Annotated in this window: 53 protein-coding genes (1 of these 53 running past the window's edge); 26 read left to right on the top strand and 27 right to left on the bottom strand. The window is 68.9% G+C overall.

Annotated features, from left to right (window positions below; all coding sequences use genetic code 11):
- Together CFB47_RS14945 and CFB47_RS14940 are read right to left on the bottom strand one after the other, a co-directional pair.
- Positions 1-631 carry the 5' portion of a metal ABC transporter solute-binding protein gene (locus CFB47_RS14945; RefSeq protein WP_089461569.1) on the bottom strand. It extends 284 nt beyond the left edge of the window, so the window shows 631 of its 915 coding nt (coding positions 1-631); it begins with the start codon at positions 629-631; the stop codon falls past the left edge of the window.
- 46 nt (positions 632-677) lie between these two features.
- Positions 678-1,139 (bottom strand): Fur family transcriptional regulator, encoded by a 462-nt coding sequence (locus tag CFB47_RS14940; RefSeq protein ID WP_011353040.1) that lies wholly within the window; start codon positions 1,137-1,139, stop codon positions 678-680.
- A 329-nt stretch (positions 1,140-1,468) separates the two neighbouring features.
- On the opposite strand from CFB47_RS14940, the gene CFB47_RS14935 reads away from it, so the two are divergent.
- The 8 genes from CFB47_RS14935 (at position 1,469) to CFB47_RS14900 (ending at position 9,784) form a co-directional block, all read left to right on the top strand.
- Positions 1,469-2,245: an L-iditol 2-dehydrogenase gene (locus CFB47_RS14935; RefSeq protein ID WP_089440904.1), complete on the top strand. Its 777-nt coding sequence runs from the start codon at positions 1,469-1,471 to the stop codon at positions 2,243-2,245.
- 96 nt (positions 2,246-2,341) lie between these two features.
- Entirely contained in the window at positions 2,342-3,298 is a 957-nt protein-coding gene (locus tag CFB47_RS14930; RefSeq protein WP_089456834.1) for a sugar kinase, read from the top strand.
- Positions 3,286-4,644, top strand: a complete 1,359-nt coding sequence (locus CFB47_RS14925) for a D-tagatose-bisphosphate aldolase, class II, non-catalytic subunit (protein ID WP_089461568.1) — start codon at positions 3,286-3,288, stop codon at positions 4,642-4,644. The genes CFB47_RS14930 and CFB47_RS14925 overlap by 13 nt, the downstream gene beginning before the upstream one ends.
- Positions 4,645-4,702: 58 nt before the next feature.
- Positions 4,703-6,028, top strand: a complete 1,326-nt coding sequence (locus CFB47_RS14920; RefSeq protein WP_089461567.1) for a sugar ABC transporter substrate-binding protein — start codon at positions 4,703-4,705, stop codon at positions 6,026-6,028.
- 99 nt (positions 6,029-6,127) lie between these two features.
- Positions 6,128-7,081, top strand: coding sequence for a carbohydrate ABC transporter permease (locus tag CFB47_RS14915; protein ID WP_046544533.1), 954 nt, complete (start codon positions 6,128-6,130; stop codon positions 7,079-7,081).
- Positions 7,078-7,929, top strand: coding sequence for a carbohydrate ABC transporter permease (locus CFB47_RS14910; RefSeq protein ID WP_089440899.1), 852 nt, complete (start codon positions 7,078-7,080; stop codon positions 7,927-7,929). Before CFB47_RS14915 ends, CFB47_RS14910 begins: the two co-directional genes overlap by 4 nt.
- On the top strand, positions 7,926-8,612 hold the full coding sequence (locus tag CFB47_RS14905; protein ID WP_089461566.1) for an HAD family phosphatase: 687 nt from the start codon (positions 7,926-7,928) through the stop codon (positions 8,610-8,612). Before CFB47_RS14910 ends, CFB47_RS14905 begins: the two co-directional genes overlap by 4 nt.
- A 62-nt stretch (positions 8,613-8,674) precedes the next feature.
- Positions 8,675-9,784, top strand: coding sequence for an ABC transporter ATP-binding protein (locus CFB47_RS14900; RefSeq protein WP_089461565.1), 1,110 nt, complete (start codon positions 8,675-8,677; stop codon positions 9,782-9,784).
- A 26-nt stretch (positions 9,785-9,810) separates the two neighbouring features.
- Here CFB47_RS14900 and CFB47_RS14895 read toward each other — a convergent pair whose 3' ends face one another.
- Positions 9,811-10,695: a LysR family transcriptional regulator gene (locus tag CFB47_RS14895; RefSeq protein WP_089461564.1), complete on the bottom strand. Its 885-nt coding sequence runs from the start codon at positions 10,693-10,695 to the stop codon at positions 9,811-9,813.
- A 163-nt stretch (positions 10,696-10,858) separates the two neighbouring features.
- On the opposite strand from CFB47_RS14895, the gene CFB47_RS14890 reads away from it, so the two are divergent.
- Positions 10,859-12,070, top strand: coding sequence for an MFS transporter (locus CFB47_RS14890; RefSeq protein WP_089461563.1), 1,212 nt, complete (start codon positions 10,859-10,861; stop codon positions 12,068-12,070).
- A gap of 52 nt (positions 12,071-12,122) precedes the next feature.
- Here CFB47_RS14890 and CFB47_RS14885 read toward each other — a convergent pair whose 3' ends face one another.
- The 4 genes from CFB47_RS14885 to CFB47_RS14870 all read right to left on the bottom strand — a co-directional run bounded on the left by CFB47_RS14885 (position 12,123) and on the right by CFB47_RS14870 (position 17,258).
- Positions 12,123-13,070: a sugar-binding transcriptional regulator gene (locus CFB47_RS14885; protein WP_089440894.1), complete on the bottom strand. Its 948-nt coding sequence runs from the start codon at positions 13,068-13,070 to the stop codon at positions 12,123-12,125.
- Between the two features lie 132 nt (positions 13,071-13,202).
- Positions 13,203-14,684: a xylulokinase gene (gene xylB / locus CFB47_RS14880; RefSeq protein WP_089461562.1), complete on the bottom strand. Its 1,482-nt coding sequence runs from the start codon at positions 14,682-14,684 to the stop codon at positions 13,203-13,205.
- Positions 14,685-14,767: 83 nt separating this feature from the next.
- Positions 14,768-16,162, bottom strand: a complete 1,395-nt coding sequence (gene dalD, locus CFB47_RS14875) for a D-arabinitol 4-dehydrogenase (RefSeq protein WP_089461561.1) — start codon at positions 16,160-16,162, stop codon at positions 14,768-14,770.
- Positions 16,163-16,346: 184 nt separating this feature from the next.
- Positions 16,347-17,258: a LysR family transcriptional regulator gene (locus tag CFB47_RS14870; RefSeq protein ID WP_179250040.1), complete on the bottom strand. Its 912-nt coding sequence runs from the start codon at positions 17,256-17,258 to the stop codon at positions 16,347-16,349.
- Between the two features lie 99 nt (positions 17,259-17,357).
- Here CFB47_RS14870 and mdlC point away from each other — a divergent pair, with 99 nt between their 5' ends.
- The 4 genes from mdlC to CFB47_RS14850 all read left to right on the top strand — a co-directional run bounded on the left by mdlC (position 17,358) and on the right by CFB47_RS14850 (position 23,079).
- The gene (gene mdlC / locus CFB47_RS14865; protein WP_089461819.1) at positions 17,358-18,965 is read left to right on the top strand and encodes a benzoylformate decarboxylase; all 1,608 of its coding nucleotides are present in this window, start codon (positions 17,358-17,360) and stop codon (positions 18,963-18,965) included.
- A 38-nt stretch (positions 18,966-19,003) separates the two neighbouring features.
- Positions 19,004-20,455 carry an aldehyde dehydrogenase gene (locus CFB47_RS14860; protein ID WP_089461560.1) on the top strand — a complete coding sequence of 484 codons (1,452 nt, stop codon included), beginning with the start codon at positions 19,004-19,006 and terminating at the stop codon, positions 20,453-20,455.
- Between the two features lie 14 nt (positions 20,456-20,469).
- Positions 20,470-21,414 carry a ketopantoate reductase family protein gene (locus CFB47_RS14855; protein ID WP_089461559.1) on the top strand — a complete coding sequence of 315 codons (945 nt, stop codon included), beginning with the start codon at positions 20,470-20,472 and terminating at the stop codon, positions 21,412-21,414.
- Positions 21,415-21,681: 267 nt separating this feature from the next.
- Positions 21,682-23,079: an MFS transporter gene (locus CFB47_RS14850; protein WP_089461558.1), complete on the top strand. Its 1,398-nt coding sequence runs from the start codon at positions 21,682-21,684 to the stop codon at positions 23,077-23,079.
- Positions 23,080-23,108: 29 nt separating this feature from the next.
- On the opposite strand, the gene kynA is transcribed toward CFB47_RS14850, so the two are convergent.
- The 3 genes from kynA to kynB all read right to left on the bottom strand — a co-directional run bounded on the left by kynA (position 23,109) and on the right by kynB (position 26,041).
- A complete protein-coding gene (gene kynA, locus CFB47_RS14845) occupies positions 23,109-24,041 on the bottom strand; it encodes a tryptophan 2,3-dioxygenase (RefSeq protein ID WP_089461557.1) in 933 nt (310 codons plus the stop codon).
- 79 nt (positions 24,042-24,120) lie between these two features.
- Positions 24,121-25,374: a kynureninase gene (gene kynU / locus CFB47_RS14840; protein ID WP_205191042.1), complete on the bottom strand. Its 1,254-nt coding sequence runs from the start codon at positions 25,372-25,374 to the stop codon at positions 24,121-24,123.
- Between the two features lie 25 nt (positions 25,375-25,399).
- A complete protein-coding gene (kynB, locus tag CFB47_RS14835) occupies positions 25,400-26,041 on the bottom strand; it encodes an arylformamidase (RefSeq protein WP_089426192.1) in 642 nt (213 codons plus the stop codon).
- Between the two features lie 130 nt (positions 26,042-26,171).
- Here kynB and CFB47_RS14830 point away from each other — a divergent pair, with 130 nt between their 5' ends.
- Positions 26,172-26,672, top strand: a complete 501-nt coding sequence (locus tag CFB47_RS14830; protein ID WP_006477992.1) for an Lrp/AsnC family transcriptional regulator — start codon at positions 26,172-26,174, stop codon at positions 26,670-26,672.
- Here CFB47_RS14830 and CFB47_RS14825 read toward each other — a convergent pair.
- The 3 genes from CFB47_RS14825 to CFB47_RS14815 all read right to left on the bottom strand — a co-directional run bounded on the left by CFB47_RS14825 (position 26,659) and on the right by CFB47_RS14815 (position 29,541).
- The gene (locus CFB47_RS14825; protein WP_089461556.1) at positions 26,659-27,168 is read right to left on the bottom strand and encodes a flavin reductase family protein; all 510 of its coding nucleotides are present in this window, start codon (positions 27,166-27,168) and stop codon (positions 26,659-26,661) included. The genes CFB47_RS14830 and CFB47_RS14825 overlap by 14 nt on opposite strands.
- 304 nt (positions 27,169-27,472) lie before the next feature.
- Positions 27,473-28,138: a hypothetical protein gene (locus CFB47_RS14820; protein ID WP_089461555.1), complete on the bottom strand. Its 666-nt coding sequence runs from the start codon at positions 28,136-28,138 to the stop codon at positions 27,473-27,475.
- Complete coding sequence (locus CFB47_RS14815; protein ID WP_089456818.1) at positions 28,135-29,541, bottom strand: selenium-binding protein SBP56-related protein; 1,407 nt, start codon at positions 29,539-29,541, stop codon at positions 28,135-28,137. The genes CFB47_RS14820 and CFB47_RS14815 overlap by 4 nt, the downstream gene beginning before the upstream one ends.
- Positions 29,542-30,121: 580 nt before the next feature.
- Here CFB47_RS14815 and msrA point away from each other — a divergent pair.
- A complete protein-coding gene (gene msrA / locus CFB47_RS14810; RefSeq protein WP_041492935.1) occupies positions 30,122-30,682 on the top strand; it encodes a peptide-methionine (S)-S-oxide reductase MsrA in 561 nt (186 codons plus the stop codon).
- A gap of 42 nt (positions 30,683-30,724) precedes the next feature.
- Here msrA and CFB47_RS14805 read toward each other — a convergent pair whose 3' ends face one another.
- From CFB47_RS14805 to pdxH, 3 genes are all read right to left on the bottom strand, one after another.
- Complete coding sequence (locus CFB47_RS14805) at positions 30,725-32,020, bottom strand: DUF72 domain-containing protein (protein ID WP_089461554.1); 1,296 nt, start codon at positions 32,018-32,020, stop codon at positions 30,725-30,727.
- A gap of 23 nt (positions 32,021-32,043) precedes the next feature.
- Entirely contained in the window at positions 32,044-33,264 is a 1,221-nt protein-coding gene (locus tag CFB47_RS14800; protein ID WP_089440881.1) for a cyclopropane-fatty-acyl-phospholipid synthase family protein, read from the bottom strand.
- Between the two features lie 121 nt (positions 33,265-33,385).
- Positions 33,386-34,030: a pyridoxamine 5'-phosphate oxidase gene (gene pdxH, locus CFB47_RS14795; RefSeq protein WP_089456816.1), complete on the bottom strand. Its 645-nt coding sequence runs from the start codon at positions 34,028-34,030 to the stop codon at positions 33,386-33,388.
- A gap of 128 nt (positions 34,031-34,158) precedes the next feature.
- Here pdxH and CFB47_RS14790 point away from each other — a divergent pair, with 128 nt between their 5' ends.
- Complete coding sequence (locus CFB47_RS14790; RefSeq protein WP_069248702.1) at positions 34,159-35,016, top strand: ThiF family adenylyltransferase; 858 nt, start codon at positions 34,159-34,161, stop codon at positions 35,014-35,016.
- 110 nt (positions 35,017-35,126) lie between these two features.
- Here CFB47_RS14790 and trxA read toward each other — a convergent pair whose 3' ends face one another.
- Both trxA and CFB47_RS14780 read right to left on the bottom strand, forming a co-directional pair.
- Positions 35,127-35,975: a thioredoxin gene (trxA, locus tag CFB47_RS14785; protein WP_089461553.1), complete on the bottom strand. Its 849-nt coding sequence runs from the start codon at positions 35,973-35,975 to the stop codon at positions 35,127-35,129.
- Between the two features lie 52 nt (positions 35,976-36,027).
- Positions 36,028-36,909 (bottom strand): pirin family protein, encoded by an 882-nt coding sequence (locus tag CFB47_RS14780; RefSeq protein WP_089461552.1) that lies wholly within the window; start codon positions 36,907-36,909, stop codon positions 36,028-36,030.
- A 259-nt stretch (positions 36,910-37,168) separates the two neighbouring features.
- Here CFB47_RS14780 and CFB47_RS14775 point away from each other — a divergent pair, with 259 nt between their 5' ends.
- The gene (locus tag CFB47_RS14775; RefSeq protein WP_179258959.1) at positions 37,169-38,047 is read left to right on the top strand and encodes an EamA family transporter; all 879 of its coding nucleotides are present in this window, start codon (positions 37,169-37,171) and stop codon (positions 38,045-38,047) included.
- Positions 38,048-38,101: 54 nt separating this feature from the next.
- Here the strand turns inward: CFB47_RS14775 and CFB47_RS14770 are convergent, their stop codons facing one another.
- The gene (locus tag CFB47_RS14770) at positions 38,102-39,622 is read right to left on the bottom strand and encodes an N-acetylmuramoyl-L-alanine amidase (protein ID WP_089440877.1); all 1,521 of its coding nucleotides are present in this window, start codon (positions 39,620-39,622) and stop codon (positions 38,102-38,104) included.
- Positions 39,604-40,158, bottom strand: coding sequence for a tRNA (adenosine(37)-N6)-threonylcarbamoyltransferase complex ATPase subunit type 1 TsaE (gene tsaE, locus CFB47_RS14765; RefSeq protein ID WP_089426181.1), 555 nt, complete (start codon positions 40,156-40,158; stop codon positions 39,604-39,606). Before tsaE ends, CFB47_RS14770 begins: the two co-directional genes overlap by 19 nt.
- Positions 40,159-40,175: 17 nt before the next feature.
- Between tsaE and queG the strand changes: the two genes are divergently transcribed.
- From queG to xerD, 3 genes are all read left to right on the top strand, one after another.
- Complete coding sequence (queG, locus tag CFB47_RS14760; protein ID WP_089461550.1) at positions 40,176-41,411, top strand: tRNA epoxyqueuosine(34) reductase QueG; 1,236 nt, start codon at positions 40,176-40,178, stop codon at positions 41,409-41,411.
- Between the two features lie 64 nt (positions 41,412-41,475).
- Entirely contained in the window at positions 41,476-41,943 is a 468-nt protein-coding gene (locus CFB47_RS14755; RefSeq protein WP_089426179.1) for a methylated-DNA--[protein]-cysteine S-methyltransferase, read from the top strand.
- The gene (xerD, locus tag CFB47_RS14750) at positions 41,943-42,893 is read left to right on the top strand and encodes a site-specific tyrosine recombinase XerD (RefSeq protein ID WP_089461549.1); all 951 of its coding nucleotides are present in this window, start codon (positions 41,943-41,945) and stop codon (positions 42,891-42,893) included. The genes CFB47_RS14755 and xerD overlap by 1 nt, the downstream gene beginning before the upstream one ends.
- 48 nt (positions 42,894-42,941) lie before the next feature.
- Here the strand turns inward: xerD and CFB47_RS14745 are convergent, their stop codons facing one another.
- Positions 42,942-44,504, bottom strand: coding sequence for a class I adenylate-forming enzyme family protein (locus CFB47_RS14745; protein ID WP_089461548.1), 1,563 nt, complete (start codon positions 44,502-44,504; stop codon positions 42,942-42,944).
- Between the two features lie 239 nt (positions 44,505-44,743).
- Between CFB47_RS14745 and ybaK the strand changes: the two genes are divergently transcribed.
- Positions 44,744-45,235 (top strand): Cys-tRNA(Pro) deacylase, encoded by a 492-nt coding sequence (gene ybaK / locus CFB47_RS14740; protein ID WP_027789278.1) that lies wholly within the window; start codon positions 44,744-44,746, stop codon positions 45,233-45,235.
- 108 nt (positions 45,236-45,343) lie between these two features.
- On the top strand, positions 45,344-45,967 hold the full coding sequence (plsY, locus tag CFB47_RS14735; RefSeq protein WP_089461547.1) for a glycerol-3-phosphate 1-O-acyltransferase PlsY: 624 nt from the start codon (positions 45,344-45,346) through the stop codon (positions 45,965-45,967).
- 79 nt (positions 45,968-46,046) lie between these two features.
- Here plsY and CFB47_RS14730 read toward each other — a convergent pair whose 3' ends face one another.
- Positions 46,047-46,532, bottom strand: coding sequence for a YajQ family cyclic di-GMP-binding protein (locus tag CFB47_RS14730; RefSeq protein ID WP_039368282.1), 486 nt, complete (start codon positions 46,530-46,532; stop codon positions 46,047-46,049).
- Positions 46,533-46,669: 137 nt separating this feature from the next.
- Between CFB47_RS14730 and murB the strand changes: the two genes are divergently transcribed.
- Positions 46,670-47,719, top strand: coding sequence for a UDP-N-acetylmuramate dehydrogenase (gene murB, locus CFB47_RS14725; protein WP_089461546.1), 1,050 nt, complete (start codon positions 46,670-46,672; stop codon positions 47,717-47,719).
- 89 nt (positions 47,720-47,808) lie between these two features.
- On the opposite strand, the gene argF is transcribed toward murB, so the two are convergent.
- Positions 47,809-48,738, bottom strand: coding sequence for an ornithine carbamoyltransferase (gene argF, locus CFB47_RS14720; RefSeq protein WP_006482207.1), 930 nt, complete (start codon positions 48,736-48,738; stop codon positions 47,809-47,811).
- A 413-nt stretch (positions 48,739-49,151) separates the two neighbouring features.
- Here argF and CFB47_RS14715 point away from each other — a divergent pair, with 413 nt between their 5' ends.
- Positions 49,152-49,472 (top strand): DUF3579 domain-containing protein, encoded by a 321-nt coding sequence (locus tag CFB47_RS14715; RefSeq protein ID WP_021162567.1) that lies wholly within the window; start codon positions 49,152-49,154, stop codon positions 49,470-49,472.
- A 157-nt stretch (positions 49,473-49,629) separates the two neighbouring features.
- On the opposite strand, the gene rpsT is transcribed toward CFB47_RS14715, so the two are convergent.
- Positions 49,630-49,902, bottom strand: coding sequence for a 30S ribosomal protein S20 (gene rpsT / locus CFB47_RS14710; protein WP_006482211.1), 273 nt, complete (start codon positions 49,900-49,902; stop codon positions 49,630-49,632).
- A 304-nt stretch (positions 49,903-50,206) separates the two neighbouring features.
- Here rpsT and murJ point away from each other — a divergent pair, with 304 nt between their 5' ends.
- Positions 50,207-51,757: a murein biosynthesis integral membrane protein MurJ gene (murJ, locus tag CFB47_RS14705; RefSeq protein ID WP_089461545.1), complete on the top strand. Its 1,551-nt coding sequence runs from the start codon at positions 50,207-50,209 to the stop codon at positions 51,755-51,757.
- 8 nt (positions 51,758-51,765) lie between these two features.
- On the top strand, positions 51,766-52,608 hold the full coding sequence (locus CFB47_RS14700; protein ID WP_089461818.1) for a SirB1 family protein: 843 nt from the start codon (positions 51,766-51,768) through the stop codon (positions 52,606-52,608).
- Positions 52,609-52,672: 64 nt separating this feature from the next.
- Here CFB47_RS14700 and CFB47_RS14695 read toward each other — a convergent pair whose 3' ends face one another.
- The 3 genes from CFB47_RS14695 to kdsB all read right to left on the bottom strand — a co-directional run bounded on the left by CFB47_RS14695 (position 52,673) and on the right by kdsB (position 55,382).
- On the bottom strand, positions 52,673-53,431 hold the full coding sequence (locus CFB47_RS14695; RefSeq protein ID WP_089461544.1) for an SDR family NAD(P)-dependent oxidoreductase: 759 nt from the start codon (positions 53,429-53,431) through the stop codon (positions 52,673-52,675).
- A 294-nt stretch (positions 53,432-53,725) separates the two neighbouring features.
- Complete coding sequence (gene adk / locus CFB47_RS14690; protein ID WP_089461543.1) at positions 53,726-54,388, bottom strand: adenylate kinase; 663 nt, start codon at positions 54,386-54,388, stop codon at positions 53,726-53,728.
- Positions 54,389-54,596: 208 nt separating this feature from the next.
- Positions 54,597-55,382: a 3-deoxy-manno-octulosonate cytidylyltransferase gene (gene kdsB, locus CFB47_RS14685; protein WP_089461542.1), complete on the bottom strand. Its 786-nt coding sequence runs from the start codon at positions 55,380-55,382 to the stop codon at positions 54,597-54,599.
- Positions 55,383-55,431: the final 49 nt, after the last annotated feature.

Genomic DNA, 55,431 nt, shown 5'->3' with positions numbered 1-55,431 from the left:
TGTCGAGGCCGATCGCGTCGGACATGTAGCCGAACACGGGCTCGGTGGCCGTGACCGGTACGCCCTTGTACTGCGCGCGTAGCGCGGCGACCTTGTCGTCGACGGGCTTCAGCGACGCGACGAACTTCTGCAGGTTCGCGTCGTATTCGGCCTTGTTCGCGGGGTCGGCGCGGCCGAGCTCGGCCGCGATCGCGCGCGCGGCGGCCGGCATCGTCGCCGGGTCGTACCACAGGTGCGGGTTGTCACCGGCCTTCTTGCCGACCAGGTCGGCAACGACGATCGTCGCGCGCTTCGCCTGCTTCGACGCGCCGAGCAGCTTGCTCATCCACGGATCGTAGTTGGCGCCGTTGTAGATCACGACCTGCGCGTGCTGGAGCGCGCGGGCGGTCTTCGGGCTCGCTTCGAACAGGTGCGGATCCTGGTCCGGATTGCTGAGGATGCTGGTCACCGCGACATGGCTGCCGCCGATTTGCGACGCGACGTCGCCGTAGAAATTCTCGGCGGCCACGACGTTGACGGTCGCGGCCTGCGCGAACCCGGGCGCCGCGAGCGACAGGGCCGCGACAGCGGCGGCGAGCCAGCGGACAGGCGACAAGGCACGCCGCGGCGTGCGCTTCAGGGCATTGGACATGGGACTCCTCGTTGGAAGGGGCGGCGCGTGCGCCGCACGAAACGCGTCAGCGTTGCACGGGCTTGTGCTTGCAGTGCCCGCACAGGCCGCTCAGCTCGACGACCTGGTGGTGGACTTCGAAACCGTGCGCGGGCTCGCTCGCGGACAACTGCTTCGCGAGGTCGCCGCCGGGGATCTCGACGGTATCGCCGCACGAGTCGCAGATCAGGAACTGGCCTTCGTGCGGCACGCCGATCTCGCAGCACGCGAAGAACGCGTTCTTCGATTCGATCCGGTGGATGAAGCCGTGCTCGACGAGGAAATCCAGTGCGCGGTAGACGGTCGTGGGCGGCACGCGGCCGCGCTGCGGCTCGAGCTCGGCGAGCAGGTCGTACGCGCCGATCGGGCGCTGCGCGGCCAGCACGCGTTCGTAGACCTGGCGGCGCAGCGGCGTCCACGCGAGCCCGTGCTCGGCGGCGAATGCGTCGGCCCGGGACAGCCGGGCGTCAATGGACGATGAGGTAGCCATGGCGTGAAGCAGCGCGATGAAACAAAGTACGGCGATGATATAACGTATCGCCGCGCCGTGCAGCGCGAAATCCCGCTTCCGTCCTCGCTCCGTCCCCTTCATCACCGATCCGGCTGCGCCGCACCGTGGGCGCTACGCCTTGCCGGGCGTGCGCGGAGGGCCGCCACGCTGCGCCGTTGTGCCGCAGCGCGTCATAGAAAGCCGTCACGTTGCCTTGACAGCGCGAATCGCGTATCCGATCATTCGATCACCAGCAGAGCAATTGATCGGTTGGCGAGCGTTCGCTCACCTCGCAACCGTCGACAAGCAGAACGAACCGGAGACAGCCAGTGAGACTGGAAGACAAGGTCGCGATCCTGACGGGCGCCGCAAGCGGCATCGGCGAGGCGGTCGCGCAACGCTATCTGGACGAGGGCGCACGCTGCGTGCTCGTCGACCTGAAGCCGGCAGGCGGCTCGCTCGCGCGGCTCATCGAGGCGAACCCCGGCCGTGCGGTGGCCGTCACCGCGGACGTCACGCGCCGCGACGACATCGAGCGGATCGTCACCACGACGGTCGAGCGCTTCGGCGGCGTCGACATCCTGTTCAACAACGCCGCGCTGTTCGACATGCGGCCGATCCTCGACGAATCGTGGGACGTGTTCGACCGGCTGTTCTCGGTCAACGTGAAAGGGCTCTTCTTCCTGATGCAGGCCGTCGCGCAGCGGATGGTGGAGCAGGGCCGTGGCGGCAAGATCATCAACATGTCGTCGCAGGCCGGGCGTCGTGGCGAGGCGCTCGTTTCGCACTACTGCGCGACCAAGGCCGCGGTGATCAGCTACACGCAGTCGGCCGCGCTCGCGCTCGCGCCGCACCGGATCAACGTGAACGGCATCGCGCCGGGCGTGGTCGACACGCCGATGTGGGAGCAGGTCGATGCGCTGTTCGCGCGCTACGAGAACCGGCCGCTCGGCGAGAAGAAGCGGCTGGTCGGCGAAGCCGTGCCGCTCGGCCGCATGGGCGTGCCGGGCGACCTGACGGGCGCCGCGCTGTTCCTCGCGTCGTCCGACGCCGATTACATCACCGCCCAGACGCTGAACGTCGACGGCGGCAACTGGATGAGCTGACGTGATGCCGCTCGCACGCGCCACCCGCCGGCCGGCCTGCGATGAGGCGGCCGCCCCGAACGTCGCGGCCGCCGTCGAACGAGGAGGGTTAGGCTGATGGCCGAGATCGTCGTGGCCGGCGAACTGCTCGCCGAATTCGTCGCCGCCGAGCGCGGCCAGGGTTTCGATACGCCGGGCCTGTTCGAGGGGCCATTCCCGAGCGGCGCGCCGGCGATCTTCGCCGACCAGGCCGCGCGGCTCGGCGCGAGCGTCGCGTATGCGGGCTGCGTCGGTCGCGACGCATTCGGCGACGCGATCGTCGCGCGGCTCGAACGCGACGGTGTCGACGTCGCGCGCATCCGCCGCGTCGCGCGCCCGACCGGCACCGCGTTCGTCGCGTATCGCGACGATGGTTCGCGCAGCTTCGTGTTCACGCTGTCCACCAGTGCGGCCGCGTGCGTCGATGCGTCCGATGTCGATACCGCGATGTTCGACGGCTGCCGCTACTTCCACGTGATGGGTTCGTCGCTGACGAGCGAATCGGCGATCGCGGCCGTGCAGCGCGGCGTGATCGAGGCCGCGCGCGCCGGCGCCAAGGTGTCGTTCGATCCGAACGTGCGGCCCGAAATGCTGAGCTTTCGCCCGATGCGCGCGGCGCTCGACGAGATGCTCGCCGCGTGCCACCTGTTCCTGCCGAGCGAAGCCGACCTGCCGTTCTTCTGCGGGCCGCAGCCGGCCGAGCGCGCGATCGCGGGCCTGCTCGCGACCCATCCGCTGCTCGAGCGCGTCGTGCTGAAACGCGGCGCGCAAGGCAGCGTCGCGTTCGATCGCGCGCACCGTGCGCAAGCGCCGGCGTTCCAGGTCGACGAAGTCGATCCGACCGGCGCCGGCGACTGCTTCGGCGGCACGCTGGTCGCGAGCCTCGTCGCCGGCGTGCCGATCGACGTTGCGCTGCGTCGCGCGAACGCGGCCGGGGCGATCGCGGTCACGCGGCGCGGCCCGATGGACGGCAACAGCAGCGCGGCCGAAATCGACCGTTTCCTGACCGAACGAGGTATCGCATGTCCGGCCTGACGACCTTCGCCGAACGTTCGCGCACCGCGCACGCGGACGCTGTGCTGCGGATGATCTTCGACGCGAACCGCGCGGACGCGCAGCGCGGCATCTACGCGATCTGCAGCGCGCACCGGCTCGTGCTGGAGGCCGCGTGCGAAGCGGCGCGCGCGGACGGTTCGCCGCTGCTGATCGAGGCGACCTGCAACCAGGTCAACCATCTCGGCGGCTATACGGGCATGACGCCCGCCGATTTCCGCCGCGACGTCGACGCGATCGCGCAGCGTTGCGGGCTGCCGCCGTCGGCGCTCGTGCTCGGCGGCGACCATCTCGGCCCGAACCCGTGGCGGCATCGCCGCGCGGCCGACGCGATGCGCGAAGCCTGTGCGATGGTCGCCGCGTACGTCGAAGCCGGCTTCGAAAAGATCCACCTCGATGCGAGCATGGCGTGCGCGGACGATCCGGCGCGGCTTGACGATCACACGATCGCCGCGCGCGCGGCCGAGCTATGCCGCGCGGCGGAAGACGCGGCGGCGCGCGCCGGCATCGCGCCCGTCTACGTGATCGGCACCGAGGTGCCGACGCCGGGCGGCGAAGTCAGCGGCAGCGGCGACGATGGCGACGCCGCGATCGCGCAGATCGCGGTCACGCGCAGCGACAGCATCGCGGCGACGCTCGACGCGCACCGCCACGCGTTCGCGGCGGCCGGGCTCGACGATGCGTGGACGCGCGTCGTCGCGATCGTCGCGCAGCCGGGTGTCGACTTCGACGATCGCCACGTGCTCGACTACGACAGCGCCAAGGCGGCGTCGCTTGGCGCGAGTATCCTGCAGACACCGGGCCTCGTGTTCGAAGCGCATTCGACCGACTACCAGACCGAGGGGGCACTCGCCGCGCTCGTGCGCGACCACTTCGCGGTGCTGAAGGTCGGCCCCGCGCTGACGTTCGCGCTGCGCGAGGCGCTGTTCGCGCTGACCTTCATCGAGGACGCATTGATCGACGACGTCGCGCAGCGCTCGCGGTTGCGCGACGTGGTCGACGCCGCGATGCGCGCGCAGCCCGAGCACTGGGCACCGTACTACCGCGGCGACGAAACCGAGCAGCGGCTCGCGCGCCAGTTCAGCTACAGCGACCGGATCCGCTACTACTGGCTGCAGCCGGCCGTCGCGGCGGCGGTCGAGCAACTGTTCGACAACCTCGCGCGGCAGCCGGTGCCGGAAACGCTCGTCGCGCAGTGGTTGCCGGCCGTGTACGCGGCCTGCCGCGCGGGCGGCCTCGCGAAAGAGCCGCGTGCGTGGGTGCGCCACCGGATACGCGACGTGATCGCGCACTATGCGCGCGCGTGCGGAATGCAGCGGCCCGCGTGACGGGCCGCGAAGGAAACGCAGTACCGACGACACTTCGAACAAACACAGGAGACATGCCATGCAACGAAAGATGCTCGACGCCGCCGCACGCTGCTTCGCCGGAGCCGCGCTCGCGACGGCGGCCTGCGCCGCGTCCGCCGGCACGCTGACGATCGCGACGCTGAACAATCCCGACATGATCGAGCTGAAGAAGCTGTCGCCGGCCTTCGAGAAGGCGAACCCGGACATCAAGCTGAACTGGGTGATCCTCGAGGAGAACGTGCTGCGCCAGCGCGCGACGACCGACATCACGACCGGCAGCGGCCAGTTCGACGTGATGGCGATCGGTACCTACGAGACGCCGCAGTGGGGCAAGCGCGGCTGGCTCGCGCCGATGACGGGCCTGCCCGCCGACTACGACCTGAACGACATCGTGAAGACCGCGCGCGACAGCCTGTCGTACAACGGTCAGCTGTACGCGCTGCCGTTCTACGTCGAGAGCTCGATGACGTTCTACCGCAAGGACCTGTTCGCGGCGAAGGGGCTGAAGATGCCCGACCAGCCGACCTACGACCAGATCGCCGAATTCGCGGACAAGCTCACCGACAAGGCGAAGGGCACCTACGGGATCTGCCTGCGCGGCAAGGCGGGGTGGGGCGAGAACATGGCGTACGTGTCGACGGTCGTGAACACGTACGGCGGGCGCTGGTTCGACGAGAACTGGAACGCGCAGCTGACGTCGCCGGAATGGAAGAAGGCGATCAATTTCTACGTGAACCTGCTGAAGAAGAACGGCCCGCCGGGAGCCAGCTCGAACGGCTTCAACGAGAACCTGACGCTGACCGCATCGGGCAAGTGCGCGATGTGGATCGATGCGACGGTCGCGGCCGGCATGCTCTATAACAAGCAGCAGTCGCAGGTGGCCGACAAGATCGGCTTCGCGGCCGCGCCGGTCGCCGCCACGCCGAAGGGTTCGCACTGGCTGTGGGCGTGGGCGCTGGCCGTGCCGAAGACGTCGAAGCAGCAGGACGCCGCGCGCAAGTTCATCGCGTGGGCGACGTCGAAGCAGTACATCGAGATGGTCGGCAAGGACGAAGGCTGGGCGTCGGTGCCGCCGGGCACGCGCACGTCGACCTATCAGCGCGCCGAGTACAAGGCCGCGGCGCCGTTCTCGGACTTCGTGCTGAAGGCGATCGAGACGGCCGACCCGAACGATCCGTCGCTGAAGAAGGTGCCGTACACGGGCGTGCAGTACGTCGGGATTCCTGAATTCCAGTCGTTCGGCACGGTGGTCGGTCAGTCGATCGCGGGTGCGGTGGCCGGCCAGATGACGGTCGACCAGGCGCTCGCTGCCGGGCAGGCCGCCGCCGACCGCGCGGTGCTGCAGGCCGGCTACAAGAAGTAACGCGGCCCGCACCGTGCGCGGTGGCGCACGGTGCGCGTCGTCGAAGCTGACAGGCGGGCAGGCCTTCGCGCCCGCGCATCAACCGGAGGGACTCCGATCATGCGTCACCTGCGTCTTCCCCTGAGCCACGCCCACGCGCCGTCGGTCGGCGACGCGTCGTCGCCGCCCGGCGCGCCGCGCCGCGCGCGCGGCGGTGCGAGCTGGCTCGTCTCGCCGTCCGTCGCGGTGCTGCTGCTGTGGATGTCGATTCCGCTCGCGATGACGATCTGGTATTCGTTCTCGCGCTACAACCTGCTGAACCCGGACGTGAAGGGCTTTGCCGGGCTCGACAACTACCGCTTCCTCGCGACCGATCCGTCGTTCCTGCCCGCGATCTGGCACACGCTCGTGCTGATCGGCGCGGTGCTCGCGATCACGGTGATCGGCGGCGTGCTGATGTCGGTGCTGTTCGACCGCAAGTTCTACGGGCAGGGCGTCGCACGCCTGCTCGCGATCGCGCCGTTCTTCGTGATGCCGACGGTGTCCGCGCTGATCTGGAAGAACATGATCCTGCACCCGGTGTACGGGCTCGTCGCGAACGCGATGCGCGCGCTCGGGATGACGCCGATCGACTGGTTCGCCGATTACCCGCTTACCGCCGTGATCATCATCGTCGCGTGGCAGTGGCTGCCGTTCGCGTTCCTGATCCTGTTCACCGCGATCCAGTCGCTCGACCAGGAGCAGAAGGAAGCGGCACGGATCGACGGCGCCGGCCCGATCGCGATGTTCTTCTACATCACGCTGCCGCACCTGAAGCGCGCGATCGCCGTGGTCGTGATGATGGAGACGATCTTCCTGCTGTCGATCTTCGCGGAGATCTACACGACGACGGGCGGCGGCCCCGGCAACGCGACGACCAACCTGTCGTACCTGATCTACGCGCTCGGCCTGCAGCAGTTCGACGTCGGCCTCGCGTCCGCGGGCGGCATCATCGCCGTGGTGGTCGCGAACGTCGTGTCGTTCTTCCTCGTGCGGATGCTCGCGCGCAACCTGAAGGGAGAGTACGAGAAATGAGCGACCTGACCTTCGAAGGCCGGCGCGTGCCGGCCGTGTTCGACCTCGTGCGGCGCGCGCTGCCCGGCACGCTCGCGTGGCTGATCGCGCTGCTGCTGTTCTTCCCGATCTTCTGGATGGCGATCACGGCGTTCAAGACCGAGCAGCAGGCGTATGCGTCGTCGCTGTTCTTCATCCCGACGCTCGACAGCTTCCGCGAGGTGTTCGCGCGCAGCAACTACTTCGCGTTCGCGTGGAACTCGGTGCTGATCTCGGCGGGCGTCACGGTGATCTCGCTGCTGTTCGCGGTGCCGGCCGCGTACGCGATGGCGTTCTTCCCGAACCATCGCACGCAGAAGGTGCTGCTGTGGATGCTGTCGACGAAGATGATGCCGTCGGTCGGCGTGCTCGTGCCGATCTACCTGCTGTGGAAGAACGCGGGGCTGCTCGATACCGTGTCGGGCCTCGTGATCGTCTACACGCTGATCAACCTGCCGATCGCGGTGTGGATGACCTTCACGTACTTCAACGAGATCCCGAAGGACATCCTCGAGGCCGGGCGGATCGACGGCGCGTCGACGTGGCAGGAGATCGTCTACCTGCTGATGCCGATGGCGCTGCCGGGGCTCGCGTCCACTGCGCTGCTGCTCGTGATCCTGTCGTGGAACGAGGCGTTCTGGAGCATCAACCTGTCGAGCTCGAACGCGGCGCCGCTGACCGTGTTCATCGCGTCGTACTCGAGCCCCGAGGGGCTGTTCTGGGCGAAGCTGTCCGCGGCGTCGCTGCTCGCGGTCGCGCCGATCCTGATCGTCGGCTGGCTGTCGCAGAAGCAGCTCGTGCGCGGGCTCACGTTCGGAGCCGTCAAATGACCGCGACGAACGTCCTGATCTGCGATTGCGACGGCGTGCTGATCGACAGCGAGGCGGTGGCGGCCGACGTGCTCGTGCGCGAACTCGATGCCCGCTGGCCGGGCGCGGATTCCCGGCCGGCCGTGATGCCGCTGCTCGGGCTGCGCATCGAGCGCGTGCTGGCCGGCGCGAGCGACGCGCTCGGCCGCACGCTGTCGAACGACGACGTCGCCGAGATCCGCGCGGCGGTCGAGGCGGCGGCCGTCAAGGCGCCGATGGTCGACGGCATCGATGCGGCGCTGGCCGCGATCGAGCTGACGACGGCCTGCGCGAGCAACAGCTACCGCGCATACGTCGAGGCGGCGCTCGCCCGCACGGGCCTCGCGCGCTTCTTCGGCGACCGGCTGTTCTGCGCGGACGCCGTCGCGCGGCCGAAGCCGGCGCCCGACGTATATCTCGCGGCGGCGCGCACGCTCGGCGTCGCGCCGGCCCAGTGCCTCGTGGTCGAAGACAGCGTGACCGGCATCACCGCGGCCGCCGCGGCCGGCATGACCGTGCTCGGCTTCGTCGGCGGCGGGCATGCGTCGGCCGCGCAGATCGACGCGCTGCGCGGCATCGGCGCGCGGCATGTGTTCGACGACATGCACGAACTGCCCGGCTACGTCGCGCGCTGGCAGGCGACCGGCGCGGTGCTGCCGAACTAGCCACCCCGAATGATTGCGCGCCGCGTTCGACGCGGCGCATCACGAACGAACGGAGACAGATCATGGCAAGCGTGCTCCTGCGCAACATCGCGAAGCGCTACGACGACACCGAAGTGCTGCGCAACGTGAACCTCGACATCGCCGACGGCGAATTCGTCGTGTTCGTCGGCCCGAGCGGCTGCGGCAAATCCACGCTGATGCGGATGATCGCCGGCCTCGAGGATATTTCGAGCGGCGACCTGGTGATCGACGGCGCGAAGGTCAACGACGTGCCGAGCGCGAAGCGCGGCATCGCGATGGTGTTCCAGTCGTATGCGCTGTACCCGCACATGACGCTGTACGACAACATGGCGTTCGGCCTGAAGCTCGCGGGCGCGAAGAAGCCGGAGATCGACCAGGCCGTGAAGCAGGCCGCGAAGATCCTGCACATCGACCACCTGCTCGACCGCAAGCCGAAGCAGCTGTCGGGCGGCCAGCGGCAGCGCGTCGCGATCGGCCGCGCGATCACGCGCAAGCCGAAGGTGTTCCTGTTCGACGAGCCGCTGTCGAACCTCGACGCGGCGCTGCGCGTGAAGATGCGGCTGGAGTTCGCGCGGCTGCACGACGAGCTGAAGACGACGATGATCTACGTGACGCACGACCAGGTCGAGGCGATGACGCTCGCCGACAAGATCGTCGTGCTGTCGGGCGGCGCGGTGCAGCAGGTCGGGACGCCGAACGAGCTGTACCACGCGCCGGCGAACCAGTTCGTCGCGGGCTTCATCGGCTCGCCGAAGATGAACTTCCTGAAGGGCACCGTCGAAGCGGTCGACGCGGGCGGCGTGCTCGTGCGTTTCGACAGCGGCGAGACGCAGCGCGTCGCGGTCGACGCGGCGGGCTTGCAGCGTGGTGCGGCGGTGACGGTCGGCGTGCGGCCCGAGCATCTGCTGGTCGATGCGGCGGCGGCGGGCGTCGCCGCGCGGACGATGGCCGTCGAGTCGCTCGGTGACGCCGCGTATCTGTATGCGGAGTCAACGGTCGCGCCGGACGGGTTGATCGCGCGGATTCCACCGCTCGACACGTACCGCACCGGCGAGGCGCTGCGCGTGCATGCGCAGGCCGAGCACTGCCATCTGTTCGACGAAAACGGGCAGGCGTTCCGCCGGCTGAGCGTGCACGCGAAGGCGGCGTGACGCGTCGGCACGTGCGCCTGCGGTGCTCAGAGGCGCAGGTGCTCGGCCACGTAGTCGACGAACGCGCGCAGCTTCGGCGTCGGGTGGCGGCCTGACGGCCACAGCACGTAGAACGGCGTGCGGCTCTCGACGTGTTCGTCGAGCACCGTGCGCAGCGTGCCGTCGGCCAGCGCGTCGTGGACGAAAAACTCCGGCAGGCAGGCGATGCCGAGCCCGCGCAGCGCGAAGCACAGCCGTGTTTCCGCATTGTTGCTGACCATCGAGACGGGCACCTCCGGCGGCGTGCCGGCGCGCGATGCGCGCAACGGCCAGATCTCGAGCCGGCCGCTGCTGGGAAAGCGGTAGTGCAGGCAGCGGTGCCGCGCGAGATCGGCCGGTGTGGGTGGCGCGCCGTGCCGTTCGAGATAGTCGGGCGACGCGACGAGGTGCTGGCGGAAATGGCCGAGCAGCCGCGACGACAGCCGCGAATCCGACGGCTGGCCGGTGCGCAGCACCGCGTCGAACCCTTCGTCGACCACGTCGACGAGCCGGTCGCTGAAATCGATGTCGAGCTCGATCTCCGGATACGCGGCCATGAAATCGGCGAGCACCGGCAGCAGCAGTGTGCCGATCGCCGGCAGGCTCACGCGCAAGCGCCCGCGCGGCGCTTCGGCGCTGTGCGTCAGTTCCTGCTCGGCCGCGTCGATCTCCGCGATCACGCGCCGGCACCGTTCGAGAAAGCGCGCGCCTTCGGCCGTCAGCGTAATGCTGCGCGTGCTGCGGTGAAAGAGTCGCACGTTCAGGCGCGCCTCGAGCCGCGCGATGCGCTTGCCGATCGCCGACGCCGATAACCCGAGCGCGCGGCCGGCCGCGACGAAGCTGCGCGTTTCCGCGACCTGGACGAACACGACAAAGCCGCCGAGATTTTCCATGCGAGTTCCCGATTGCGGACACTGGCGTCCGGATTGTCCGGAACTCTACCCCGGTTTTTCTTCCGGCGCCGGCTCCCTACGATGGGCGTTCCTTCATCGTTCGAGGTCACGCCATGTCATTCCTGCCTGTCACCGCCCGTCGCATCGATGCCGGGAGCGCGTCATGAGCGACTGCCCGTCGATGGACGGCCGGGTTGCCGGCCAGCCGCTGCAGGCGGCGCAGCGCCTGCCGGTCGCGAACCTGCTGGCGCTCGCGACGGCCGGCTTCATCACGATCCTCACCGAAGCGCTGCCGGCCGGCCTGCTGCCGCTGATGAGCGCCGACCTGCGCGTGACCGAGGCGCTGATCGGCCAACTGGTGACCGTCTACGCGCTCGGCTCGATCGTCGCGGCGATTCCGCTCGTCGCCGCGACGCGGGCGGTGCGCCGGCGTCTGCTGCTGCTTGCTGCGCTGGCCGGCTTCGTCGTATCGAATGCGCTGACTGCCGCGTCGCCGTACTACGCGCTCACGCTGGCCGCGCGCTTCGTCGCCGGGATGTCGGCCGGGCTGCTGTGGGCGCTGCTGGCCGGCTACGCGAGCCGGCTGGTCGACCCGTCGCTGCGCGGCCGCGCGATCGCGGTTGCGATGCTCGGCATACCGACGGCGATGTCGATCGGCATTCCGGCCGGTACCGCGCTCGGTGCGATGTTCGGCTGGCGCATCGCGTTCGCGGGGATCACGGTCGCGGCGCTCGTGTTGATCGGCTGGATCCGCCTACGCGTGCCCGACTATCCGGGCCAGCAGGCCGGCGCACGCGAGCCGGTGCTCGGCGTGATGACGCTGCCCGGCGTGCGGCCGGTGCTGACCGTGATGTTCGCGTACGTGCTTGCGCACAACATGCTGTACACGTATGTCGCGCCGTTCCTCGCAGGCGTGCGGATGGGCGCGCAGGTCGACGTGGTGCTGTTCGTGTTCGGCATCGCGTCGCTGGTCGGCATCGCGCTGACGGGCGCGTGGATCGGCGCCGCGCAGCGCCGGCTGACGCTCGCCAGCATCGCGCTGTTCGCGATCGCCGCGGCGATGCTCGGCGCCGGCTCCGGCATGGCGATCGTCTATGCGGGCGTCGCGCTGTGGGGGCTCGCGTTCGGCGGTGCGCCCACGCTGTTCCAGACCGCCGCCGCGAACGCGGCGGGGGAGGCGGCCGACGTCGCGCAGTCGATGCTCGTGACGGTGTGGAACCTCGCGATCGCGGGCGGCGGCATCGCGGGCGGGATGCTGCTCGGTGCGACGGGCGCCGGTGCGATTCCGTGGGTGCTCGTCGTGCTGCTGGCGGCCGCGTGGGTCGGCGCGTGGCGTGCGCGCCGGCATGCGTTTCCGGCGCCGCACGCGGCCTGAGCATTCGACGGCCGCGCGCGGTGCGCCGTGCGCGGCTTCCGCGTCAGGCCGCTTACGCGTCGAGCGCGGCGCGTGCGCAGGTTTCGTCGGTGACGAGCCCCGACAGCCAGCCGCCGCGCAAGGCGGCGATCACCGCGTCGCGTTTCTTCGGGCCGCCGGCGAACGCGATCGTCGGGCGCTTCGGCGGCGTCGCGAGCGCGACGCTCGTCACGCGCGCGCTCGTCGATACGGCGATCTGCGTGCCTTGCGCGTCGATCGGCACGCCGAGCAGCTCGGCGACCGCGCCGAGCGCGGTCATCTCGTCGCGCTCCTGTTCGGTGATGAAGCCGTCTTCGTAGAGCGGGCAGTGCGGGCCGATGTTGCCGATCCCGACGAACGCGACATCGGCCTTGCCCGACAGTGCCTCGACGATCCGGTATAGCCGGTGGTTGCACCACTGCGCGCGCTCGGCGTCGCTGTCGGCGAACAGCGGCGCGGGCAGCAGGAAGTGCTTGCTGCCGGTTTTTTCGGAGATGTACTGCGCGACGTCGTAGCGGTTCGACGAGCCGTCGGCGGCGATCGCGCCGACCATCGACACGAGCCGGTGCTGCGGGCGGTCGATCTGCGCGATCTGCGCGACCGCGGCCTTCAGCGTCCGGCCGCTGCTGACCGCGATCACCATCGGCCGCGTTTCGTTCAGGTAGCGCTCCATCACCTGCGCGCCGGCGACCGCGAGCTTGCGGTCGATCGCGTCGGGTGCATCGGCATCGACGGGCACGACTTCGCACATCGCGAGGCCGTAGCGTTTCGACAGCTGCGCGCCGAGATCGAGACAGTCGGCGAGCTGGTGGTCGACGCGCACGCGGATCAGGTTCTTCTCGACCGCGAACGCCACGAGACGCTGCGCGACCGGGCGCGACACCTGCAGCTTTTCCGCGATTTCGTTCTGCGTGTCGCCCGCGACGTAGTAGAGCCACGCGGCACGCGTGGCGAGATCGAGTTTTTCTGAGGACTTGGACACGATAGCGATTCGGTTCGGATCTGGGGGGGCCGCCCGGCGGGCCGCCCCGCGGGCCTGTGGGCCGCATGGCGGCATCCACTGTACCGCATGTCGCGCACGCGGCCGACGGCCGCCACGCGCGGCGTGCGGCGCTTATGCGAGCCGTGCGCGCGACGGTTCGTACAGCGGTTGCACGTGACGGTACAGCGCGCGGAACGCCTCGAGGCGTTCGCGCAGCAGCGCATGGCGGGCGGCATCGGGCGTGTATTCGGCGCGCACCGGCGGCTTGGTCAGCACCGCATGCGGATCGCCGCCGACGGCCAGCCAGCCGAGCCGTGCCGCGCCGAGCGCCGCGCCGGTTTCGCCGCCGCCGTGCTGGCGCGTGCGCACGTTCAGCGCGTCGGCGATCAGCTGCGCCCAGAACGCGCTGCGCGCGCCGCCGCCGATCAGCGACAGCTGGTCGGTTTCGACGCCGGCCGCATGCAGCGCGTCGAGACCGTCGGCGAGGCCGAGCGTCACGCCTTCGAGCACCGCATAGCCGAGGTGCGCGCGTTCGGTCGCATGCGTCATTCCGAAGAACACGCCTTGCGCGTACGGGTCGTTGTGCGGCGTGCGCTCGCCGGACAGGTAGGGCAGGAACAGCGGGGCCGTCGCGAGTGCGTCGGCGTCGAGTGTTTCGATTTCCGCGAGCAGCGCGGGCTCGTCGGTGCCGGTCAGCTTGCAGACCCAGCGCAGGCAGCTCGCGGCCGACAGCACGACGCTCATCAATTGCCAGCGATCGGGAATCGCATGGCAGAACGCATGCACGGCCGACGCGGGGTTCGGCATGAAGCGATCGCCGACCACGCTCAGCACGCCGGACGTGCCGAGCGACACGAAGCCGTCGCCCGCGTGGATCGCGCCGATGCCGAGCGCGCTCGTCGCGTTGTCGCCGCCGCCGCCGGCCACCACGACGGCTTCCGACAGCCCGAGTTCGCGTGCGATATCGGCGCGCAGCGTGCCGGACGGCGCGTTGCCTTCGACGACGCGGGGCATCTGGTCACGCGTCATCCCGCACGCGGCGAGCAGCGCATCGGACCAGTCGCGGCGCGCGACGTCGAGCCACAGCGTGCCGGCGGCGTCCGACGGATCGGACACCTTCGCGCCGGTCAGCCGGAACCGCAGGTAGTCCTTCGGCATCAGCACGCAGGCGGTCGCCGCGAACACGTCGGGTTCGTGCTTCGCGACCCACAGCAGTTTCGGCGCGGTGAAGCCCGGCATCGCGAGATTGCCGGCCAGTGCATGGAGATCGGGCGCGCGTTCGGTGAGCAGCGCGCATTCGTCGGCGCTGCGCATGTCGTTCCACAGGATCGCGGGGCGCAGCACGCGATCGTCGCGGCCGAGCAGCACGGCGCCGTGCATCTGGCCCGACAGACCGATGCCGCGCACGGCCGCGAACGCGTCGCGGTGCCGTTCGCGCAGCGCCGCGAGCGCGGCGAGCGTGCCTTGCCACCAGTCGTCCGGATGCTGTTCGGCCCAGCGCGGATGCGGCCGCGACACGGTGAACGGCGAGCCGGCGGTGCCGACGACCGTGCCGTCCGGGGCGAGCAGCAGCACCTTCACTTCCGAGGTGCCGAGGTCGATGCCGAGATACATGAGCGATCCGTTCCGTCAGTGGGGAGTCGCTACTTTAGCCGCGCGGCCGCGCCCATGCCAAGGCAGGTTCGCCCGGATGCGCGTCAGCGTGCCGCGAGCCATGTGTCGACACGCCGGAGTCCGCCGCGCAGGGCCTCGAACAGCGCGGCGTTGCCGGCGAGCGAGCCCCACAGCTGCCGGTTCGCGCCCAGCGCGACGACGGGGTCGTCGGCCTGGACGATCGCGCGCGCGGCGCTTTCGTCCATCACGCCGTCCTGGTACGCGTACGGCAGCGCGCCGCGCGCCCAGCGTTCGAGAAAGCGCAGGAACAGCGCGGGCAGCACGGCGGTGGCGACCGGTGCCGCGCCGCGCGCGAACGATTCGGCGAGCGTCGGCGCGATGAAGCCGGGGATCTTCGAGAAGCCGTCGGCCGCGACGCGCTGGTTCGTGTCGAGCACGTACGGGTTGCCGAAGCGTTCGAGCACGACGTCGCGGTAGCGCGCGAGATCGAGCGGGCTCGGCGTGAGGCACGGGATCACGTCCTGCGTCACGTAGTCGTGCGCGAAGCGGCGGATCGCCGCGTCGTGCGTGCCTTCGTGGATATACGTATGGCCCGCGAGCGTGCCGGCCCACGCGATGCAGCTGTGTGTCGCGTTGAGGATGCGGATCTTCGCTTCCTCGTACGGGTGCACGTCGTCGACGAGTTCGGCGCCGGCCACTTCCCACTTCGGACGGCCGGCCGCGAAGCGGTCCTCGATCACCCACTGGATGAACGATTCGCCCATCACCGGGCATGCGTCGTCGAAGCCGGTGGCGGCCAGCACGCGCTCGCGCACGTCGGCGGTCGGGCGCGGCGTGATGCGGTCGACCATCGCGCTCGGTGTCGCGACGTTCGCATCGAACCATGCGAGCAGGTCGGCCTGGCCGCGCCGTTCGAGGAATTCGCGCATCCCCGCGCGAAAGCGCGCGCCGTTGTTGCGTAGGTTGTCGCAGCTCTGCAGCGTGAGCGGACCCGCGCCGCGCTTCACGCGTTCGGCGAGCAGCGCCGCGAGCGCGCCGTACAGCGTCGTGCGTGCGCCCTGCAGGTCGGCCGCGAGATCGGCGTTCGCGAGGTCGAGCCGGTTGTGTTCGTCGAGGTAGTAGCCGCCTTCGGTGACGGTGAACGACACGATCCGGCAGGCCGGATCCGCGCCGGCGTCGATCAGTGCGGCGAGGTCGATCGACCACGGCAGCACGCGCGTGATCGCGCGGATCGTCTCGTACGTGCGCTCGCCTTGCGGCGTGACGGTTTCGAGCGTGTAGGCGCCGTGCTGCGCGGCGAGTGCGTCCATCGTCGCGTGCATGTCGTCGCGGATGTTGCCGACGGTCAGCGACCAGCGCGCGTCGGCCGGGACGGCCGCGTTCACGCGATGCAGATACCACGCCTGGTGCGCGCGGTGAAACGAGCCCGCGCCGATGTGCAGCAGCACGGGCGTGCGGGCGGAGGGCGATGCGCTCATCCGGTGTCTCCTGTTCGTGCCTGACAGTCCTGTCGAATACGATCATTTGCTCTTTGTGTGAGCGAATGATCGTATTCGGGCGAGCGAAAGTCAAGGCGGGGAAACGGCATTTCGATGGTGCGCTGCGGCGGCGTTCGGGCAGCGCGGGGAGGGCTCGAACGGGCGGCCGGCGCGGAAAGTGTTGTCAGCGACCTTCGCGTGTCAACGCGACGAGTTCCTCGAGCAGCTTGCCCGCTGGCCCCGGCAGGATGCCGTGGCGGCGCCGGAACGCGGTGAGCGTGCGCACCGCGACGACCTCGCGCACGGGCAGCGTGTCGATCGTGCCGGCGCGCTGCTCGGCGCCGTACATCGGCTCGGCCATCCAGCTCAGGAAGCCGGCATGCGCGACGAGGCTTTTCAGCGTCGTCACCGAGCGCGTCTCGACCGCGATGTCGGGCAGCGCGAGCCCGTGCGCGTCGAAGGTCGCGCGCATGTGGTCGAACGGCGCGGTGCCGCGCGGCGGAATCGCCCAGCGCGCATGCAGCGTATCGGCGAGCGTCGGCGCGCGGCCGAGCGTGCGCAGCGGATGGTGCGGCGCCGCAACGATGTGGCTGCGATCCTCCCAGCGGCACTCGGGAATCGCGACGATCTCGTCGGTGTCGGGCCCGTGCGCGGACAGCGCGAGATCGATCTCGTGCTTGTTCAGCCCTTCCGCGAGCCGGTCCCACACGCCTTCGATGATCTCGACGCGCAGGTTCGGCCAGCGGTCGAGCACACGGCCCACCGCAACCGGCAGCACGAGGCTCGCGATGCTGCCCACCGTGCCGACCTTGATCGTGCCCTTCGCAAACCCGCGCATCGCGTCAAGCTCCTCGCGCGCGTGCTCGGCCTCGTGCTGCAGCAGCGTCGCGTGCGGCAGCAGCGCCTCGCCGAACGCGGTGAGCTGCACGCCCTTCGAATGGCGCTCGAACAGAGGCGCGCCGACCTGGTCCTCGAGCCGCTTCAGGATCCGGCTCAGCGCCGGCTGCGTCACGTGCAGTGCGTCGGCCGCGCGGCCAAGGCTGCCGCACGCGACGATCGTCGTGAAGGCGCGCAATTGTCGGAGATCGAAACTCATGTCGAAACGGTATGGCTTATCGCAAAAAATACAGTATCCGAGAATGACTCGCGCTTCGATACTGTGGAAACCGCCAAGCCATCGAGGAGACGCCCGAGCATGTCCGGCCCTACGCCCCCTTCCGCCGCACCGATCACCGTTCGCGATGCGGTGATCGACCTGCTTCGCCAGTTCGGCATCGACCGCGTGTTCGGCAACCCCGGCTCGACCGAGCTGCCGATGTTCCGCGACTTCCCGGACGATTTCCGCTACGTGCTCGGCTTGCATGAAGCCGTCGTGGTCGGGATGGCCGACGGCCACGCGCAGGCCACCGGCAACGCGGCGGTCGTCAACCTGCATTCGGCGGCGGGCGTCGGCAACGCGATGGGCAATCTCTTCACCGCCTTCAAGAACCGCACGCCGCTGATCGTCACCGCGGGCCAGCAGGCGCGCGCGATCCTGCCGTTCGACCCGTTTCTCGGCGCGACGCAGGCCGCCGAGCTGCCGAAGCCGTACGTGAAATGGAGCATCGAGCCTGCGCGTGCGCAGGACGTGCCGGCCGCGATCGCGCGTGCGTACCGCATCGCGATGCAGGAACCGCGCGGCCCCGTATTCGTGTCGATCCCGGTCGACGACTGGGACCAGCCGGCCGACCTGCTGCCGCGCCGCGACGTCAGCAGCGTCGTGCGGCCCGATCCGGACGCACTCGCGCGGCTCGGCGATGCGCTCGACGCCGCGCGGCGTCCCGCGTTCGTGGTCGGGGCGGCCGTCGATCGCGCCGGCGCGTGGGACGACGTCGTGCGGCTCGCCGAGCGGCACCGTGCGCGCGTGTACGTCGCGCCGATGTCGGGGCGCTGCAGTTTCCCCGAGGACCATCCGCTGTTCGCCGGCTTCCTGCCCGCGATCCGCGAGAAGATCGTCGCGCGGCTCGACGGGCACGACCTCGTGTTCGCGTTCGGCGCGCCCGCGTTCACCTATCACATCGAGGGCTTCGGCCCGCACGTGCCGCCGGGCGCGACGCTCGTGCAGCTCGTCGACGATCCGGGTATCGCCGCGTGGACGCCGTCGGGCGATGCGGTCGTCGGCAACCTGCGGCTCGCCGCGCGCGACCTGCTCGCGCGCCCGGCGCCGCCCGAGCGGCCGATGCCCGCGCCGCGGCCGCCGCGTGCGCGTGTCGAACCGCCGGCCGCCGGCGAGCGCATGTCGGTCGCGTTCGCGCTGCAGACGCTCGCCGACGTGCGCGACGCGCACGACATCGTCGTCGAGGAAGCGCCGAGCGCGCGGCCCGTGATGCAGGAACACCTGCCGTTCACGCGCAGCGGCACGTTCTACACGATGGACAGCGGCGGGCTCGGCTACGGGATGCCGGCCGCCGTCGGCGTCGCGCTCGCGCAGCCGGGCCGGCGCGTGATCGGGCTGATCGGCGACGGGTCGAGCCTGTATTCGATCCAGGCCCTGTGGAGCGCCGCGCAGCTGAAGCTGCCGATCACGTTCGTGATCCTGAACAACCGGCGCTACGCGGCGCTGCAGGATTTCGCGCCGGTGTTCGGCTTCGGCCCGGACGATCCCGTGCAAGGCACCGATCTGCCGAACCTGGATTTCGTCGCGCTCGCGCAAGGGATGGGCTGCCGGGGCGTACGCGTGACCGATGCCACGCGCCTGCGCGACACGTTGACCGACGCGCTGCGTGCGGCGACGCCGGTCGTCGTCGAAGTCGAGATTGCCTGAATGACGTGATGCGCAATACGCGTCCTGCCGGAGACTCCATGCAAACCGTATCGATGCTGATCGGCGGCGAACGCCGTCACTCATCCAGCGGCGCGACCTTCGCGCGCCGCAACCCGCTTGACGGCGAAGTCGCGTCGGAAGCGCCCGCGTGCACCGTTGACGATGCGCGCGCGGCGGCCGACGCGGCCGCCCGCGCATTTCCCGGCTGGGCCGCGCTCGGCCCCGGCGCCCGCCGCGCATTGCTGCTGAAGGCGGCCGCCGCGCTCGAAGCGAAGCACGAGCAGTTCGTCGCCGCGATGGCGGCGGAGACGGGCGCGTCCGCGCTGTGGGCCGGCTTCAACGTGCAGCTTGCCGCGAGCGGGCTCGTCGAGGCCGCATCGCTCACCACGCAGGTCGGCGGCGAGCTGATCCCGTCGGACGTGCCCGGTTCGCTCGCGATGGGCGTGCGGCAGCCGGCCGGCGTCGTGCTCGGCATCGCACCGTGGAATGCGCCGGTGATCCTCGCGACGCGCGCGCTCGCGCTGCCGCTCGCGTGCGGCAACACCGTCGTGCTGAAGGGCTCGGAGCTGTGTCCCGTCACGCACGGGCTGATCGTCGAGGCGCTTCAGGAGGCCGGGTTGCCGCCTGGCGTCGTCAATTTCGTGACGAACGCGCCCGAGGATGCGGGCGCCATCGTCGATGCGTTGATCGCACATCCGGCCGTGCGCCGCGTGAATTTCACGGGCTCGACGCGCGTCGGCCGGATCGTCGCCGAAGCCTGTGCGCGCCACCTGAAGCCGTCGGTGCTGGAGCTTGGCGGCAAGGCGCCGTTCGTCGTGCTCGACGATGCCGATCTCGATGCGGCAGTCGCGGCGGCCGCGTTCGGCGCGTTCGCGAATTCCGGGCAGATCTGCATGTCGACCGAACGCATCGTCGTCGACGCGTCGATTGCCGATGCGTTCGTCGCGAAGCTCGCCGACAAGGCCGCGTCGCTGCCGCTCGGCGATCCTCGCCAAGGGCCCGTCGTACTCGGTTCGCTGATCGACACGAAGGCCGTCGAGCGCTGCAACGCGCTGATCGACGATGCGCTCGCGCACGGCGCGACGCTCGTGTGCGGCGGCAAGGCCGACAGCACGCTGTTTCCGGCCACGCTGCTCGACCACGTGACGCCGGCGATGCGCATCTATGCCGAGGAGTCGTTCGGCCCGGTGAAGGGTATCGTGCGCGTCGACGGCGAGGATGCCGCGATCCGTTGCGCGAACGACAACGCGTTCGGGCTGTCGTCGGCCGTGTTCAGCCGCGACGTCGCGCGTGCGATGCGCGTCGCGGCCCGCATCGAATCGGGCATCTGCCACGTGAATGGCCCGACCGTGCACGACGAGGCGCAGATGCCGTTCGGCGGCGTGAAGGACAGCGGCTTCGGTCACTTCGGTGGCAAGGCAGGCATCGCGGCGTTCACGGACCTGCGCTGGATCACGGTGCAGGCCGCACCGCGCCACTACCCGTTCTGACGAGGCCGACGACGATGAGGATTGCGATACTGGGTGCGGGAGCGATGGGCTCGTTGTTCGGCGGGCGGCTGGCCGAAAGCGGCGAGGCCGTCACGCTGATCGACGTGAACGACGCGCACCTCGATGCGATTCGCCGCGACGGATTGCGCATTGACGACGATCGTGGCGAACGACGCATCCGTACGTTGCAGGCCGTGCGGCCGGAAGTAGCGAATGCGGATGCGGCCGTATCGCCCGATGCATCGTTCGACCTGCTGATCGTATTCACGAAATCGCTGCATACGCGTACCGCGCTCGACGGCGTGCGCGCGCTGCTCGAGCGCGGCACGCACGTGCTGACGCTGCAGAACGGACTCGGCAACGTCGAGACGCTGAACGCGTTCGTGCCGCTCGAACGCGTCCTGGTCGGCGTGACGACGTGGCCGGCCGACGCCGCAGGGCCGGCGCACGTGCGCTCGCACGGCGCGGGCGCGATCCGCATGATGACGGCCGACGGCACGGCGCGCCCGTTCGCGGCGACGGTGGCCGATGCGCTGTCGCGCGCCGGGCTCGCGTGCACGCTCGACGCCGACGTGTGGGCCGCGATCTGGGAGAAGGTCGCCTTCAACGCGGCGCTCAACACGCTGTGCGCGGCGACGGGCTGCACGGTCGACCAGCTCGGCAATCATCACGACGGGCCGCGGCTGGCACTCGCGATTGCAGCCGAGGTGGCCGCCGTTGCCCGCGCGAAGGGCATCGCGGTCGACGGCGAACGCATCGCGCACAACGTCGAGCATGCGATCCGCGCGCATCGCGGCCATCGCCCGTCGATGCTGCAGGACGTGCTCGCGGGCCGCCGCACGGAAATCGAAGCGATCAGCGGCAAGGTGGTCGCGGCCGCGCACGAAGCGGGCGTCGCGGTGCCGCACGCGGAAACGCTGCTCGCGCTGGTCCGGCTGATCGACGCGCGGATGAACTGAGCATCAGGCGGGCGGCGCGGCATGTGCCGCACGACGGGACGAGCGCGTCGCGCGCAGGCGACGGCGCCGGATCGGGACGGGTTGGACGAGACACCGGAGGCGGCGCCGCTGCGTCGACACCGGCCGCCTGCGCAGCACGAGATCCGGGCACGCGCGCACCGCGCCAGCCCGGGCAACCGGAGACGCCATGAACGCCATCGAATGCCGTTGTCTTGCCGCGCGCCGCTTGCGCATGTTGCCGCCTGAGCGCGGCGCACGGGAGGTCGCATGAGCACGCGCGACGGATTGTTGCCTCCGTCCGTCGACATCGGCGCGACGCTCGACGACGGGCCGTTCACGACGATGCAGCGCTGCGTGGTGCTGCTCGCCGCGCTCGCGATCGTGCTCGACGGCTTCGACGGCCAGCTGATCGGCTTCGCGATTCCGGTGCTGATTCGCGAATGGGGCATCACGCGTGGCGCGTTCGCGCCGGCGGTGGCGGCCGGGCTGGTCGGGATGGGCATCGGCAGTGCGTGCGCGGGGATCGTCGCCGATCGCTTCGGCCGCCGCCAGGCCGTGATCGGCAGCGTGTTCCTGTTCGGCATCGCGACCTGCGCGATCGGCTTCGCACCGGACGTCACGGCGATCGCGGTGCTGCGCTTCGTCGCAGGCCTCGGGATCGGCGGCGCATTGCCGACGGCGACGACGATGACGGCCGAATACACGCCCGCGCGACGTCGCACGATGATGGTGACCGCGACGATCGTCTGCGTGCCGCTCGGCGGGATGCTGGCCGGCCTGTTCGCGCACGAGGTGCTGCCGCGCTACGGCTGGCGCGGGCTGTTCTTCGCGGGCGGCGCGTTGCCGCTCGTGCTCGGCTTCGTGCTCGTGCGTGCGCTGCCCGAATCGCCGCGCTATCTCGCGCGCCGCCCCGCGCGCTGGCCGGAACTCGGCGCGCTGCTCGCGCGGATGGCGCGGCCCGTCGCGCCCGGCACCGCCTTCACCGACCTGCGGGACGCACGCGCGGCAGGCGGCCGCGGCGGCTTCGGTGCGCTGTTCGCGAGCGGCCAGGCGCGCGACACGATCGCGTTGTGGTGTGCGTTCTTCATGTGCCTGCTTGCCGTGTATGCGGCGTTCAGCTGGCTGCCGACGATGCTGGCGGCGAGCGGGCTGAGCGTGTCGGTCGCGGGGACGGGGCTCACCGCGTACAACCTCGGCGGCGTGATCGGCGCACTGTTGTGCGCATGGACGATCGCGCATGCCGGGTCGCGCTGGCCGCTCGTGCTATGCAGTATCGGCGGCGCGGCGAGTGCGGTGTGGCTGATGGGTGTCGATGCGAGCCGCCACACGGGCTGGCTGATCGTTGGGCTCGGCCTGCACGGGTTGTTCGTCAACGCGGTGCAGTCGACGATGTATGCGCTCTGTGCGTACATCTACCCGACGGCCGTGCGCGCGACGGGCACCGCGAGCGCGCTCGCGTTCGGCCGGCTCGGCGCGATCCTCAGCGCGTTCGCGGGCGCGACCGTGATCACCACGGGCGGCGCCACGGCTTATCTGACGATGCTGGCGGTTGCGATGGGGGTGGTCTGCGTCGCGCTGCTCGTCGTGCGACGGCACATTCCGCGACTGTCGCGCGCGGCCGTGCAGCCGCGCGAAGGGGAGGAGCTGGCCCGCACGTCGTCGTGACGGCGGGCGGCCCGGGGGCGGGGCGTGCGTTACAGCGTGGTGCGCACGTGCCAGAGCTCGGGGAACAGCACGACGTCGAGCATCTTGCGCAGGTACGGCGCGCCGCTGGTGCCGCCCGTGCCTTGCTTGAAGCCGATGATGCGCTCGACGGTCGTCACGTGACGGAAGCGCCACTGGCGGAACGCATCCTCGAGATCGACGAGTTCCTCGGCCATCTCGTAGAGTTCCCAGTGCTGCTGCGGATGACGGTACACCTCGAGCCACGCGGCTTCGACCGTCTCGTCGTGCCGGGTCGGCTGGGTCCAGTCGCGCTCGAGCCGCTCCGCCGCGATCGGGAAGCCGCGCCGCGCGAGCAGGCGCACGACTTCGTCGTAGAACGACGGCGCTTCGAGCGTCGCACGCACTTGCTCGAGGATGTCGGCCCGGTGCGCATGCGGCTGCAGCATCTGCACGTTCTTGTTGCCGAGCAGGAATTCGAGTTGCCGGTACTGATAAGACTGGAAGCCCGACGACTGCCCGAGATACGGGCGCATCGCCGAATACTCGGACGGCGTCATCGTCGACAGCACGTTCCACGCCTGCACCAGTTGCTCGAGGATGCGCGACACGCGCGCGAGCATCTTGAACGCGGGCGGCAGCGCGTCGGTGCGCACCGCGTCGAGGGCGCCGCGCAGCTCGAACAGCGCGAGCTTCATCCACAGCTCGCTCGTCTGATGCTGGATGATGAACAGCATCTCGTTGTGATCGGGCGACAGCGGATGCTGCGCGTCGAGGATCGAATTCAGCGACAGGTAGTCGCCGTAGCTCATCGATTTCGAGAAATCGAGCTGCGCGTTGTGCCAGCCGGCATCGCCGGGCACGTGCGATGCTTCGTGCGCGGCCGGGGCCGGTTGTGCCGAATGTGCGGCGCGTGCGCCCGAGAACGGGCAGCCCGCCGGCGCGTCGCCGCCGGGTGGCTGCATATGACCAGAATTCACGACTCTCTCCAGATTTGAATGACGGGGGCGCGGCGCGCGGCTCACGCGCGCCGGGCAAGGCCGATCAGGTCACCGCGCCGCGCTCGGCGAACTCGGGCGCCTTCCACGCGTCGGTGGCGAGGATGTCGCGCAGCGTCTCGACGGCATCCCACACGTCGGCGAAGCGCGTATAGAGCGGCGTGAAGCCGAAGCGCAGCACGTACGGCTCGCGATAGTCGCCGATCACGCCGCGCGCGATCAGCGCCTGCATCACTTCGTAGCCGTGCGGATGCTCGAAGCTCGCCTGCGAGCCGCGCTGATGATGCGCGCGCGGCGTGACGAGCTTCAGCGACAGGCCCGCGCAGCGTGCTTCGACGAGCGCGATGAATGCATCGGTCAGCGCGAGCGACTTGCGGCGGATTGCGTGCATGTCGGTCTGCAGGAACACGTCGAGCCCGCATTCGACCATCGACATCGACACGATCGGCTGCGTGCCGCACAGGAAGCGCGCGATGCCCGGATCGGGCGCGAAGCCCGGCTGCATCGCGAACGGTGCGCGGTGGCCCCACCAGCCGGACAGCGGCTGCGAGAAGTGCGCGTGATGACGCTGCGGCACCCATACGAAGGCGGGCGAACCGGGGCCGCCGTTCAGGTACTTGTACGTGCAGCCGACCGCGCCGTCCGCGCGCGCACCGTTCAGGTCGACCGGCACCGCGCCGGCCGAGTGCGCGAGATCCCACAGCATCAGCCCGCCTGCGTCGTGCACGAGCTGCGTGACGGCCGGCATGTCGTGCATGTAGCCGGTGCGGTAGTTCACGTGCGTGATCATCGCGACGGCCGTGTCCGCGCCGAGCGCATCGGGCAGGTCGGCCGGGTCGTCGATCAGGCGCAGTTCGTAGTCGCCGCCGAGCTGTTCGATCAGCCCCTGCGCGATATACAGGTCGGTCGGGAAGTTCGAGCGCTCCGACACGATCACGCGGCGCTCGGGCGCGCGCCCGGCCTGGTGGCGCACCATCGCCGACAGCAGCTTGAACAGGTTGATCGAGATCGTGTCGGTCACGACCGTCTCGCCGGGCGCGCCGCCGATCAGCGTCGCGAGCTTGTCGCCGAGACGGCGCGGCAGCGCGAACCAGCCGGCCGTGTTCCAGCTGCGGATCAGGCCTTCGCCCCATTCGGCGCCGATCACCTGCTGCGCGCGGGCGGCCGACGCGCGCGGCTGCGCGCCGAGCGAATTGCCGTCGAGGTAGATCACGCCGTCGGGCAGGGAGAACTGGTCGCGCAGCGGGGCGAGCGGATCGTCGCGGTCGAGCGCGAGGGCGTCTTCACGGGTCTTGATCATGATGTGGGGTTGTCAGTCGGGGTAATCAGGAAGCACGCGCGGGCAGCGCGCGCAGCACCGCGCGCACGGGGCTCGCGTCGAGCGTCGCGAACTTCAGCGGCAGTGCGATCAGTTCATAGTCGCCGGGCGGCACGTCGTCGAGCACGATGCCTTCGAGGATCGCCATCCGGTGTGCGCGCACGCGGTGATGCGCATCCATCGTCTTCGATTCTTGCGGGTCGAGCGACGGCGTGTCGATGCCGATCAGCTTCACGCCGTGCGCGGCGAGCAGGTCGACGGTCTCGGGCGCGACCGCGCAGAAGTGGCTGTCCCACTCATCGACGCTGGCACGCGCACAGGTGCGCAGCAGCACGCGCGGCGGCACGCCGTCGAGCGCGGCCGCGACATCGGCCGGCTGCACGACCGGCGATGCGCCGATGCAGTGGATCACGCGGCACGGGCCGAGGTAGGTGTCGAGCGGCACGGCGCCGATCGGCGCGCCGTCGGCGTCGTAGTGCAGCGGCGCGTCGCAGTGCGCGCCCGTGTGCGGCGACAGCGTCAGGCGTGCGACGTTGACCGGCGAGCCGGCCTCCATCCGCCACACGCGTTCGACGGAAACCGGCGTGTCGCCCGGCCACACGGGGGTGGCGGGGCTGACAGGCGGCGAGATGTCCCAGAGGGTGTCCATGGCATGACGATTCGGTGAGTCGATCCTTCGAATGATAGGTGGACGCTCGCAGAAAGTGCTTGCGAAATAAACATGGACAATCCGCCGGATTGGCAGATAATTCGACTCAGAGGGAAAACGGGGACCAAAAATGCACGCGATCACGCTCGATGCCACCGACTGCCGGATTCTGGCGGTACTGCAGGAAGAGGGCAGAATCAGCAATCTCGACCTGGCGGAACGGATTTCGCTTTCGCCGTCCGCCTGTCTGCGCCGCATGCGCCTGCTCGAGGAGCAGGGCGTGATCGAGCACTATCGCGCGTGCCTGAGCCGCGAGAAGCTCGGCTTCGAGCTCGAGGCGTTCGTGCAGGTGTCGATGCGCAACGAAGAGAATCAATGGCACGAGCGCTTCGCGGAAGCGCTGCGCGAATGGCCGGAGGTGGTCGGCGCGTTCGTCGTGACGGGCGAGAGCCACTATCTGCTGCGCGTGCTCGCGCACAACCTCAAGCACTATTCGGATTTCGTGCTGAACCGGCTCTACAAGGCGCCGGGCGTGATGGACATCCGTTCCAACATCGTGCTGCAGACGCTGAAGGATGAAGCCGGCGCGCCGGTCGGGCTGGCGCGCACGGGGGCGATCAAAGCGGTGTAAGGCCGTGGAAGCCGCCGCCGTGGAACACGAGCGGCGGGGCCGTGTCCGATTCCGCGCGCACGCCGCAGCGCTCCACTTCACCGACGAAGATCACGTGGTCGCCTTCATCGTAGCGGCTGCGGTTGTGGCATTCGAACCACGCGAGCGCGCCGTCGAGCACGGGCATCCCCGAGTTGCCGGCCGCATGCGCGATCCCTTCGAAGCGGTCGCCCTTGTAGGTCGAGAAGCGCTTGCACAGGTCGAGCTGCGAGGCCGCGAGCACGTTCACCACGTAATGGCTGTTGCCGCGGAACACGGGCGTCGACGCCGATTTGTGCGCGAGGCTCCACAGCACGAGCGGCGGATCGAGCGACACCGAGTTGAACGAACTGGCGGTGATGCCGACCAGCTGGCCGGACGGCGCGCGCGTCGTGATCACCGTCACGCCCGTGGCGAACTGGCCGAGTGCTTGCCGGAAGGCGGCCGAGTCGAAATCCGGAGGATTGGCGTGGCTCATCGCGCGGCCATCCGGAACGAGACGGGCGGGCGCGGCGCGACGCGGGTGGGGCGGGCACGGCGGACGAAAGGCGACAAGGCGGTCGAGAGGGAAGGGGTGCGCATCACCCGATTTTAGCGGAATCGGGGCCGCCGGGCCCGGCCAGGCGGCGCATTGCGGGGGCAGGGTGACGTAGCGAACACTGCGGCGCGCGGCCGGATGCGCAAGGGCATGCTGCCGGCACGGCCGTTCTGTCGCGTTTTTTGTGCGGGTCCGCCGCGCCGCCCGGCACCCGAGCTCGACATCGGCCGCAGCTTCCCCCGCACTATCGCGCCGCCGCCAGCCCGAGCGACAACGCGCCCGTCACGATCAGGCTCGACGCCCACACCGCGTCGAGATTGAACCAGCTTCGCGATACGAACTTCAGCCCGAGATAGCGGTACACGAGCCACGCGAGGCCGCCGCCGGCGCCGATCATCGCGATGGCATGCACGGCCGCGACGACGAGCGCCATCCCGAGATGCGCATCGACGAGCGTGGCCGCCGCACGATGGCCGGCGTCCCGGTCGAGCCCGCACAGCCCGAGGTAGATCGGTACCAGCATCAGCCCGGCACCATGCGCGATCGCGACCGCGAACGACCACAGGCCGAGCCGCGCGGGCGGAATCCGCGCGAGCGCCCGCGGATGCCGGCGCCGGATCAGCAGCACGGCGCCGAAGCCGATCACGAGCGCGCTCGCACCGATCCGGATCGCCGTTTGCCACGCGAGCAGCGCGGCGAGCAGCCCGAACGGCAGCATCACCGCGAACACGGCGAGCGCATGGCCGAGCGCGAGATAGCCGAGCGCCGCGACGAGCGCGCCGCCGCGGCGCGTCATCAGCGCGTTCGACACCGCGAGCGGCCAGCCCATCGCGGGGTTGAGCCCGTGATACACCCCGCTCGCGAGCACGGCCGCCCACAGTGCGAACGGGGCGTGAAAGCCGGCGTTCAACGCTTGACCGACGGATAGCAGAACGAGTCGGTCGAGCAGTCGCCGCCTTCGAGCCGGATCTGGTGCGCGCGATAGCCGTCGGGGAACTCGACCCAGTAATCGTCGGCGAGCGTCAGCCCGCCTTCCGGCCCCACGTGCGCGAGCACCTGCGCGCCCGGCACGCCGTCCGGATAGAACTGGTCGTCCCACGTCGAATAGAGCGAGTTGGTCCAGTACACGCGTTTTCCGTCGCGGCTGATCTCGACCATCTGCGGGCCGCCGGCGAACGCGCGGCCGTTCGAGTGCGGCGCACGGCGCGCGATGCCGCCGATCCGGACCGACCCCGCGAGCACCGGGTTGTGCGGGTCCGACACGTCGTACTGGCGCATTTCGCCGGTGCCCCAGCACGACACGTAGAGGAAGCGGTCGTCGAGCGACAGGTCGATGTCGGTCACGAGCGGCGGCACCGCGCCGAATCCCTTGAGCAGCGGCGGCAGTTCATCGGCCGCGGCCGGCTCGGCCGGGATCGTCGCGGTTTTCTTCACATTGAACTTGCCGCCTTCGCGCCACCAGGTCCAGATCGAGCCTTCGAGATTGGTCGTGTCGACCACGACGCCGACGAACCCGTATTCGCGCGCCGGGTCGTGCGCGGGCCGTACCTCGAGCGCCATCTGGTGCTGCGCGCCGAGATCGATCGTCTGCACGTTGCGCCGCGCGCGAAGGTCCCAGAAATGCAGCCGGTGCCCGTATTTGTTCGCGAGCAGGTCCTCGGGCACGATCCCGTTCTCGAATTGCGGCGGCAGCGCCCATTCGCTCGACACCATGTAGTCGCGCGGCAGGTTCCACCAGAAGTCGTAGTGCTTGTCCTGCGGGCCGCGATCGATCTCCCATCGGCCGAGCACGTCGAAGGTTTCGCAATCCATGATGAAGATGCCGGGCGCGCCGTCGGTGCCGTCCTTGCCCGCGCCGCCGAGCGTGCTCACGTAGATGCCCTCGGGCCCGCAATGAACGGTGTGCGGCCGCGAATAGCCGGTCTTCGAGAAGACCTCGTCGGGCTCGATGATCTTGTGGATGCGCGCCTGCGTCGGATGCGGCTTCGTGTCGATCACGTAGATGCGCGACGAGCGCAGGCCGGGGATGATCAGGAAACGGCGTTCGAGGAACGCATGGCCGGTCAGCGGCGACAGTGACGACGAACAGGCATTCCAGCCGAAGTGGTGAAACTCGTCGCCGGTGTTCGGCATCGTCACCGTGTGCACGATCTTTCCGTAGGTCGGCGAGCCAGGCTTCACGTCGATCACGGCGAGCGCGTCGGGTCTGGAAAAATCGGGGCTCAGCAACAACGTATAGGCAAACTCTTCTGCCGGTGCCTGCATCGCAAGCTCGGGGGAAGCGTGAAACGTCGGGTCAGGCCGCATGCTCATGGTGATGCCCTCTCGATGGTGTCGGATCGGGGTCGCACGGCCGTTCGAGGTGGGCGTGCGAGTCGGGGTTGCCGCACGGCGTGCATCATGCCGGCGGGAGCGATCGGCAGGCGGACGCACGCGTCGGCGCGCATGCGACGCCGTGCATCAGATCGTGAAAGCGGACAAAGGCGGTGTGCCGGATCGCCGCGCGCGGAGCGAGACGGATGCATGGCAAGGAGGTGAGGCAATCGAAGCCGCGGCCCGCGACGCGGCGACGTCCGGGCGAGTGACGCGGGTGATGTCTGTTAAGGCATGCATAGCGATGTTCCGGCAGATGATGTTTGCATCAGGGTCGGGCATGCATCGGGCGCGTTGCGCGAGTCAGCGGGTTTGCCGCCGCGCTCGCGCGTGCCTAAGTGTAGTCGAGAAAACGGGCGGCCGGTCGCGCGCGGCACCTGTGCACTCTGTCAGGTTCGCGCGCGAGTGAGATACTTGCCGACGTGCCGTTGCGACCCGCGCGCGGGTGGGCAGCGGCGAGACGGAACGGTGGCGCCGGCGCATGCGTGCCGGCTGCCGACATCAACGAGGGACTGATTTCATGGTGAACGAGATGCTTGAAACCGCGACATTGGGAGGCGGGTGTTTCTGGTGCACGGAGGCGGTGTTTCTCGACGTCGACGGCGTGACGGCCGTCCAGTCGGGCTACGCGGGCGGCCATACGCGCAATCCCGGCTATCGCGACATCTGCGAAGGCGACACGGGCCACGCGGAAGTCGTCAACGTGACGTTCGATCCGGCGCGCATCGGCTATCGCGAGATCCTCGAGATCTTCTTTGCGACGCACGATCCGACCCAGTTGAACCGGCAGGGCAATGACGTCGGCACGCAATACCGATCGGTCGTGTTCACCCATTCGGACGCGCAGCGCGACACGGCGCTCGACGTGATCCGCGAACTGGAGCGCGAGCAGGTGTTCGGGCAGCCGATCGTTACGCAGGTCGTGCCGCTCGACGGCAACTACTGGCCGGCCGAGGACTATCACCAGAACTATTACGCGCGCAATCCGGGGCAGGGCTACTGCTCGGTCGTGATCGGGCCGAAGCTCGCGAAATTCCGGCAGAAGTTCTCGCACCGGCTGAAGTCGCTGCGCGGCGCGTAAGCGTCGTGACCGCGGCCGGCGCAAGCCGGTATCAAGCGGGTATCAAGCCGCCTCGTTGCGCCACTGCGCGCACGCGGCGGCGATCTCGCGCGCAAGCGCGATGCACGACAGCGGCGCGGAGCCTTCCGCCTTGTTGTTGATCGTGATGATCACCGGCTGTCCGGCCAGCGCATAGCGCGCGGCCAGTTCGGCGAGCGCCGAGCGCGTGGCCGGATCCTCGTCGACGAGCTTGTCGAACGGCTCGTACTTCGCTTTCGCCTGTTCATACTTGAAGCCGCCGTGCAGGCTCCAGCGCACGATCAGCGGGCCCGGCGCGTCGCCGTCGAGCAGCGCGAGTGCGGCCGCCTGGCGCAGCGGGTCGGGCATCCGCGCGTGCAGGCCGACGCAGTAGCGCACGCCGAGTGCGGCGAGCGCACGGATGAAGCGCGGCGTGAGCAGGCTCGCGTCGCGAATCTCGATCGCGTAGCGGCTGCCGTCGGCTTCCGGCGGCAGCGGCGGCAGTGCCGCGAAGAACGCGGCCAGCCGGTCGATCAGTTCGGCCGGCCGGGCAAGCAGCGTGTCGGGCAACGGCGAGAACTGGAACACGAGCACGCCGGCTTTCCGGCCGAGCCCTTCGACGCACGGCTGCACGAATTCGCGGGTGGCGAGATCCGCGTCGAGGAAGGTCGGGTTCGGTCCCGACGGTTCGCCGCGCCGGCCGCGGATCACCGCATCGGTCACGGAGGCCGGCGCCTTCACGACGAAGCGGAAATCGTCGGGCACCTGCTGCGCGTAGCGCAGGTAGTCGGCTACCGACAGCGGGCCGTAGAACGACCGGTCGAGGCTCACGCTCTTCAGCAGCGGATGCGCGCCATACGCTTCGAGCCCTTCGCGCGAGAGTTTCGTCTGAGCAAAATCGCCGTCGTAGACGATGCCGTCCCAGCCCGGGAAGGTCCACGACGATGTGCCGAGCCGGACGTTCGGCGGCAGGCCGGCCGCTGCGTCGGCCACATCCGGTGCGATCGGTGCGGGCAGCACGCCGCGCCGGCGCCGGCCTTTCTTCGGCGGCTCAGCGGGCGGGGACGGCTCGTCCCACAGCAAGCCGGAAGCGGCGGGAGGTGTTTCGTCTGAAGAACGGGGGTGGGTGGGGGTGCGCGGTGCCGGCTGCGTGTCGTTATGCGCGTCCGGTTTCAGCAGTTCGTCGGAATCGGCAGGCGGGCCATCGTTCGCGGGCGACGCGCGTGCGGCGTCGGCCGGCACGCCGAACAGGTCGAATTGTCCGTCGGCGTGCGGCGCGTTCGCGTCGTCGTGCTGCTGTCGTTCCGGCGGCGTCTTGCGCCGCGTCCTGCCGTCACCCATGCATGCCCAGCGTGAAGCGCCGCCTAGCGTGGCAGCGCGTGTTCGTACATATAGCGCCGCGACCACGGCAGCGTCTTCGCGCTCTGCCCGGCCTTGCGGCACACGATCTGGAAGATCGACACGTCGTCGTGCTCGAACGCATACGCGCAGCCGGCGAGATACACGCGCCAGATGCGGAATTTTTCGTCGTCGACGAGTTGTCGCGCGGCGTCGGCCTTCGCTTCGAAGTTTTCCGTCCAGATATCGAGCGTGCGCGCATAGTGCCGGCGCAGGCTTTCGACGTCAATCGCTTCGAGCCCGCCGCGCTGCGCGGCTTCCAGCGCGAGGCTGATGTGCGGCAACTCGCCGTCCGGGAACACGTAGCGGTCGATGAACTCGCCGCCGCCGAGCGCCGTCTCGCCGCTTTCCGCGTCGGTCGACGTGATCCCGTGGTTCATCGCGATGCCGTCGTCGGTGAGCAGGTCGTGGATCCGCGAGAAATAGAGCGGCAGGTTCTTGCGCCCGACGTGCTCGAACATCCCGACGCTCGTGATGCGGTCGAATTGCCCGTCGATCTCGCGGTAGTCCTGGAGCCGGATCTCGATTTTGTCTTCCAGCCCGGCGGCTTTCACGCGCGCGGTCGCGAGGTCGAACTGGTTCTGCGACAGCGTGACGCCGAGGCACTGCGCGCCGAACTTCTGCGCGGCGCGCAGCACGAGCGCACCCCAGCCGCAGCCGATGTCGAGCAGGCGCTGGCCGGGCTGGAGCCGGATCTTCGTGAGGATGTGGTCGATCTTCTTGATCTGCGCGGTGGCGAGATCTTCGTCGCCATTCTCGAAGTACGCGCACGAGTACACCATGTTCTCGTCGAGCCACAGTTTGTAGAACTCGTTCGAGACGTCGTAGTGATACTGGATCGCCTTCTTGTCGGTGCTCTTCGAGTGATTGAAGTAGCGCTTCACGCGCGCCAGCTTGCTCGCGCTCGTCACCGTGCTGCGCGCGAGCGAGTAGCCGATGTTGATGATGTCCGACAGCTTGCCTTCGATGTCGATCTTGCCCTTCACGTACGCCTCGCCGAGATTGTCGAGGCTCGGTTCGAGCAGGAGCGGCAACGCCGACGCGCTGTTGACCTTCAGCGTGACCTGCGGCGCGCTGAAGGTGCCGAAATCGAGTTGATCGCCGTTCCACAGCACGAGGCGCGCCGGTATGTTCGCTTTCGCCCGTACTTCGTCCGCCCACTGTGCCAGCTTCTTTTCCCAGAACATTTGGATTCTCCGTTTGTTCGTTGAATCGAATACAGCCAAGTATCTTGACCGGCGCCCGCCGCTTGCGAGGCGGGCGCCCGAATGCAACACGAGACACGACCGGCGCGCGCCGGCGCCGCGCTTACGGCGACAGGCGCGAAATCGACCAGCCCGTCGACGTGCCGGCGTCGCGCGTATAGAGCAGGCGGTCGTGCAGCCGCGACGGGCGGCCCTGCCAGAACTCGATCGAGTCGGGCACGAGGCGGTAGCCGCCCCAGTGCGGCGGGCGCGGCGGGTTGTCGCCGTAGCGTTCGCTGGCGGCCTTTTCCTGCGCTTCGAGCGTCGCGCGGCTGTCGATCACCGCGCTCTGTTCCGACGCCCATGCGCCGATGCGCGAGCCGAGCGGGCGCGACGCGAAATAGCGGTCGCTTTCTTCCGCGCTGGTTTTCTCGATCCGGCCTTCGATGCGCACCTGGCGCTCGAGCTCGATCCAGTAGAACAGCAGCGCGGCCTGCGGGTGCGCGGCAAGATCGCGCCCCTTGCGGCTTTCGTAATTGGTAAAGAAGACGAACCCGCGCTCGTCGACGCCCTTGATGAGCACGATGCGTGCCGACGGCCGGCCGTCGGCGCCGACGGTCGCGAGCGTCATCGTGTTCGGCTCGGGCAGCTTGGCGGCGAGCGCCTCCTTGAACCAGCGGTCGAACTGGGCGAAGGGGTCGTGGGCGACATCGGCTTCGTCGAGCGAAGCACGTGAGTAATTGATGCGGAGATCGGCGAGAGTCGTCATGTTATGCAAACGCTTCAATCTGGAACCATTGTAGCCAACGCGCAGGAAACGTGCGTGCACAGTGGCGCGTGCGAGCGAGGAGTTCAGGCAAAATAGAGGGCTGCACGACTTACGTTTTCCTTGCTGCCATGTCCGTCGCCGACGCTGCCCCGCCCAGTTCCTCTGATCTTACCCCGACCCCGGAAATCCAGCTTGACGTGGATCGCGCGCGGCGTTTCGGCGGCGTGGCGCGCCTGTACGGCGCGCCGGCCGCCGCCGCGTTCGAGCGTGCGCACGTCGCGGTGATCGGGATCGGCGGCGTCGGCTCGTGGGTGGCCGAGGCGCTCGCGCGCAACGCGGTCGGCACGCTGACGCTGATCGATCTCGACAACGTCGCCGAAAGCAATACGAACCGGCAGATCCACGCGCTCGACGGCAATTACGGCAAGCCGAAGGTCGATGCGATGGCCGAGCGGATCGCGCTGATCGATCCTGCGTGCCGCGTGAACCGGATCGAGGATTTCGTCGAGCCCGACAACTTCGACGCGCTGCTCGGCGGCGGCTTCGACTACGTGATCGACGCGATCGACAGCGTGCGCACGAAGGTCGCGCTGATCGCGTGGTGCGTCGCGAAGCGCCAGCCGCTCGTCGTGGTCGGCGGGGCGGGCGGCCAGCTCGACCCGACGCGCATCCGGATCGACGATCTCGCGCTGACGATCCAGGATCCGCTGCTGTCGAAGGTGCGCGCACAGTTGCGCAAGCAGCACGGCTTTCCGCGCGGGCCGAAGGCGCGTTTCAAGGTCAGCGCCGTGTATTCGGACGAGCCGCTGATCTATCCGGAAGCCGCCGCGTGCGACCTCGAGGACGGCACCGAGCCGTCCGCGGCCGCGCACGTCGCAGGGCTCAACTGTGCGGGGTTCGGTTCGAGCGTGTGCGTGACCGCGAGCTTCGGCTTCGCGGCCGCCGCGCATGCGCTGCGTGCGATCGCGGCGCAGGCGGCGGGCTGAGCCGCTGCGAATCGCGGTCGTTGTGCAATGCGGCGGCGCGTGATACGCGCCGTGCTTGACGTGGTGATCCGGCAGCCGGGCCGTTGCAGCCCGGCCGGTCCCACGTCAGTTCAGTTGAGCGCCATGCTCAGCCTGCGCCGCCACCCGGCGACGAGGTCCGGGCGATCGCCGGCCAGCTCGAACACCGAGATCAGCGTGCGGCGGCCGAGATCGTCGCCGTACGCGCGGTCGCGCGTGACGATTTCCAGCAACTGCTCCACCGCGCCTTCGTACGCGCGCCGCGCGATCAGGCTCTGCGCGAGGTCGAAGCGCGCGTCGAGATCGGCCGGGTTCGCCGCGATGCGCGCTTCGAGCGCGTCGGTCGGCGGCAGGTCGGCCGTCGCGTCGAGTGCGTCGAAACGGGTCTTGATCGCCAAGTAGCGCGGATCGCCGTTCTGCACGGTCTGCGGCAACAGGCGCTCGGTCTCGGCGCGCGCGGCGTCGACCTGGTTGTTCGCGAGCAGCAGTTCGATCAGGTCGAGGCGGGCGTCGTCGAAGCCCGGGTTCAGCGCGAGCGCCGCTTCGAGGTGCGTGAGCGCGTCGTCGTAGCGCGACTCGGCCATCGCATCCTGCGCGGCACGCCGTTCGGCTTCCTCCGGCGCCGGCAGCAGCCGGTCGAGGAAGGCGCGCAGCTGGCCTTCGGGCAGCACGCCGACGAACTGGTCGACGGGGCGCCCGTCGGCGAACGCGATCACGTGCGGGATGCTGCGCGTCTGGAAGTGCGCGGCGAGTTCCTGGTTCTCGTCGACGTTGACCTTCACGAGCTTCCAGCGGCCTTCATAGTCGCCTTCGAGCTTTTCCAGCAGCGGGCCGAGCGTCTTGCAGGGGCCGCACCACGGCGCCCAGAAGTCGACCAGCACGGGTGCGTCCAGCGACGCCTCGATGACGTCTTTCTCGAATGTGGCAAGCGTGGTGTCCATGTCGTTCTCTTCCGTTCGAATGTCGTCAGGATGGGGGCGGCGCGCCCCTTTTTCAACGCGGCTTCGACTCGGGCAGCGGAATCCACTCCGTTTCGCCCGGCACCTTGCCCATTTCCTGGCGCGTCCAGGCTTGTTTCGCGCGCTCGATCGCCTCGCGGCTGCTCGCGACGAAATTCCATTCGATGAAGCGCTCGCCGTCGATCTTGTCGCCGCCGAGCAGCATCGCACGTGCGCCGCTGCCGCTCGTCAGCGTGACCGCGGCGCCGGGCGTGAGCACGGCCATCTGCTCGGCCGGCACCGGCGTGCCGTCGATCGCAAGCTCGCCGTCGACCACGTAGACCGCGCGCTCCTCGTGCGACGCGTCGAGTGCGAGGCGGCCGCCGGCCGCGAATTCGGCCGCGACGTACAGCGTGCGCGAGAACGTCGTGACCGGCGAGCGCAGCCCGAACGCATCGCCGGCGATCACCGTCAGCGCGACGCCGTCCTCGTTGCGCTTCGGCAGCGTGTCGGCCGCATGGTGCTCGAACGACGGCTCGGTCGTCTCGTGCGCGCGCGGCAGCGCGACCCAGGTCTGGATCCCGTGCACGGTGTGGCCGTTTTCGCGCTGCGCGTCGGGCGTGCGTTCGGAGTGGACGATCCCGCGGCCGGCCGTCATCCAGTTCACGTCGCCCGGCACGATCTCCTGCAGCGAGCCGAGGCTGTCGCGGTGCAGGATCGCGCCGTCGAACAGGTAGGTGACGGTGGCGAGGCCGATATGCGGATGCGGGCGCACGTCGAGCCCCGTGCCGGGCGGCAGCGTGGCGGGCCCCATGTGATCGAAGAAGATGAACGGGCCGACGAGGCGGGCGGCGAGTGCGGGCAGCGTACGGCGCACCTGCAGGTTGCCGATGTCGCGCACGTGCGGCTTCAGCAGGGCTTTGATCGGAGCGGTCATGGCGGATCCTGTGGGGCGGCGGGGGATGCCGGTCATTGTACTGGCCGTCCGCCGCCGATTCCATGCGCGCCACGCGGGTATCGGGCCGGGAGCTGAAACCCGGTAGACTGACCGGCTTCTCAGAGGAAAACACCGGGCCGCCCCGGGTTTTCCGCCTCGCAGCAAGTCTTCTCGGGGCGCCCGCCGCAAAGCGACAGGGAAAGCGACAGGGCCTGAGCGCACCGTGCACGACCATTCGACAATCGAGGAGACGCCGATGATGGCCCCGAAGGACTTGCTGCTTGCGCTGGTCGTGATCCTGGCGTGGGGCGTGAACTTCGTCGTGATCAAGGTCGGCCTGCACGGCATGCCGCCGATGCTGCTCGGCGCGCTGCGCTTCACGCTCGCGGCCGTGCCCGCGGTGTTCTTCGTGCGCCGGCCGCAGATTCCATGGCGCCTGCTGGTGCTGTACGGCGCGACGATCCAGCTCGGCCAGTTCGTGTTCCTGTTCACCGGCATGTACGTCGGCATGCCGGCCGGCCTCGCATCGCTCGTGCTGCAGTCGCAGGCGTTCTTCACGCTCGTGTTCGCGATGCTGTTCCTCGGCGAGCGGCTGCGCGTGCAGAACCTGCTCGGGCTCGCGATCGCCGCGGGCGGGCTCGTCGTGATCGCGGCGCAGGGCGGCCGCGCGATGACGCTCGCGGGCTTCCTGCTGACGATCTGCTCGGCCGCGATGTGGGCGTTCGGCAACATCGTCACGAAGAAGGTCGGCCGTGCGAACCTCGTGTCGCTCGTCGTGTGGGCCAGCCTCGTGCCGCCCGTGCCGTTCTTCCTGCTGTCGCTATGGTTCGAAGGGCCGCAGCGGATCGCGACCGCGCTCGCCGGGCTGAACGGCGCGTCGATCTTCGCGGTCGTCTATCTCGCGTTCGTCGCGACGCTGCTCGGCTACGGGCTGTGGAGCCGTCTGCTGTCGCGCTATCCGGCCGCGCAGGTCGCGCAGTTCTCGCTGCTGGTGCCGATCGTCGGGCTCGCGTCGTCGGCGCTGCTGCTCGACGAGCATCTGACGCGCCCGCAGCTGATCGGCGCGGCGCTCGTGATGGGCGGGCTCGCGGTGAACGTGTTCGGCGGGAAACTGATGCGCCGCTTCGCGGCGTCGTGACGCGCCGGCACGCACTGCGTGCCGGCGGCGGGGCGGGGTGGCCGGGTACGGCCGTCAGGCCATCCGGCTCTTCGCGAGCGGCGGATTCGCGGCGAAATAGCGCTTGATGCCGCGGAAGATCGCGTCTGCCATCTGGTCGCGATAGCCGTCGTCGTTCAGCCGGCTCTCTTCTTCCGGGTTGCTGATGAAGGCCGTTTCAACGAGGATCGACGGAATGTCGGGCGCCTTCAGCACCGCGAACCCGGCCTGCTCGACCGAGCCCTTGTGCAGCTTGTTGATGCCGCCCACTTCCTTCAGCACGTAGTTGCCGTAGCGCAGCGAATCGCGGATCTGCGCGGTCGTCGACATGTCGAACAGCGCGCGGTTCACGGCCGCGTCCGCCGTCTTGATGTTGATGCCGCCGATCAGGTCGGACGAGTTCTCCTTGTTCGCCATCCAGCGTGCCGCGGCGCTCGTCGCGCCGTGGTCGGACAGCGCGAACACCGACGAGCCGCGCGCGGACGGCGTCGTGAATGCATCGGCGTGGATCGACACGAACAGGTCGGCGCCCACGCGGCGCGCTTTTTGCACGCGCACGTTCAGCGGCACGAAGAAGTCGGCGTCGCGCGTCATCATCGCACGCATGTTCGGCGCGCCGTCGATCTTCGCGCGCAGCTTCTTCGCGATGTCGAGCGCGATGTGCTTCTCGTACGTGCCGCCGCCGCCGATCGCGCCCGGATCCTCGCCGCCATGGCCCGGATCGATCGCCACCGTCAGCAGGCGGACGGTGCCGCCCTTGCCGGATTTCGGCGCGGTGAACTTGTAGGTGTCGCCATCGTCGTCGCTGTCGTCGCGGCGTGCGATGACGGGCGGCGGCTTGACGGCCGGCTTCGCGGGCGTCGAAGGGGTGGCGGGCGGCGTGTGCGGCGTGGCCGGCGTGTTCTGCGCGAAGCGCTGGAAGAACGCGTCGCTGTTGTCGCCCGCGGCGGGCGGCGGGGTACCGGGGCCCGCCAGCGTGGTCGGCGGCTGCATCTGCTGCGCACGTGCCGTGTCGTTGAGCGCCTGCTCCTTGCGTTCCGTCTGCGCGATCAGGTCGGACAGCGGATCGGGCGCGACGGCCGGATACAGGTCGAACACGAGCCGGTACTTGTAGGTGCCGACCGGCGGCAACGTGAACACCTGCGGCTTCACCGAGCCTTTCAGGTCGAACACCATCCGCACGACGTGCGGCTGATACTGGCCGACACGCACCGACTGGATCTGCGGATCGTTCGGCGCGATCTTCGACACGAGGTCGCGCAGCGCCTGGTCGAGATCGAGGCCGGTCAGGTCGACGACGAGACGGTCGGGACCCTGCAGTAGCTGTTGGCTATTCTGCAGCGGCTGGTCGGATTCGATCGTGACGCGCGTGTAATCGCGTGCGGGCCACACACGCACGCCGAGCACCGACGACGCGCGCGCGAGCCGCGGTGCAACGAGACCGAGCACCAGCGTCGACGCGCCCGCGCACAGGATCTGGCGGCGCCGCCAGTTGTGCGTCGCGGTGGCCGCCGATTCGATCGAGCGGAACGGTTTGATCAACATCTTTCGAGACATGCCTTTCCTGAAGCGCTGTACGCCCGGACGGTGAGGGCGCGGCCGTCGCCGTCCACGTCGAGCGAGAAAACCAGATCGGGTACGCCGAGCAGCGTGCCTGCCTGTTGTGGCCATTCGACGAGGCAGATCGCGCTGGAATTGAAATATTCGCGAAAGCCTGCGTCGGACCATTCGGCCGGATCGTTGAAACGATACAGATCGAAGTGATAGACCTCGAGTTCCCCATCGTCGCGTTCGAGCGCGTACGGCTCGACGAGCGTATAGGTCGGGCTGCGCACGCGCCCGGTGTGGCCGAGGCCACGCAGGATCGCGCGCACGAGGGACGTCTTGCCCGCGCCGAGATCGCCGACCAGCTGGATCTGCAGCCCGTCGAACGCATGCGCGCGGGCAAGCTCGGTGCGCGCCGCGTCGAGCGCGTGCGCGAAGCGGGTGCCGAAGGCCTCGGTCGCCGCTTCGTCGGCGAGCGCGATCACGCGCTCCGCGAGCGGGGCGGGCAGCATGGCGTCGTGAGGCGGATGGCTGGGCGTGGCTGGCATTCTCGTAAAATAGTGCGATGAACCGATTACCGGAACTCGCCGCATCCGACAGACCTTCGACTCGTGCCGAAGGTGCGGCACCGTGCGCGCTCGACGATGCGGCGTTGACTGCGCTCGCCGCGCGCATCAGGGCGTGGGGGCGCGAATTGGGTTTCGGGGCGATCGGCATCAGCGATACCGATCTCTCGGATGCCGAAGCAGGCCTCGCCGCCTGGCTGGAAGCCGGATACCACGGCGAAATGGATTATATGGCGAAACATGGGATGAAACGCGCGCGTCCGGCCGAACTTGTGGCCGGTACGCGACGTGTGATCTCCGCCCGGCTCGCCTATCTGCCGGCCGAAACGCTGGCCGCCGACACGCCTGAAAGCGAGCCGGGCGCGCTCGTGCCGCGCGACTGGCGCGCACGCGAACGGGCCCGGCTCGACGATCCGCAGGCGGCCGTCGTGTCGATCTACGCACGCGGCCGCGACTATCACAAGGTGTTGCGCAACCGCCTGCAGACGCTCGCCGAGCGCATCGAGCAGGAGATCGGTGCGTTCGGCTACCGCGTGTTCACCGATTCGGCGCCCGTGCTCGAGGTCGAGCTCGCGCAGAAGGCCGGCGTCGGCTGGCGCGGCAAGCACACGCTGCTGTTGCAGCGCGATGCGGGCTCGCTGTTCTTCCTCGGCGAGATCTACGTCGACGTTCCGCTGCCGACCGATGCGCACACGTCCCCCGACACCGCGCCCGAGACGCCCGGCGCGCATTGCGGCAGCTGCACGCGCTGCATCGACGCGTGCCCGACCGGCGCGATCGTCGAGCCGTACCGCGTCGACGCGCGCCGCTGCATCTCGTACCTGACGATCGAACTGAAAGGCAGCATCCCCGAGCCGCTGCGGCCGATGATCGGCAATCGCGTGTACGGCTGCGACGACTGCCAGCTCGTGTGCCCGTGGAACAAGTTCGCGCAGGCCGCGCCCGTCGCCGATTTCGACGTGCGGCACGGACTCGATCGCGCGACACTCGTCGAGCTGTTTGCGTGGGAGGCGGACGCGTTCGATACGCGGATGCAGGGCAGTGCGATCCGGCGCATCGGCTACGAAAGCTGGCTGCGCAATCTCGCGGTCGGGCTCGGCAATGCGCTGCGCGCGGACGCGGGCCGGCTGACGCCGCAGGCGCGCGACGCGATCGTCGCCGCGTTGCGCGCGCGGGCCGACGATCCGTCGCCCGTCGTGCGCGAGCATGTCGAATGGGCGCTGCGTGCTGCATGAAGGCGGCGTAAAGTGTCGTCGGCGCGCGGTGGTGCCGCGCGCATCCATCGGTCAGGAGAGGGCCATGTTCAATGCAGTCATCGACGCACCGTTCGGCAAGGTCGGCATCCGCACGGATGCCGCAGTGGTGCGCGAGATCGTCTATCTGCCCGAATCGGTGAAGTCGGTCGATCCGGATTCCCCGCTCGCGCAGCGCGCGGTCAAGCAGATCGAACGTTATTTCGAGCGTGCGTCGGCGCGCTTCGACCTGCCGCTCGCCGAAGTCGGCAGCGCGTTCCAGCACCGCGTGTGGGACGTGATCAGCGATATTCCGCCCGGCACGGTGCTGACCTACGGGCAGGTCGCGAAGCGGATCGGCAGCGCGCCGCGCGCGGTGGGCCAGGCGTGCGGCGCGAACTACTTCCCGCTCGTGATCCCGTGCCATCGCGTCGTCGCGGCGGGCGGACTCGGCGGCTTCGCGAACCACGACGACAACGGTTATTACCAGAAAGTGAAGCGCTGGCTGCTGGCGCACGAAGGCGTGCCGTACTGATGAGTGAATCGCTGATGTCCCCCGCAGTCGACGGCGATGCCGTCGAGGTGTCCCCCGCGCTGCTCGCAAGCCGCGCGTCGATCGACGTGTTTTGCGATGCGCTGTGGCTCGAGCACGGGCTGGCGCGCAACACGCTCGATGCGTACCGGCGCGATCTGGTGCTGTTTTCACAATGGCTGGCCGAGACGCACGACGCGTCGCTCGATTCGGTCGACGAAGCGATGGTGACGGGCTACATCGCCGCGCGCAGCGACGGCAAGGCGACGTCGTCGAACCGGCGGCTGTCCGTGTTCCGGCGCTATTACGGCTGGGCCGTGCGCGAGCATCGCGCGAGCGCCGACCCGACGCTGCGGATCACGTCCGCGAAGCAGGCGGCCCGGTTTCCGTCGACGTTGTCGGAGGCGCAGGTCGAGGCGCTGCTCGGTGCACCCGACATAGGTACGCCGCTCGGCCTGCGCGATCGTACGATGCTCGAGCTGATGTATGCGAGCGGGCTGCGCGTGAGCGAGCTCGTGATGCTGAAGACCGTCGAGGTCGGGCTCAACGAGGGCGTCGTGCGCGTGATGGGCAAGGGCTCGAAAGAGCGGCTCGTGCCGTTCGGCGAAGTCGCGCAAGGGTGGATCGAGTGCTACCTGCGTGAGGCGCGGCCGGCGCTGCTCGGCGCGCGCGCGGCCGACGCGCTGTTCGTGACCGCGCGCGGCGACGGGATGACGCGCCAGCAGTTCTGGAACATCATCAAGCGCCACGCGCAGCACGCGGACGTGCGCGCGCACCTGTCGCCGCACACACTGCGGCACGCGTTCGCGACGCACCTGCTGAACCATGGCGCCGACCTGCGTGTCGTGCAGCTGCTGCTCGGTCACAGCGATATCTCGACCACGCAGATCTACACGCACGTCGCACGCGAGCGGTTGAAGACGCTGCACGCGGAACACCATCCACGCGGTTAGCGCATCCGGCGCGGCGCGGGCCGAGTCGCACGCACCGGCCCGCGCGCGTCAGATCAGCTCGCGCAGCTTGTGCTTCAGCACCTTGCCCGTCGATGCGGCCGGCAGCGCGTCGAGTACGCGGATGTGTGCGGGGCGTTTGTAAGGCGCGAGCCGCTCCGCACACCACGCGTGCAACGCCGCTTCCTCGGCCGTCGCGCCGGGCACTAGCTCGACGAACGCAAGCACTTCCTCGTTGCCTTGGACCGCGCGGCCGATGACGGCCGCCTGCACGACGTCCGGATGCGCGTTCAGCACCTGCTCGACTTCGACCGGATAGACGTTGAAGCCCGACCGGATGATCAGCTCCTTGCTACGGCCCGCGATTGTCACTGCGCCGTCCGCCTCCTGCCGCGCGAGATCGCCAGTGCTCAGCCAGCCGTCCGGCGACACGGCCGCGTGCGTGGCGTCCGCGTTGCGGTAGTAGCCGAGCATCACGTTCGGCCCGCGCACGCGGATCTCGCCGACTTCACCCGGCGGCACGTCGGTGCCGTCCGGTGCGACGATCCGCATCTCCACGCCGGGAATCGGCACGCCGACCGAGCTGTCGGTGCGCGGCGCGTCGAGCGGCGTCTGCGTGATCGTCGGGCTGCTTTCGGTCATCCCGTAGCCGTTGTGCAGCGGCACGCCGTACAGGCGCTCGACACGCGCCTTCAGGTTCGCGTCGAGCGGCGAGCCGCCCGAATACGCGAAGCGCAGGCGCGGTGCGCGCCACGCGTGGCCGTGCGTGTGCAGGTGTTCGAGCAGCTTCGCGTGCATCGCGGGCACGCCCTGGAAGATCGTGACGCCTTCGTCGGCGAGCGCGACGCGCACGGCTTTCGGCGAGAATCGTGGCGCGAGCCGCAGCGTCGCGCCCGCATACAGGCTGCCGAGGCAGACCGACGCGAGCCCGTACACGTGCGACACGGGCAGCACCGTGTAGACGACATCGTCGGGCGACACACGGCGCAGCATGCTCGACGTCGCCGCGATGAACAGCAGGTTGCGATGCGACAGCATCACGCCCTTCGGCGTGCCGGTCGTGCCGGTTGTGTAGATCAGCGCCGCGCATTGCGCGGCGCCGTCGGCGGCGACCGGTTCGCCCGGCGCGCTCGCGTCGACGTGGTACGACCACGCGCCGATGTCGACCGGCAGTGCGCTGGCGGGTGTCGCACCGTGCCGTTCGGCATGCGTGCGCGCGTCGGGCGAGGCGTCGGTGGTGAACGCGATCAGCTTCGGCCGTGCGTGCGCGGCGATCGCGTCGAGCTCGCTGGCGGACAGCCGCGCGTTCGACACGAGCGCCCACGCGTCGAGGCGGGCGGCCGCAAACAGCAGCACGATCTGCGCGACGCAGTTTTCGGCGACGATCATCACGCGGTCGCCGCCTTGCACCCCGAGGTTGGCGAGCAGCGCGGCGGCTGCATCGACGGCCTGCGACAGCTCGCCGTACGACAGGCGGCGCGCGTACTCGATCAGCGCCGGATGCGCGGGCGCCAGCGCGGCCCGGCGTGCGGGCACGTCGGCGATGCGGCGAGGCAGCGCGGCGAGCAGGGCGTCGACGTCGAGCGGCTCGGATGAACGGAGGGACGAGGGCATGGCGTCTCCAGAAGAAGGGCGGGCGGCGGCTGACGAGGTTGGCGAACGATCGTGCCACGGCGGCGCGCGCGCCACAATCGGCCATTCGGGCAATAGCGCTTCGCGATGTCCGCAATGATGATGGACGGAATCGTTGCGGCGACGCAGCAGGCCGCCCGGCGAAAAACGGGCCGCGAGTATACCGCCGGTGCGAGCGCACGATTGCGCGCGCGCCGGTCGTTCACCCTTAAAATGCCGCCATGAGCAAATCCAGGCATGTGTCCGAAACCCCCGCGACCCAGTTGCTGCGCCGCCACGGCGTTGCATTCGGCGAGCATCCGTACGACTACGTCGAGCACGGCGGCACCGGCGAATCGGCGCGCCAGCTCGGTGTCGACGAGCACAGCGTCGTGAAGACGCTCGTGATGGAAGATGAACACGCGAAGCCGCTGATCGTGCTGATGCACGGCGACCGCACCGTATCGACGAAGAACCTCGCGCGGCAGATCGGCGCGAAGCGCGTCGAGCCGTGCAAGCCCGAGGTCGCGAACCGCCATTCGGGCTATCTCGTCGGCGGCACGTCGCCGTTCGGCACGCGCAAGACGATGCCCGTCTACGTCGAGGCGACGATCCTCGAGCTGCCGACGATCTACCTGAACGGCGGGCGTCGCGGCTACCTCGTCAGCCTCGCGCCGGCCGTGCTCACGTCGCTGCTCGGCGCTCAGCCCGTGCAGTGCGCCAGTGTCGACTGAGGGTTTCACCTTCGTGGCAGGCGGCGCGCGTTCGGTAGAATGGGCGCCGTTTCGGCGTGCCGCGCGCAGCCGTCCCTTTACCGATACGTTGAAAGAAGAGTCCTCCGCATGCAGATCCTGCTCGCCGCCCTCGTTGCCTACCTGATCGGTTCGGTGTCGTTCGCCGTCGTCGTCAGTGGCGCGATGGGCCTGGCCGACCCGCGTTCGTACGGGTCGAAGAATCCCGGCGCGACCAACGTGCTGCGCAGCGGCAACAAGAAGGCCGCGATCCTGACGCTCGTCGGCGATGCATTCAAGGGCTGGATTGCCGTCTGGCTCGCCCGGCGCTTCGGCCTGCCGGACGTCGCCGTCGCATGGGTCGCGATCGCCGTGTTCCTCGGCCACCTGTATCCGGTGTTCTTCCGCTTCCAGGGCGGCAAGGGCGTCGCGACCGCGGCCGGCGTGCTGCTCGCGGTGCACCCGGTGCTCGGGCTCGCGACCGCGCTGACCTGGCTGATCGTCGCGTTCTTCTTCCGCTATTCGTCGCTCGCGGCGCTGGTGGCGGCCGTGTTCGCGCCGGTGTTCGACGTGTTCCTGTTCGGCACGGGCCACAACCCGGTCGCGTGGGCCGTGCTCGCGATGAGCGTGCTGCTCGTGTGGCGTCACCGCGGCAACATTGCGAAGCTGCTGGCGGGGCAGGAAAGCCGGATCGGCGACAAGAAGAAGGCGGCCGCGGACGGCGGGAAAGCCTGAGAAAGTGCGGCGCCTGGCCGCAGCCGGGCGCGCCGCGTATGCGGGGCCCGGCGGGATGACGTGACGGATCGCCCGGCGATCAGTCGCGGAAGTTGTTGAAGTCGAGCGGCGTGTCGGTCACGTCCTTGCGCAGCATCGCGATCACGCTCTGCAGGTCGTCGCGCTTCGTGCCGTTCACGCGCACGGCGTCGCCCTGGATGCTCGCCTGCACCTTGATCTTGCTGTCCTTCACGAGGCGCACGATCTTCTTCGCGAGATCGCCGGTCACGCCTTTCTTCACGGTGACGATCTGCTTGACCTTGTCGCCGCCGATCTTCTCGACCTTGCCGTAGTCGAGGAAGCGCACGTCGACGTTGCGCTTGGCCAGCTTGCCGATCAGCACGTCCTTGACCTGGCCCAGCTTGAAATCGTCATCGGCGAACAGCGTCAGCTCGCGTTCTTTCTGCTCGACGCGCGCGTCGGAGCCCTTGAAGTCGAAGCGCGTCGAAATTTCCTTGTTCGACTGCTCGATGGCGTTCTTCACTTCGATCATGTTCGCTTCGGAAACGACGTCGAACGATGGCATGGCATTCCTCCCTTGAGATGCGGGCACCCGGCTCGCGCGCGGGCACTCGCTATAATTGCGGACTGTTTGCCATTTTACCGATGCCCCTCCGTTTGCCCAAGGCCGGCCATGCGCCGCCCGGGCGGACGTGACCGCGAATGCCGATGCCTCCTGACGATTCCGCCCTGTCGCTGCTTCCCGACCATCCGCTCGCCGCGCACAACACGTTCGGCATCGCCGCGACCGCGCGCTTTGCCGCGCGCATCACGCATGCGTCGCAGTTCGAGGCGCTCCATCGCGACCCGCGCGTCGCGAACCTGCCGCGACTCGTGCTCGGCGGCGGCAGCAACGTCGTGTTCACGCGCGACTTCGACGGCGTCGTGCTGCTCGACGAGATCGCGGGCCGCCGCGTCGTCCGCGAGGACGACGACGCGTGGTATGTCGAGGCCGGCGGCGGCGAGAACTGGCACGCATTCGTCGCATGGACCCTCGAGCACGGGATGGCGGGCCTCGAGAACCTCGCGCTGATTCCGGGCACGGTCGGCGCCGCGCCGATCCAGAACATCGGCGCATACGGCCTCGAGATGAAGGCGTATTTCGACTCGCTGGTCGCGGTGGAGCTGGCGACGGGGCGCAGCGAGCGTTTCGACGCCGCGCGCTGCGCGTTCGGCTATCGCGACAGCTTCTTCAAGCGGGAAGGGCGCGGCCGGTTCGCGATCGTGTCGGTGACGTTCCGGCTGCCGAAGCAGTGGGCGCCGCGGCTCGGCTACGCGGACGTCACGCGCGAACTCGACGCCCGCGGCATCGCACTCGATGCGGCCACGGCGCGCGACGTGTTCGACGCGGTCGCCGCGATCCGCCGCGCGAAGCTGCCCGATCCGCTCGTCCTCGGCAACGCGGGCAGTTTCTTCAAGAATCCGGTGATCGATGCCGCGCAGTTCGATGCGCTGCGCGCCCGCACGCCGGAAGTCGTGTCGTATCCGCAGCCGGACGGGCAGGTCAAGCTCGCGGCCGGCTGGCTGATCGACCGCTGCGGCTGGAAGGGGCGCGCGCTGGGCGCGGCGGCCGTGCACGACCGCCAGGCGCTCGTGCTCGTCAATCGCGGTGGCGCGACAGGGGCCGACGTGCTCGCGCTGGCGCAGGCGATCCAGGCCGACGTGCGCGCCCATTTCGGCGTCGAACTCGAGCCCGAACCGGTCTGCCTGTAACGCGGGCTCGGCACCGCTTTTCCCGCGCCAAACAAAAGCGCCGATCGTCGATCGGCGCTTTTTTCATGAGCTGGCGGGTTGCCGGCGCGTCAGTGCTTGAGGCGGCCGAGCAGCAGGAACTCCATCAGCGCCTTCTGCACGTGCAGGCGGTTTTCCGCTTCATCCCACACGACGCTCTGCGGGCCGTCGATCACGCCGGCAGTCACTTCCTCGCCGCGGTGTGCGGGCAGGCAGTGCATGAAGAGGGCGTCCGGGTTCGCGTGCCCCATCATTTCCTCGTCGACGCACCAGTCGGCGAACGCCTGCTTGCGGGCCTCGTTCTCGGCCTCGAAGCCCATGCTCGTCCACACGTCGGTGGTGACGAGGTCGGCGCCCTTGCATGCTTCGTTCGGATCGTCGAACACTTCGTAGAACGGCGCGCTGTCGGGCGACACGAGCTTCATGTCGAGCGCGTAGCCGGGCGGCGTGGACAGGCGCAGCTTGAAGCCGAGGATCTGCGCGGCTTCGATCCACGTGTAGAGCATGTTGTTCGCATCGCCGACCCAGGCAACGGTCTTGCCGGCGATCGGGCCGCGGTGCTCGTAGTACGTGAAGATATCGGCGAGCACCTGGCACGGGTGGTACTCGTTCGTCAGGCCGTTGATCACCGGCACGCGGGAATTCTGCGCGAAGCGCGTGATCACGTCCTGCTCGAACGTGCGGATCATGATGATGTCGACCATGCGCGAGATGACCTGCGCGGAATCCTCGACGGGTTCGCCGCGGCCGAGCTGCGTGTCGCGCGTGCTCATGAAGACGGCGTGGCCGCCGAGCTGGAAGATCCCGGCTTCGAACGACAGGCGCGTGCGCGTCGAGCTCTTCTCGAAGATCATCGCGAGCGTGCGGTCGTGCAGCGGGTGATAGGTCTCGTAGTTCTTGAACTTGCGCTTCAGGATACCCGTGCGCTCGAGCACGTACTCGTAGTCTTCCAGCGAGAAATCCTTGAACTGCAGGTAGTGACGAATGGTTTTGGCGGTCATGAAGCGAAATACGGCGGGTTGCACCCGGCAGCAAGGCCGGACGGCGCCGCCGTCGGGTGTGGATAACTCAAAGCAGCATAAAGGATTTTCTGTGCTTTGACGAGCCGCGGAGAGAAGCGGGGCAGGATCGCCGCGCGCGGCAAGCGACGCAGGAGGCGGGGTGTCGGGACGGCGCGCGATGGCGCGCTGCGGTATAATTCAAAAGTTTTCTCCAGCCCGGCAGGCAAGCCTCCTCGCGCTCTGCCGGACACAAGCCGTGCGCTGCACAAATCCGGTGCAGTCCGCCGGTGGCGCGCGCCGACGTCCTGTTTTCGGGATATCGGAATGCTTGTGCCGCCGTCCGTTTCAGCTTTGTGTTCGCGTATCCAGGCGCCGTTGCCTGGACATCGCCGGGCCGTCACTTGGGTAACCACATGGCTGAAACCCCTCCGACCGAATTCTTTATCCAGGGCATCACGAAAGACGGGAAAAAGTTTCGCCCGAGCGACTGGTCGGAACGTCTGGCCGGTGTGATGGCCTGCTTCGGGCCGGGGGCGAGCGGGCCGAACGCGCGCCTCAAGTATTCGCTCTACGTGCGTCCGACGATGCTCGGCGACCTGAAATGCGTGATCCTCGATTCCCGGCTGCGCGACGTCGAGCCGATGGCGTTCGATTTCGTGCTGAATTTCGCGAAGGACAACAATCTCGTCGTGACCGAGGCGTGTGAACTGCCGGACTACGACGCGAAGAAGTGATGCCGGCGCGGGCGAGCGCGCTTGCCGCGCCCGCCCTCGTGGCAACCGTCACCGGCCCGCAAGATGCGCCGGCGACAGGCAACAAAAAAGCCCGCCTAGGCGGGCTTTTTTGCGATCGCAGGAAACAGGAACGCCCGCGTGAGCGGGCGCACCGGATTTACGCTGCTGCCTGCAGACCCTTGACGGCTGCGGCCAGGCGGCTCTTGCTGCGAGCGGCCTTGTTCTTGTGAACGATCTTCTTGTCGGCGATCGTGTCGATCGTCTTCACGGCAGCCTTGAACAGCTCGGCAGCCTTTGCCTGGTCGCCGGCTTCAACAGCCTTGCGAACCGACTTGATCGCGGTACGGAATTTCGAGCGCAGCGCCGAGTTGTGCGAGTTTGCCTTCGCGGCCTGGCGGGCGCGCTTGCGTGCTTGTGCGGAGTTAGCCATGACGGTTCCTTATCCTGTCCTGTTTCCAGAGCTTGGAGCCTGACGGCCAAGCGCTGCTTTTCGATCCGTCCCCTGAGAACGATTGCCCAGGGGCGCATAAAAAAACGGTGATTTTAACCGGGGCAGGGACATGAAAACGGCAGTTGCCGTGCATGTACGAGCCCAGAAACCGGCGATTATAGCAACAAAATCAAGCGCGTGGCAAGTTCAACGTGACACCCGCCGAGGACGGCGCCGAACGCGTGCGCGCTTTTCGGCATCGGCCGCTGGCCGGGCCACGCAACGTCCGTATAATAAGCGCCCCATGAATCTATTCCGAGCCCTGCTGACGGTCAGCGGCTTCACGCTGCTGTCGCGCGTGACCGGACTGGCCCGCGAGACGCTGATCGCCCGTGCGTTCGGCGCCAGTCAATACACCGACGCGTTCTACGTCGCCTTCCGTATCCCGAACCTGCTGCGCCGCCTGTCTGCCGAAGGCGCGTTCTCGCAGGCGTTCGTGCCGATCCTCGCCGAGTTCAAGAACCAGCAGGGGCATGACGCGACGAAAGCGCTCGTCGACGCGATGTCCACCGTGCTGGCGTGGGCGCTTGCCGTGCTGTCGGTGGCCGGGATCGCCGGCGCATCGTGGGTCGTGTTCGCCGTCGCGTCCGGCCTGCACACCGACGGGCAGGCGTTCCCGCTCGCGGTCACGATGACGCGGATCATGTTCCCGTACATCGTGTTCATCTCGCTGACGACGCTCGCCTCCGGCGTGCTGAACACGTACAAGAGCTTCTCGCTGCCCGCGTTCGCGCCGGTGCTGCTCAACGTCGCGTTCATCGCCGCGGCCGTGTTCGTCGCGCCGCACCTGAAGGTGCCGGTGTTCGCGCTCGCGTGGGCCGTCATCGTCGGCGGGGTGCTGCAGTTCCTCGTGCAGCTGCCGGGCCTGAAGAAGATCGACATGGTGCCGCTGATCGGCCTCAACCCGCTGCGCGCGCTGCGCCACCCGGGCGTGAAGCGCGTGCTCGCGAAGATGGTGCCCGCGACGTTCGCGGTGTCGGTCGCGCAACTGTCGCTGATCATCAACACCAACATCGCGTCGCGGCTCGGGCAGGGCGCCGTGTCGTGGATCAACTACGCCGACCGCCTGATGGAATTCCCGACGGCGCTGCTCGGCGTCGCGCTCGGCACGATCCTGCTGCCGAGCCTGTCGAAGGCGCACGTCGATGCCGATTCGCACGAGTATTCGGCGCTGCTCGACTGGGGCCTGCGCGTCACGTTCCTGCTCGCGGCGCCGAGTGCGCTCGCGCTGTTCTTCTTCGCGACGCCGCTCACCGCGACCCTCTTCAACTACGGCAAGTTCGACGCGCACACCGTCACGATGGTCGCGCGCGCGCTGGCGACCTACGGGATCGGCCTCGTCGGCATCATCCTGATCAAGATCCTCGCGCCGGGCTTCTATGCGAAGCAGGACATCAAGACGCCCGTGAAGATCGCGATCGGCGTGCTGATCGTCACGCAGATCTCGAACTACGTGTTCGTGCCGCTGATCGGCCACGCGGGCCTGACGCTGAGCATCGGCGTCGGCGCGTGCCTGAACTCGCTGCTGCTGTTCATCGGGCTGCGCAAGCGCGGCATCTACCAGCCGTCGCCGGGCTGGCTGCGCTTCTTCGTGCAGCTGATCGGCGCGGCGCTCGTGCTCGCCGGCCTGATGCACTGGCTGTCGATCAGCTTCGACTGGACCGGGATGCGTGCGCAGCCGCTCGACCGCATTGCGCTGATGGCCGCGTGCCTCGTGCTGTTCGCTGCACTATATTTCGGTATGTTGTGGGTGATGGGCTTCAAATACGCTTATTTCAAAAGGCGCGCCAAGTGACGACCGCAATGACCCGCGTCCTCGACTACTTCAGCACGCTCGTGGCAGACGACGACAGCCTGCCCGTCACGGAAGCGGCGCTGTCGCTGGCGCAGGACGCGTATCCCGACCTCGACCTGCAGGGCACGCTGGCCGAACTCGACATGCTGGCGGCGCGGTTGCGCCGGCGGCTCACGGACGATGCGGACCTGAAGGGCCGCGTCGTCGCGCTGAACGATTTCTTCTTCCGCGAGCTCGGTTTCGCGTGCAATCACAACGACTACTACGACCCCGATAACAGCCACCTGAACGCCGTGCTGAAGCGGCGGCGCGGGATCCCGATCTCGCTGTCGGTGCTGTACCTGGAACTTGCCGAGCAGATCGGCGTGCCGGCGCGCGGCGTGTCGTTCCCCGGCCATTTCCTGCTGCGCGTCACGCTGCCGGACGGCGACCTGATCATCGATCCGGCCAACGGCCATTCGCTGTCCGAAGCCGAGATGGTCGAGATGCTCGAGCCGTACGTCGCGCGAGCGGCCGGCGCGGTCGATAGCGCATTGCGCGCGCTGCTGCAGCCGGCGACGAGCCGCGAGATCATCGCGCGGATGCTGCGCAACCTGAAGACGATCTATCTCCAGACGGAACGCTGGCAGCGCCTGCTCGCGGTGCAGCAGCGGCTCGTGATCCTGTTGCCCGAGCACCTCGACGAAGTCCGCGACCGCGGTTTCGCGTATGCGCGGCTCGATTACCTGCGGCCCGCGCTCGAGGATCTCGAACTGTATCTCGGCGAGCGGCCGGACGCGGACGACGCGACCGTCGTCGAGTCCCAGGTGACCGAATTGCGGCAGCGGATGCAGCGCGACGGCGAGGACTGAGCCGCCGCCACGCTGCCGGAACCCTGAATGAAACGACGCCCGCATCGCGGGCGTTTTTTCGTGCCTATTTCGGCTGCATCCGGATCGCGCCGTCGAGGCGGATCACTTCGCCGTTGAGCATCGGATTCTCGACGATCTGGCGCACCAGCAGCGCGTACTCGGCCGGTTTGCCGAGCCGCGGCGGGAACGGCACCATCGCGCCGAGCGCGTCCTGCACGTCCTGCGGCATGCCGAGCAGCATCGGCGTCTCGAACAGGCCGGGCGCGATCGTCATCACGCGGATGCCGCTGCGCGACAAGTCGCGCGCGATCGGCAGCGTCATGCCCGCGACACCGGCCTTCGACGCCGCATACGCGGCCTGGCCGATCTGCCCGTCGAACGCGGCAACCGACGCGGTGCCGACGATCACGCCGCGCTCGCCGTCCGCGGTCGGCGCGGTGGCCGCCATCGCGGCGGCCGCGAGCCGGATCATGTTGAACGTGCCCACGAGGTTCACGTTGATCGTCTTCGCGAACACGTCGAGCGGATGCGCGCCGTCCTTGCCGACGGTCTTCGCGGCGGGCGCGATGCCCGCGCAGTTCACGAGGCCGCGCAGCGTGCCGGCTTGCGTTGCCGCGCTGACGGCCGCCTGCGCGTCGGCTTCGCTCGACACGTCGCAGTGCACAAAAATGCCGCCCAGTTCGGTCGCGAGCGCGGCGCCCGCCGCGTCGTTCAGGTCGGCGAGCACGACCGTGCCGCCTGCCTGCGCGAGCATCCGCGCGGTGCCGGCGCCGAGGCCCGATGCGCCGCCCGTGACCAGAAACACGTTGCCGCGAATTTCCATGACTGTCTCCGTTGTTGAGCGCCCGTGGCGCTTCAGCGCTCAGGGCACGGCCGTCTCCAAGATGGTCACCGCTATCGGCGCTTCGGCGCGGGTTGCGGTTCCGCGCAAAGCGATTGCCTGGTTCAATGCCGCGCGATGGGTTGAAATGCCGGCGCCCGGGTAGCGCGCGCCCGCACCCGACCGATTGTACGGGGCACGCTCGCGCGACGGCGGGACCAGAACGGTCGTGCCAATTCCGGCCGGGCAAAAAAAAGCCGCCCGGAAAGGGCGGCTTGCGGGTGCGCGATGCGCTGCTTACTTCAGTGCGCCAAACGCGCGCTCGCGGATTTCCTCGACGCTGCCGAGGCCCGAGATCTTGCGATACTGCGGTGCCTTCAGGCCGTTTTCCTCGCCGCGCTGCGCCCAGTCGCCGTAGTACGTGATCAGCGGCTTGGTCTGCGCTTCGTACACTTCGAGACGCTTCTTGACGGTTTCTTCCTTGTCGTCGTCGCGCTGGATCAGCGGCTCGCCCGTCACGTCGTCATGGCCTTCGACCTTCGGCGGGTTGAACTTGACGTGGTACGTGCGGCCCGATGCCGAGTGCGTGCGGCGGCCGCTCATGCGCTCGATGATTTCCGAGAACGGCACGTCGATCTCGAGCACGTAGTCGATCGCGACGCCGGCTTCCTTCATGGCGTCAGCCTGCGCGATCGTGCGTGGGAAACCGTCGAACAGATAGCCGTTCGCGCAGTCGGATTCCTTCAGGCGCTCCTTGACGAGGCCGATGATCAGCGCGTCCGGGACGAGCTTGCCGGCGTCCATGTAGCCCTTCGCCTCGACGCCGAGCGGCGTGCCGGCCTTCACGGCCGCGCGCAGCATGTCGCCCGTCGAGATTTGCGGGATGCCGAATTTTTCCTTGATGAAGTTTGCCTGGGTGCCCTTTCCCGCGCCGGGCGCGCCCAACAGGATCAAACGCATGGTGATATCTCCAGTATGTAGATTCGTGTGGCGAGACGAAAAAAGCGCCGGCGACGGTGTGCGCGGGGCTTGCCTGGCGCGTGGCGGACCGGTCTGATGCGGCGCGTCGGGTTGGGCGACGCGCGGCTGCCGGCAGGGCCGCGGGCGGGGTCAAGCGAGGACGCGCTGGTCGCGGACGGCTCGCACAATCGCCTGATTATGCCACGGGTTATTTTGATGACGGCCGAAAAAGGGCCTGCACGCGTGCGAGATCGGCCGGCGTGTCGATGCCGGCTTCCGGCGCGGACTCGGTGATCAGCACTGCGATGCGCTCGCCGTGCCAGAGCGCGCGCAGCTGTTCGAGCTGCTCGGCCTGTTCGATCGGCGCCTGCGCCAACGTCGGATAGGTGCGCAGGAAACGCGCGCGATACGCATAGAGGCCGATGTGCCGATAGACCGGGAAGGCCGGTGCAGGCATGGCCGCGACGTCGGGCCAGTGCGGCTGGTACGCGTCCCGGCTCCACGGAATCGGCGCGCGCGAGAAGTACAGCGCGACGCTTTGCGCGTCGAGCGCGACCTTCACCACGTTCGGGTTGAACACGTCGGCCGCGTCGTGGATCGGGTGGGCGGCCGTCGCAATCGCGCAGGCCGGATGCGCGGCGAGGTGCGACGCTACGTCGCGCACGAGCACCGGGTCGATCAGCGGCTCGTCGCCCTGTACGTTGACGACGACGGTGTCGTCGCTCCACCCGAACGTCGCCGCGACTTCCGCGAGCCGGTCGGTGCCGGACGGATGGTCGGCGCGTGTCAGCACCGCTTCGAAGCCGTGATCGCGGGCCGCATCGAGCACGCTCTGCGCGTCGGACGCGACCAGCACCTGCTGCGCGCCCGCTTCGCGCGCGCGCTCGGCGACGCGCACGACCATCGGCTTGCCGCCGAGATCGGCGAGCGGCTTGTTCGGGAGCCGCGTCGACGCGAGCCGGGCGGGAATGACGGCGATGAAGGGTTGAGTCATCGGGGAGGACGGTGAGGAAAGCGGAGCGGGCGGCGCGTCGGGTGCGGGC

The sequence above is a fragment of the Burkholderia sp. AU27893 genome, assembly GCF_002223205.1.
Taxonomy (GTDB): domain Bacteria; phylum Pseudomonadota; class Gammaproteobacteria; order Burkholderiales; family Burkholderiaceae; genus Burkholderia.
The sequence above is the reverse complement of the archived record's forward strand: the minus strand, read 5'-3'. Positions and strand labels throughout refer to the sequence as shown.

Excerpts from the sequence above, each read along its gene's own strand:
- ybaK (WP_027789278.1), top strand. The coding sequence starts at position 44,744 with ATGAGCAAATCCAGGCATGTGTCCGAAACCCCCGCGACCCAGTTGCTG.
- kdsB (WP_089461542.1), bottom strand. The coding sequence starts at position 55,382 with ATGACTCAACCCTTCATCGCCGTCATTCCCGCCCGGCTCGCGTCGACG.
- CFB47_RS14850 (WP_089461558.1), top strand. The coding sequence starts at position 21,682 with ATGAGCACGCGCGACGGATTGTTGCCTCCGTCCGTCGACATCGGCGCG.
- trxA (WP_089461553.1), bottom strand. The coding sequence starts at position 35,975 with ATGGACACCACGCTTGCCACATTCGAGAAAGACGTCATCGAGGCGTCG.
- CFB47_RS14780 (WP_089461552.1), bottom strand. The coding sequence starts at position 36,909 with ATGACCGCTCCGATCAAAGCCCTGCTGAAGCCGCACGTGCGCGACATC.
- argF (WP_006482207.1), bottom strand. The coding sequence starts at position 48,738 with ATGACCGCCAAAACCATTCGTCACTACCTGCAGTTCAAGGATTTCTCG.
- murB (WP_089461546.1), top strand. The coding sequence starts at position 46,670 with ATGCCGATGCCTCCTGACGATTCCGCCCTGTCGCTGCTTCCCGACCAT.
- CFB47_RS14910 (WP_089440899.1), top strand. The coding sequence starts at position 7,078 with ATGAGCGACCTGACCTTCGAAGGCCGGCGCGTGCCGGCCGTGTTCGAC.
- CFB47_RS14730 (WP_039368282.1), bottom strand. The coding sequence starts at position 46,532 with ATGCCATCGTTCGACGTCGTTTCCGAAGCGAACATGATCGAAGTGAAG.
- murJ (WP_089461545.1), top strand. The coding sequence starts at position 50,207 with ATGAATCTATTCCGAGCCCTGCTGACGGTCAGCGGCTTCACGCTGCTG.
- dalD (WP_089461561.1), bottom strand. The coding sequence starts at position 16,162 with ATGAGCGCATCGCCCTCCGCCCGCACGCCCGTGCTGCTGCACATCGGC.
- CFB47_RS14770 (WP_089440877.1), bottom strand. The coding sequence starts at position 39,622 with ATGTCTCGAAAGATGTTGATCAAACCGTTCCGCTCGATCGAATCGGCG.
- CFB47_RS14715 (WP_021162567.1), top strand. The coding sequence starts at position 49,152 with ATGGCTGAAACCCCTCCGACCGAATTCTTTATCCAGGGCATCACGAAA.
- CFB47_RS14890 (WP_089461563.1), top strand. The coding sequence starts at position 10,859 with ATGAGCGACTGCCCGTCGATGGACGGCCGGGTTGCCGGCCAGCCGCTG.
- CFB47_RS14830 (WP_006477992.1), top strand. The coding sequence starts at position 26,172 with ATGCACGCGATCACGCTCGATGCCACCGACTGCCGGATTCTGGCGGTA.
- CFB47_RS14800 (WP_089440881.1), bottom strand. The coding sequence starts at position 33,264 with ATGTTCTGGGAAAAGAAGCTGGCACAGTGGGCGGACGAAGTACGGGCG.
- CFB47_RS14790 (WP_069248702.1), top strand. The coding sequence starts at position 34,159 with ATGTCCGTCGCCGACGCTGCCCCGCCCAGTTCCTCTGATCTTACCCCG.
- CFB47_RS14700 (WP_089461818.1), top strand. The coding sequence starts at position 51,766 with ATGACCCGCGTCCTCGACTACTTCAGCACGCTCGTGGCAGACGACGAC.
- pdxH (WP_089456816.1), bottom strand. The coding sequence starts at position 34,030 with ATGACGACTCTCGCCGATCTCCGCATCAATTACTCACGTGCTTCGCTC.
- msrA (WP_041492935.1), top strand. The coding sequence starts at position 30,122 with ATGGTGAACGAGATGCTTGAAACCGCGACATTGGGAGGCGGGTGTTTC.
- CFB47_RS14855 (WP_089461559.1), top strand. The coding sequence starts at position 20,470 with ATGAGGATTGCGATACTGGGTGCGGGAGCGATGGGCTCGTTGTTCGGC.
- CFB47_RS14860 (WP_089461560.1), top strand. The coding sequence starts at position 19,004 with ATGCAAACCGTATCGATGCTGATCGGCGGCGAACGCCGTCACTCATCC.
- kynA (WP_089461557.1), bottom strand. The coding sequence starts at position 24,041 with ATGCAGCCACCCGGCGGCGACGCGCCGGCGGGCTGCCCGTTCTCGGGC.
- rpsT (WP_006482211.1), bottom strand. The coding sequence starts at position 49,902 with ATGGCTAACTCCGCACAAGCACGCAAGCGCGCCCGCCAGGCCGCGAAG.
- CFB47_RS14695 (WP_089461544.1), bottom strand. The coding sequence starts at position 53,431 with ATGGAAATTCGCGGCAACGTGTTTCTGGTCACGGGCGGCGCATCGGGC.
- kynU (WP_205191042.1), bottom strand. The coding sequence starts at position 25,374 with ATGATCAAGACCCGTGAAGACGCCCTCGCGCTCGACCGCGACGATCCG.
- CFB47_RS14905 (WP_089461566.1), top strand. The coding sequence starts at position 7,926 with ATGACCGCGACGAACGTCCTGATCTGCGATTGCGACGGCGTGCTGATC.
- CFB47_RS14825 (WP_089461556.1), bottom strand. The coding sequence starts at position 27,168 with ATGAGCCACGCCAATCCTCCGGATTTCGACTCGGCCGCCTTCCGGCAA.
- CFB47_RS14805 (WP_089461554.1), bottom strand. The coding sequence starts at position 32,020 with ATGGGTGACGGCAGGACGCGGCGCAAGACGCCGCCGGAACGACAGCAG.
- xerD (WP_089461549.1), top strand. The coding sequence starts at position 41,943 with ATGAGTGAATCGCTGATGTCCCCCGCAGTCGACGGCGATGCCGTCGAG.
- CFB47_RS14745 (WP_089461548.1), bottom strand. The coding sequence starts at position 44,504 with ATGCCCTCGTCCCTCCGTTCATCCGAGCCGCTCGACGTCGACGCCCTG.
- CFB47_RS14925 (WP_089461568.1), top strand. The coding sequence starts at position 3,286 with ATGTCCGGCCTGACGACCTTCGCCGAACGTTCGCGCACCGCGCACGCG.
- kynB (WP_089426192.1), bottom strand. The coding sequence starts at position 26,041 with ATGGACACCCTCTGGGACATCTCGCCGCCTGTCAGCCCCGCCACCCCC.
- xylB (WP_089461562.1), bottom strand. The coding sequence starts at position 14,684 with ATGTATCTCGGCATCGACCTCGGCACCTCGGAAGTGAAGGTGCTGCTG.
- CFB47_RS14870 (WP_179250040.1), bottom strand. The coding sequence starts at position 17,258 with ATGAGTTTCGATCTCCGACAATTGCGCGCCTTCACGACGATCGTCGCG.
- CFB47_RS14900 (WP_089461565.1), top strand. The coding sequence starts at position 8,675 with ATGGCAAGCGTGCTCCTGCGCAACATCGCGAAGCGCTACGACGACACC.
- tsaE (WP_089426181.1), bottom strand. The coding sequence starts at position 40,158 with ATGCCAGCCACGCCCAGCCATCCGCCTCACGACGCCATGCTGCCCGCC.
- CFB47_RS14940 (WP_011353040.1), bottom strand. The coding sequence starts at position 1,139 with ATGGCTACCTCATCGTCCATTGACGCCCGGCTGTCCCGGGCCGACGCA.
- CFB47_RS14930 (WP_089456834.1), top strand. The coding sequence starts at position 2,342 with ATGGCCGAGATCGTCGTGGCCGGCGAACTGCTCGCCGAATTCGTCGCC.
- CFB47_RS14915 (WP_046544533.1), top strand. The coding sequence starts at position 6,128 with ATGCGTCACCTGCGTCTTCCCCTGAGCCACGCCCACGCGCCGTCGGTC.
- adk (WP_089461543.1), bottom strand. The coding sequence starts at position 54,388 with ATGCGTTTGATCCTGTTGGGCGCGCCCGGCGCGGGAAAGGGCACCCAG.
- mdlC (WP_089461819.1), top strand. The coding sequence starts at position 17,358 with ATGTCCGGCCCTACGCCCCCTTCCGCCGCACCGATCACCGTTCGCGAT.
- queG (WP_089461550.1), top strand. The coding sequence starts at position 40,176 with ATGAACCGATTACCGGAACTCGCCGCATCCGACAGACCTTCGACTCGT.
- CFB47_RS14755 (WP_089426179.1), top strand. The coding sequence starts at position 41,476 with ATGTTCAATGCAGTCATCGACGCACCGTTCGGCAAGGTCGGCATCCGC.
- CFB47_RS14815 (WP_089456818.1), bottom strand. The coding sequence starts at position 29,541 with ATGAGCATGCGGCCTGACCCGACGTTTCACGCTTCCCCCGAGCTTGCG.
- CFB47_RS14895 (WP_089461564.1), bottom strand. The coding sequence starts at position 10,695 with ATGGAAAATCTCGGCGGCTTTGTCGTGTTCGTCCAGGTCGCGGAAACG.
- CFB47_RS14775 (WP_179258959.1), top strand. The coding sequence starts at position 37,169 with ATGGCCCCGAAGGACTTGCTGCTTGCGCTGGTCGTGATCCTGGCGTGG.
- plsY (WP_089461547.1), top strand. The coding sequence starts at position 45,344 with ATGCAGATCCTGCTCGCCGCCCTCGTTGCCTACCTGATCGGTTCGGTG.
- CFB47_RS14920 (WP_089461567.1), top strand. The coding sequence starts at position 4,703 with ATGCAACGAAAGATGCTCGACGCCGCCGCACGCTGCTTCGCCGGAGCC.